58 protein-coding genes (2 of these 58 only partly in view) are annotated in these 55,151 nt (G+C 71.6%); 34 read left to right on the top strand and 24 right to left on the bottom strand.

Features of this window, described 5'->3' with window-relative positions; all coding sequences use genetic code 11:
• The 6 genes from EUA94_RS14490 to EUA94_RS14465 form a co-directional block, all read left to right on the top strand.
• A protein-coding gene (locus tag EUA94_RS14490) for a GNAT family N-acetyltransferase (protein WP_242494885.1) crosses the window boundary here: on the top strand, window positions 1-478 show its 3' portion. 323 nt of this gene lie to the left of the window's left edge; only the last 478 of its 801 coding nucleotides appear in the window; its start codon lies off the left edge, out of view; its stop codon occupies window positions 476-478.
• A gap of 318 nt (window positions 479-796) precedes the next feature.
• Window positions 797-2,683, top strand: coding sequence for a molecular chaperone DnaK (dnaK, locus tag EUA94_RS14485; protein ID WP_129427585.1), 1,887 nt, complete (start codon window positions 797-799; stop codon window positions 2,681-2,683).
• Entirely contained in the window at window positions 2,680-3,333 is a 654-nt protein-coding gene (grpE, locus tag EUA94_RS14480; RefSeq protein ID WP_242494884.1) for a nucleotide exchange factor GrpE, read from the top strand. The genes dnaK and grpE overlap by 4 nt, the downstream gene beginning before the upstream one ends.
• Before the next feature lie 3 nt (window positions 3,334-3,336).
• The gene (gene dnaJ / locus EUA94_RS14475) at window positions 3,337-4,533 is read left to right on the top strand and encodes a molecular chaperone DnaJ (RefSeq protein WP_129427584.1); all 1,197 of its coding nucleotides are present in this window, start codon (window positions 3,337-3,339) and stop codon (window positions 4,531-4,533) included.
• A 2-nt stretch (window positions 4,534-4,535) separates the two neighbouring features.
• Window positions 4,536-4,958 carry a heat shock protein transcriptional repressor HspR gene (locus tag EUA94_RS14470; RefSeq protein ID WP_129427583.1) on the top strand — a complete coding sequence of 141 codons (423 nt, stop codon included), beginning with the start codon at window positions 4,536-4,538 and terminating at the stop codon, window positions 4,956-4,958.
• 81 nt (window positions 4,959-5,039) lie between these two features.
• Window positions 5,040-5,294: a hypothetical protein gene (locus EUA94_RS14465; protein WP_129427582.1), complete on the top strand. Its 255-nt coding sequence runs from the start codon at window positions 5,040-5,042 to the stop codon at window positions 5,292-5,294.
• A 22-nt stretch (window positions 5,295-5,316) separates the two neighbouring features.
• Here EUA94_RS14465 and EUA94_RS14460 read toward each other — a convergent pair whose 3' ends face one another.
• Complete coding sequence (locus tag EUA94_RS14460) at window positions 5,317-6,096, bottom strand: lysophospholipid acyltransferase family protein (RefSeq protein WP_129427581.1); 780 nt, start codon at window positions 6,094-6,096, stop codon at window positions 5,317-5,319.
• Between the two features lie 86 nt (window positions 6,097-6,182).
• On the opposite strand from EUA94_RS14460, the gene EUA94_RS14455 reads away from it, so the two are divergent.
• Window positions 6,183-6,788 (top strand): hypothetical protein, encoded by a 606-nt coding sequence (locus EUA94_RS14455; protein ID WP_129427580.1) that lies wholly within the window; start codon window positions 6,183-6,185, stop codon window positions 6,786-6,788.
• Here EUA94_RS14455 and EUA94_RS14450 read toward each other — a convergent pair whose 3' ends face one another.
• Window positions 6,789-7,574 (bottom strand): pentapeptide repeat-containing protein, encoded by a 786-nt coding sequence (locus tag EUA94_RS14450; RefSeq protein WP_129427579.1) that lies wholly within the window; start codon window positions 7,572-7,574, stop codon window positions 6,789-6,791.
• A 323-nt stretch (window positions 7,575-7,897) separates the two neighbouring features.
• On the opposite strand from EUA94_RS14450, the gene clpB reads away from it, so the two are divergent.
• Entirely contained in the window at window positions 7,898-10,480 is a 2,583-nt protein-coding gene (clpB, locus tag EUA94_RS14445) for an ATP-dependent chaperone ClpB (protein ID WP_129427578.1), read from the top strand.
• Here clpB and EUA94_RS14440 read toward each other — a convergent pair.
• Window positions 10,473-10,928: a group II truncated hemoglobin gene (locus EUA94_RS14440; RefSeq protein ID WP_129427577.1), complete on the bottom strand. Its 456-nt coding sequence runs from the start codon at window positions 10,926-10,928 to the stop codon at window positions 10,473-10,475. The genes clpB and EUA94_RS14440 overlap by 8 nt on opposite strands.
• A 138-nt stretch (window positions 10,929-11,066) precedes the next feature.
• Here EUA94_RS14440 and EUA94_RS14435 point away from each other — a divergent pair, with 138 nt between their 5' ends.
• Together EUA94_RS14435 and EUA94_RS14430 are read left to right on the top strand one after the other, a co-directional pair.
• Complete coding sequence (locus EUA94_RS14435; protein ID WP_129427576.1) at window positions 11,067-12,050, top strand: peptidoglycan-binding domain-containing protein; 984 nt, start codon at window positions 11,067-11,069, stop codon at window positions 12,048-12,050.
• Window positions 12,051-12,105: 55 nt separating this feature from the next.
• On the top strand, window positions 12,106-12,939 hold the full coding sequence (locus EUA94_RS14430; protein WP_242494883.1) for a CPBP family intramembrane glutamic endopeptidase: 834 nt from the start codon (window positions 12,106-12,108) through the stop codon (window positions 12,937-12,939).
• 15 nt (window positions 12,940-12,954) lie between these two features.
• Here EUA94_RS14430 and EUA94_RS14425 read toward each other — a convergent pair whose 3' ends face one another.
• Window positions 12,955-13,395, bottom strand: a complete 441-nt coding sequence (locus tag EUA94_RS14425) for a DoxX family protein (protein WP_129427574.1) — start codon at window positions 13,393-13,395, stop codon at window positions 12,955-12,957.
• Window positions 13,396-13,405: 10 nt separating this feature from the next.
• Window positions 13,406-14,818 carry an FAD-binding oxidoreductase gene (locus EUA94_RS14420; protein ID WP_129427573.1) on the bottom strand — a complete coding sequence of 471 codons (1,413 nt, stop codon included), beginning with the start codon at window positions 14,816-14,818 and terminating at the stop codon, window positions 13,406-13,408.
• Window positions 14,819-14,885: 67 nt separating this feature from the next.
• Between EUA94_RS14420 and EUA94_RS14415 the strand changes: the two genes are divergently transcribed.
• The gene (locus EUA94_RS14415; protein ID WP_242494882.1) at window positions 14,886-15,824 is read left to right on the top strand and encodes a 2-hydroxyacid dehydrogenase; all 939 of its coding nucleotides are present in this window, start codon (window positions 14,886-14,888) and stop codon (window positions 15,822-15,824) included.
• 108 nt (window positions 15,825-15,932) lie between these two features.
• Complete coding sequence (locus tag EUA94_RS14410) at window positions 15,933-17,741, top strand: sensor histidine kinase (RefSeq protein ID WP_129427571.1); 1,809 nt, start codon at window positions 15,933-15,935, stop codon at window positions 17,739-17,741.
• On the opposite strand, the gene EUA94_RS14405 is transcribed toward EUA94_RS14410, so the two are convergent.
• Window positions 17,713-18,177 carry a GNAT family N-acetyltransferase gene (locus tag EUA94_RS14405; RefSeq protein ID WP_207210561.1) on the bottom strand — a complete coding sequence of 155 codons (465 nt, stop codon included), beginning with the start codon at window positions 18,175-18,177 and terminating at the stop codon, window positions 17,713-17,715. The two genes, EUA94_RS14410 and EUA94_RS14405, sit on opposite strands and share 29 nt — an antisense overlap.
• 37 nt (window positions 18,178-18,214) lie before the next feature.
• The gene (locus tag EUA94_RS14400) at window positions 18,215-18,634 is read right to left on the bottom strand and encodes a hypothetical protein (RefSeq protein WP_129427570.1); all 420 of its coding nucleotides are present in this window, start codon (window positions 18,632-18,634) and stop codon (window positions 18,215-18,217) included.
• Window positions 18,635-18,764: 130 nt separating this feature from the next.
• On the opposite strand from EUA94_RS14400, the gene EUA94_RS14395 reads away from it, so the two are divergent.
• Together EUA94_RS14395 and EUA94_RS14390 are read left to right on the top strand one after the other, a co-directional pair.
• Entirely contained in the window at window positions 18,765-19,244 is a 480-nt protein-coding gene (locus tag EUA94_RS14395; protein ID WP_242494881.1) for a hemerythrin domain-containing protein, read from the top strand.
• 55 nt (window positions 19,245-19,299) lie between these two features.
• A complete protein-coding gene (locus EUA94_RS14390; protein WP_129427569.1) occupies window positions 19,300-20,679 on the top strand; it encodes an NAD(P)/FAD-dependent oxidoreductase in 1,380 nt (459 codons plus the stop codon).
• A 96-nt stretch (window positions 20,680-20,775) separates the two neighbouring features.
• Here the strand turns inward: EUA94_RS14390 and EUA94_RS14385 are convergent, their stop codons facing one another.
• The 5 genes from EUA94_RS14385 to EUA94_RS14365 form a co-directional block, all read right to left on the bottom strand.
• The gene (locus EUA94_RS14385; RefSeq protein ID WP_129427568.1) at window positions 20,776-21,594 is read right to left on the bottom strand and encodes an NAD-dependent epimerase/dehydratase family protein; all 819 of its coding nucleotides are present in this window, start codon (window positions 21,592-21,594) and stop codon (window positions 20,776-20,778) included.
• Complete coding sequence (locus EUA94_RS14380; protein WP_129427567.1) at window positions 21,584-22,543, bottom strand: PfkB family carbohydrate kinase; 960 nt, start codon at window positions 22,541-22,543, stop codon at window positions 21,584-21,586. The genes EUA94_RS14385 and EUA94_RS14380 overlap by 11 nt, the downstream gene beginning before the upstream one ends.
• Window positions 22,540-23,085 (bottom strand): cysteine hydrolase family protein, encoded by a 546-nt coding sequence (locus EUA94_RS14375; RefSeq protein ID WP_129427566.1) that lies wholly within the window; start codon window positions 23,083-23,085, stop codon window positions 22,540-22,542. Before EUA94_RS14375 ends, EUA94_RS14380 begins: the two co-directional genes overlap by 4 nt.
• Before the next feature lie 89 nt (window positions 23,086-23,174).
• Entirely contained in the window at window positions 23,175-23,990 is an 816-nt protein-coding gene (locus EUA94_RS14370) for an ABC transporter permease (RefSeq protein ID WP_129427565.1), read from the bottom strand.
• Window positions 23,987-24,883, bottom strand: coding sequence for an ABC transporter ATP-binding protein (locus EUA94_RS14365; RefSeq protein ID WP_129427564.1), 897 nt, complete (start codon window positions 24,881-24,883; stop codon window positions 23,987-23,989). Before EUA94_RS14365 ends, EUA94_RS14370 begins: the two co-directional genes overlap by 4 nt.
• 132 nt (window positions 24,884-25,015) lie before the next feature.
• On the opposite strand from EUA94_RS14365, the gene EUA94_RS14360 reads away from it, so the two are divergent.
• Together EUA94_RS14360 and EUA94_RS14355 are read left to right on the top strand one after the other, a co-directional pair.
• Window positions 25,016-26,035 carry a hypothetical protein gene (locus EUA94_RS14360; RefSeq protein ID WP_129427563.1) on the top strand — a complete coding sequence of 340 codons (1,020 nt, stop codon included), beginning with the start codon at window positions 25,016-25,018 and terminating at the stop codon, window positions 26,033-26,035.
• A gap of 41 nt (window positions 26,036-26,076) precedes the next feature.
• Window positions 26,077-26,949 (top strand): DUF4064 domain-containing protein, encoded by an 873-nt coding sequence (locus EUA94_RS14355; protein ID WP_129427562.1) that lies wholly within the window; start codon window positions 26,077-26,079, stop codon window positions 26,947-26,949.
• Between the two features lie 4 nt (window positions 26,950-26,953).
• Here the strand turns inward: EUA94_RS14355 and EUA94_RS14350 are convergent, their stop codons facing one another.
• Entirely contained in the window at window positions 26,954-28,150 is a 1,197-nt protein-coding gene (locus EUA94_RS14350; protein ID WP_129427561.1) for a pyridoxal phosphate-dependent aminotransferase, read from the bottom strand.
• 78 nt (window positions 28,151-28,228) lie between these two features.
• On the opposite strand from EUA94_RS14350, the gene pyrE reads away from it, so the two are divergent.
• Window positions 28,229-28,771 carry an orotate phosphoribosyltransferase gene (gene pyrE / locus EUA94_RS14345; RefSeq protein ID WP_129427560.1) on the top strand — a complete coding sequence of 181 codons (543 nt, stop codon included), beginning with the start codon at window positions 28,229-28,231 and terminating at the stop codon, window positions 28,769-28,771.
• A 3-nt stretch (window positions 28,772-28,774) separates the two neighbouring features.
• Here the strand turns inward: pyrE and EUA94_RS14340 are convergent, their stop codons facing one another.
• Window positions 28,775-29,518 (bottom strand): DedA family protein, encoded by a 744-nt coding sequence (locus EUA94_RS14340; protein WP_242494880.1) that lies wholly within the window; start codon window positions 29,516-29,518, stop codon window positions 28,775-28,777.
• Between the two features lie 198 nt (window positions 29,519-29,716).
• On the opposite strand from EUA94_RS14340, the gene EUA94_RS14335 reads away from it, so the two are divergent.
• Entirely contained in the window at window positions 29,717-30,406 is a 690-nt protein-coding gene (locus EUA94_RS14335) for a TrmH family RNA methyltransferase (protein ID WP_242494879.1), read from the top strand.
• A 177-nt stretch (window positions 30,407-30,583) separates the two neighbouring features.
• Here EUA94_RS14335 and EUA94_RS14330 read toward each other — a convergent pair whose 3' ends face one another.
• Both EUA94_RS14330 and EUA94_RS14325 read right to left on the bottom strand, forming a co-directional pair.
• Window positions 30,584-31,081, bottom strand: a complete 498-nt coding sequence (locus EUA94_RS14330) for a SigE family RNA polymerase sigma factor (RefSeq protein WP_129427559.1) — start codon at window positions 31,079-31,081, stop codon at window positions 30,584-30,586.
• Window positions 31,078-31,992 carry a hypothetical protein gene (locus EUA94_RS14325; RefSeq protein ID WP_129427558.1) on the bottom strand — a complete coding sequence of 305 codons (915 nt, stop codon included), beginning with the start codon at window positions 31,990-31,992 and terminating at the stop codon, window positions 31,078-31,080. The genes EUA94_RS14330 and EUA94_RS14325 overlap by 4 nt, the downstream gene beginning before the upstream one ends.
• Window positions 31,993-32,150: 158 nt before the next feature.
• Between EUA94_RS14325 and fbaA the strand changes: the two genes are divergently transcribed.
• Complete coding sequence (fbaA, locus tag EUA94_RS14320; protein WP_129427557.1) at window positions 32,151-33,185, top strand: class II fructose-bisphosphate aldolase; 1,035 nt, start codon at window positions 32,151-32,153, stop codon at window positions 33,183-33,185.
• Window positions 33,186-33,373: 188 nt separating this feature from the next.
• Here the strand turns inward: fbaA and EUA94_RS14315 are convergent, their stop codons facing one another.
• From EUA94_RS14315 to EUA94_RS14300, 4 genes are all read right to left on the bottom strand, one after another.
• The gene (locus tag EUA94_RS14315) at window positions 33,374-34,897 is read right to left on the bottom strand and encodes a DHA2 family efflux MFS transporter permease subunit (RefSeq protein ID WP_277986116.1); all 1,524 of its coding nucleotides are present in this window, start codon (window positions 34,895-34,897) and stop codon (window positions 33,374-33,376) included.
• Between the two features lie 120 nt (window positions 34,898-35,017).
• Window positions 35,018-36,748, bottom strand: a complete 1,731-nt coding sequence (gene mctP / locus EUA94_RS14310) for a monocarboxylate uptake permease MctP (RefSeq protein WP_129427556.1) — start codon at window positions 36,746-36,748, stop codon at window positions 35,018-35,020.
• The gene (locus EUA94_RS14305) at window positions 36,745-37,029 is read right to left on the bottom strand and encodes a DUF3311 domain-containing protein (protein ID WP_242494878.1); all 285 of its coding nucleotides are present in this window, start codon (window positions 37,027-37,029) and stop codon (window positions 36,745-36,747) included. The genes mctP and EUA94_RS14305 overlap by 4 nt, the downstream gene beginning before the upstream one ends.
• 98 nt (window positions 37,030-37,127) lie before the next feature.
• Complete coding sequence (locus EUA94_RS14300) at window positions 37,128-37,553, bottom strand: DUF3151 domain-containing protein (protein WP_129427555.1); 426 nt, start codon at window positions 37,551-37,553, stop codon at window positions 37,128-37,130.
• Window positions 37,554-37,596: 43 nt separating this feature from the next.
• Here EUA94_RS14300 and EUA94_RS14295 point away from each other — a divergent pair, with 43 nt between their 5' ends.
• Window positions 37,597-38,061 carry an acyl-CoA thioesterase gene (locus EUA94_RS14295; protein ID WP_165356903.1) on the top strand — a complete coding sequence of 155 codons (465 nt, stop codon included), beginning with the start codon at window positions 37,597-37,599 and terminating at the stop codon, window positions 38,059-38,061.
• Between the two features lie 87 nt (window positions 38,062-38,148).
• Here the strand turns inward: EUA94_RS14295 and lysS are convergent, their stop codons facing one another.
• Window positions 38,149-39,858, bottom strand: a complete 1,710-nt coding sequence (gene lysS, locus EUA94_RS14290; RefSeq protein ID WP_129427553.1) for a lysine--tRNA ligase — start codon at window positions 39,856-39,858, stop codon at window positions 38,149-38,151.
• A 228-nt stretch (window positions 39,859-40,086) separates the two neighbouring features.
• Here lysS and EUA94_RS14285 point away from each other — a divergent pair, with 228 nt between their 5' ends.
• Window positions 40,087-41,058 (top strand): helix-turn-helix domain-containing protein, encoded by a 972-nt coding sequence (locus EUA94_RS14285; RefSeq protein ID WP_129427552.1) that lies wholly within the window; start codon window positions 40,087-40,089, stop codon window positions 41,056-41,058.
• Between the two features lie 69 nt (window positions 41,059-41,127).
• Here the strand turns inward: EUA94_RS14285 and EUA94_RS14280 are convergent, their stop codons facing one another.
• Window positions 41,128-42,039 (bottom strand): diacylglycerol/lipid kinase family protein, encoded by a 912-nt coding sequence (locus EUA94_RS14280; protein ID WP_242494877.1) that lies wholly within the window; start codon window positions 42,037-42,039, stop codon window positions 41,128-41,130.
• A gap of 174 nt (window positions 42,040-42,213) precedes the next feature.
• Between EUA94_RS14280 and EUA94_RS14275 the strand changes: the two genes are divergently transcribed.
• Window positions 42,214-43,497, top strand: coding sequence for an adenylosuccinate synthase (locus EUA94_RS14275; RefSeq protein ID WP_129427551.1), 1,284 nt, complete (start codon window positions 42,214-42,216; stop codon window positions 43,495-43,497).
• A gap of 9 nt (window positions 43,498-43,506) precedes the next feature.
• Here the strand turns inward: EUA94_RS14275 and EUA94_RS14270 are convergent, their stop codons facing one another.
• A complete protein-coding gene (locus tag EUA94_RS14270) occupies window positions 43,507-44,055 on the bottom strand; it encodes a TetR/AcrR family transcriptional regulator (protein WP_207210560.1) in 549 nt (182 codons plus the stop codon).
• A gap of 126 nt (window positions 44,056-44,181) precedes the next feature.
• Here EUA94_RS14270 and EUA94_RS14265 point away from each other — a divergent pair, with 126 nt between their 5' ends.
• From EUA94_RS14265 to EUA94_RS14230, 8 genes are all read left to right on the top strand, one after another.
• A complete protein-coding gene (locus EUA94_RS14265; protein ID WP_129427549.1) occupies window positions 44,182-45,063 on the top strand; it encodes an alpha/beta hydrolase in 882 nt (293 codons plus the stop codon).
• A 44-nt stretch (window positions 45,064-45,107) separates the two neighbouring features.
• Window positions 45,108-46,376, top strand: a complete 1,269-nt coding sequence (purD, locus tag EUA94_RS14260; protein WP_129427548.1) for a phosphoribosylamine--glycine ligase — start codon at window positions 45,108-45,110, stop codon at window positions 46,374-46,376.
• Entirely contained in the window at window positions 46,369-46,935 is a 567-nt protein-coding gene (locus EUA94_RS14255) for a ribonuclease FAU-1 family protein (protein WP_129427547.1), read from the top strand. Before purD ends, EUA94_RS14255 begins: the two co-directional genes overlap by 8 nt.
• Window positions 46,932-48,350 carry an adenylosuccinate lyase gene (purB, locus tag EUA94_RS14250; RefSeq protein WP_129427546.1) on the top strand — a complete coding sequence of 473 codons (1,419 nt, stop codon included), beginning with the start codon at window positions 46,932-46,934 and terminating at the stop codon, window positions 48,348-48,350. Before EUA94_RS14255 ends, purB begins: the two co-directional genes overlap by 4 nt.
• A 169-nt stretch (window positions 48,351-48,519) precedes the next feature.
• Window positions 48,520-48,789, top strand: coding sequence for an acylphosphatase (locus EUA94_RS14245; protein ID WP_242494876.1), 270 nt, complete (start codon window positions 48,520-48,522; stop codon window positions 48,787-48,789).
• Window positions 48,790-48,850: 61 nt separating this feature from the next.
• Window positions 48,851-49,414 (top strand): RNA polymerase sigma factor, encoded by a 564-nt coding sequence (locus EUA94_RS14240; protein ID WP_129427545.1) that lies wholly within the window; start codon window positions 48,851-48,853, stop codon window positions 49,412-49,414.
• The gene (locus tag EUA94_RS14235) at window positions 49,411-50,403 is read left to right on the top strand and encodes a hypothetical protein (RefSeq protein ID WP_129427544.1); all 993 of its coding nucleotides are present in this window, start codon (window positions 49,411-49,413) and stop codon (window positions 50,401-50,403) included. The genes EUA94_RS14240 and EUA94_RS14235 overlap by 4 nt, the downstream gene beginning before the upstream one ends.
• 49 nt (window positions 50,404-50,452) lie before the next feature.
• Window positions 50,453-51,331, top strand: a complete 879-nt coding sequence (locus EUA94_RS14230) for a hypothetical protein (RefSeq protein ID WP_129427543.1) — start codon at window positions 50,453-50,455, stop codon at window positions 51,329-51,331.
• Between the two features lies 1 nt (window position 51,332).
• Here the strand turns inward: EUA94_RS14230 and EUA94_RS14225 are convergent, their stop codons facing one another.
• Window positions 51,333-52,325 (bottom strand): sulfotransferase family protein, encoded by a 993-nt coding sequence (locus EUA94_RS14225; protein WP_129427542.1) that lies wholly within the window; start codon window positions 52,323-52,325, stop codon window positions 51,333-51,335.
• Window positions 52,326-52,465: 140 nt separating this feature from the next.
• Between EUA94_RS14225 and EUA94_RS14220 the strand changes: the two genes are divergently transcribed.
• The 4 genes in view from EUA94_RS14220 to EUA94_RS14205 are tightly spaced (at most 52 nt apart) and all read left to right on the top strand, a layout consistent with a single transcriptional unit that may run on beyond the window.
• A complete protein-coding gene (locus EUA94_RS14220; RefSeq protein WP_129427541.1) occupies window positions 52,466-53,014 on the top strand; it encodes a putative antibiotic biosynthesis monooxygenase in 549 nt (182 codons plus the stop codon).
• Between the two features lie 41 nt (window positions 53,015-53,055).
• On the top strand, window positions 53,056-53,937 hold the full coding sequence (locus tag EUA94_RS14215) for a phosphoribosylaminoimidazolesuccinocarboxamide synthase (RefSeq protein WP_129427597.1): 882 nt from the start codon (window positions 53,056-53,058) through the stop codon (window positions 53,935-53,937).
• Window positions 53,826-54,368, top strand: coding sequence for an SRPBCC family protein (locus EUA94_RS14210; protein ID WP_129427540.1), 543 nt, complete (start codon window positions 53,826-53,828; stop codon window positions 54,366-54,368). Before EUA94_RS14215 ends, EUA94_RS14210 begins: the two co-directional genes overlap by 112 nt.
• Before the next feature lie 52 nt (window positions 54,369-54,420).
• A protein-coding gene (locus EUA94_RS14205; protein ID WP_129427539.1) for a long-chain-fatty-acid--CoA ligase crosses the window boundary here: on the top strand, window positions 54,421-55,151 show its start. Its footprint extends 832 nt past the window's final position; only the first 731 of its 1,563 coding nucleotides appear in the window; the start codon lies at window positions 54,421-54,423; its stop codon lies off the right edge, out of view.

Genomic DNA, 55,151 nt, shown 5'->3' with positions numbered 1-55,151 from the left:
CGGCGAGGCGTCGCGGCTCGCCGTCGACGTGCCCCTCGACGAGACGCCTGCCGGCCCCGTCGTCGTACGCCGCATCGTGCCCGGACCCGACGCCGAGGCCGATCTCACGCGGATGCTGGCCGCCCAGGAGTCGATCTTCGGCACCGGGCGCGGGCCCTCGATCCACTCCTCGATGGCCGAGCTCGAGTCGGGCGACTCGGAGTTCTGGATCGCCGAGGTCGGAGGCGACGTCGTCTGCGGGGGCCGGCTCACGCCCGTCCCGGGCACCGAGTTCGCCGGCATCTGGGGCGGCTCGACGCTGCCGGAGTTCCGCGGTCGCGGGATCTACCGCGCGCTCGTCGCCGCCCGCGCCGCCTCGGCCCTCGAGCGGGGGATCCGGTTCATCCACTCCGACTGCACCGACATGTCGCGCCCGATCCTCGAGCGCTCCGGCCTGCGGGCCGTGACCACGACGACGCCGTACGTCTGGTCCCGCTGACTCAGCCCTGCTGGAGTCACCGCTTAAGCGGTGACTCCCACGGAGATAGGCCGTTGCAACGGCCCATCGGCGCAAGACTCCGCACACCCGTGGGACGGGCGGTGCCAGGGAGGCGCCGCGCCACGGCCAGGCGCCGGACGTGATCTCGGATTTCTCGTCCGGATCGGGAACAACCACCGCTGCCATGCGTTGAACCCCATGAACAGAGTTGAGCGAGATCGGCTCAAGTGTTTTGCCTCCCCGGTCGCAGCGCGGCAGGATGGCAGCACTGTCCAGACATCGCACCACCCAGGCATCCCAACGCAGGAGGTACCCCCCATGGCTCGAGCGGTCGGCATCGACCTCGGCACGACGAACTCCGTCGTGGCCGTCCTCGAAGGTGGCGAACCCACCGTCATCGCCAACGCCGAAGGCGCCCGGACCACCCCGTCCGTCGTCGCCTTCACCAAGTCCGGCGAGGTCCTCGTCGGCGAGGTCGCCAAGCGACAGGCGGTCACCAACGTCGACCGCACCATCCGGTCCGTCAAGCGCCACATGGGCGAGGACTGGAAGGTCGAGATCGACGACAAGACCTTCACCCCCCAGCAGATCAGCGCGTTCGTGCTGCAGAAGCTCAAGCGCGACGCGGAGGCCTACCTCGGTGAGACGGTGACCGACGCGGTCATCACGGTTCCGGCGTACTTCTCCGACGCGCAGCGCCAGGCGACCAAGGAGGCCGGCGAGATCGCGGGCCTCAACGTCAGCCGCATCGTCAACGAGCCCACCGCAGCCGCGCTGGCCTACGGCCTCGACAAGGGCGACGACCAGACGATCCTGGTCTTCGACCTAGGTGGCGGCACGTTCGACGTGTCCCTGCTCGAGATCGGCGAGGGCGTCGTCGAGGTCAAGGCGACCTCCGGAGACAACAACCTCGGTGGAGACGACTGGGACAACCGCGTCGTCGAGTGGATGATCAAGAAGTTCAAGGACAACAACGGCGTCGACCTCGGTGCCGACAAGATCGCCAAGCAGCGCCTCCAGGAGGCCGCCGAGAAGGCGAAGATCGAGCTGTCCTCGAGCTCCGAGACCACGATCCACCTCCCGTACATCACCCACGGCGAGGGCGGCCCGCTCCACTTCGAGGAGAAGCTGACCCGCAGCGAGTTCCAGAAGCTGACGGCCGACCTGCTCGACCGCACCAAGGCGCCGTTCCAGTCGGTGCTCAAGGATGGTGGCGTCGCGGTCGACAAGATCGACCACGTCGTGCTCGTCGGTGGCTCCACCCGGATGCCCGCCGTGAGCGAGGTCGTCAAGGAGCTGCTCGGCGGCAAGGAGCCCAACAAGGGCGTCAACCCCGACGAGGTCGTCGCCGTCGGCGCCGCGCTCCAGGCCGGTGTCCTCAAGGGCGAGGTCAAGGACGTGCTGCTCCTCGACGTCACCCCGCTCTCCCTCGGCATCGAGACCAAGGGCGGCGTGATGACCTACCTCATCGAGCGCAACACCACCATCCCGACCAAGCGCTCGGAGATCTTCACCACCGCCGACGACAACCAGCCGTCGGTCGAGATCAAGGTCGCCCAGGGCGAGCGCCAGATGTGGTCGCAGAACCAGCCGCTCGGCAACTTCGAGCTCACCGGCCTCCCGCCGGCCCCGCGCGGCGTGCCGAAGATCGAGGTCACCTTCGACATCGACGCCAACGGCATCGTCCACGTCTCCGCCAAGGACCAGGCGTCCGGGCGCGAGCAGTCGATGACCATCTCCGGTGGCTCGGCGCTCAGCAAGGACGAGATCGACCGCATGGTCAAGGAGGCCGAGCAGTACGCCGAGGAGGACGCCAAGCGTCGCGAGTCGGTCGAGGCCCGCAACCAGGGTGACCAGCTCGTCTACACGACCGAGAAGTTCCTCACCGACAACGACGAGAAGCTCCCCGACGACGTGAAGACCGAGGTCCGCACCGACGTCGACGCGCTCAAGGAGACCCTCGCCAAGGACGACTCGTCCGCCGAGGAGATCACGGCCGCGGTCACCAAGCTCAACGAGTCGAGCCAGAAGATGGGTGCCGCGATGTACGCCGCCGCGGAGGCCGACCAGGCCGCCGCGGGCGGTGCCACCGGCGCCACGGGCGAGTCCGACGACGACGTCGTGGACGCCGAGATCGTCGACGAGCCTGCCGACGAGACGTCCGAGCCCGACGAGGGGTCGACCTCGGAAGGTGAGTCCAAGTGACCGAGTCCGGCAGCTCATCGTTCGGTGACGCGGCCGGCGAGATGGCCAACGAGACCGAGGTCGAGGCGCCTGCCCAGCAGGACGCCTCGGCCTCGGCCGGCCGTCCGGAGTCGCAGGTCGACGACGAGATCAGCGGCGTCGACAACTGGCTGGAGGAGGGCGGACCGCTCGAGCCCGAGGACTTCGCGGACGTCGACCCCGTCGAGGGTGTCGCCGCGTCGGCCGACGTCCAGCTCGCCGAGCGCACCGCGGACCTGCAGCGGCTCCAGGCGGAGTACGCCAACTACCGCAAGCGCGTCGACCGCGACCGCCAGCTGATCGCCGAGAACGCGACCTACCGCGTCCTCGCGCCGATCATCGAGGTGCTCGACACGATCGACCGTGCCCGCGAGCACGGCGAGGTCGACTCCGGTGGCTTCAAGGCCGTCGCCGACCAGCTCCAGGGAGTCGTGGCCAACCTCGGCCTGACCCGCTTCGGCGAGCCCGGTGACGCGTTCGACCCCAACCTCCACGAGGCCCTGAGCCACCTGGGCACCGACCCGGAGGTCGAGGTCATCACCTGCAAGCACATCGCCAAGGCCGGCTACAAGATCGGTGACCGGGTGGTGCGGGCCGCCCAGGTGTTGGTGGTCGACCCGGTCGAGGGCTGATCGATGGCCGACACCGATGGCCAGCGAAATGAGGGTTGGCGCAACGACTGGGCGACCAAGGACTTCTACCAGGTCCTCGGGGTCGCCCAGGATGCGAGCGCGGCCGACGTCAAGACGGCCTACCGCAAGCTCGCCCGCGCCAACCACCCCGACTCCAACCCCGGCGACGCCAAGAAGCACGACAGGTTCAAGGCTGTCGCCGAGGCGTACGACGTGGTCGGTGACGAGGCCAAGCGCGCGAAGTACGACGAGTTCCGCTCGTTGCAGTCGCGCGGCGGCTTCGGCCCCGGCATGGGTGGCGGCGGGGGTGGCTTCACGAGCGGTGGCGGCTTCAACATCGACGACCTGCTCCGCGAGCGCGGCGGCAGCGGCGGCGGGTTGGGCGACATGTTCGGCGACCTCTTCGGCGGCGGGCAGCGCACACGCACCCAGCAGCAGCCGCGACCCCGCCGCGGCGCCGACGTCGAGAGCACGGCCACGATCGGGTTCGTCGACGCCCTCGACGGCGTCACCGTCTCCCTGCGGCTGACCTCCGACGCGGCCTGCGCGACCTGCCAGGGCACCGGCGGCAAGCCCGGCACCCGCCCGCACATCTGCCCCGAGTGCGAGGGCGCCGGCTTCGTCGTGGCCGGCACCGGCGGCGCCTTCTCCATCAACGAGACCTGTCCCGCCTGCGGCGGTCGCCAGCTCGTGTACGCCGAGGCGTGCCCGACCTGCCACGGCAGTGGGCGCGGCACCTCGGCCCGGGCGATCCAGGCGCGCATCCCGGCGGGCGTGAAGGACGGCGCGAAGATCCGGCTCAAGGGCAAGGGTGCCCAGGGCGAGCAGGGCGGCCCCGCGGGCGACCTGTTCGTGACGGTGAAGGTGACGCCGCACCGCGTCTTCGGGCGCAAGGGCGACAACCTCACCCTCGACGTGCCCGTGGCCTTCGACGAGGCCGCGCTCGGTGCCGAGGTGAAGATCCCGACGCTCGGCGGTCCGCCGGTGACCCTCAAGCTGCCGCCCGGCACGCCCAACGGCCGCACCTTCCGGGTGCGCGGCAGGGGCGCCACCAAGCGCGACGGCTCGAAGGGCGACCTGCTCGCCACGATCGAGGTCCAGGTGCCGGCCACCCTCGACCAGACGGCGCGCGAGGCGCTCGAGTCCTATCGTGCGGCCATGGCCGGCACTCCGCTGCGCAACGGGCTCTTCGAGTCATGAGCATGAGCAGCCCGTTCGGGGCGCCGAACCCCGACGCCGCGGTGTACGTCATCAGCGTGGCCGCGGAGCTGACCGGGCTGCACCCGCAGACCCTGCGCGCGTACGAGCGGATGGGCCTCATCGCGCCCGGTCGGACCGGTGGCGGCGGTCGTCGCTACTCCCACCGCGACCTCGAGCGGTTGCGCGAGATCGCCGACCTCACTGGCGCCGGCATCGGGATCGAGGGTGTCCGCCGGATCATGGCCCTCGAGCTCCAGGTCGACGCGCTGCGCGCCCGCAACGACGAGCTGCTCGCCGAGCTCGACGCAGTACGCCGTGGCTTCGCTGCGCGCGCGGCGGCCCAGGCCGCGACGCCCGCCAACAAGCTGCCGGTGCTGCACCAGGCCGTTGGCCAGTCGGTCGTCGTCTGGCGCCGACCCACCTGAGGGCGTGCCGGGGGCCGGGTTGTCGGTGCGACCGCGTAGGTTCAGCGGTGACCGGGTCGACGAGCAAGTGATGGGCATGCCATGAGCAAGATGGACAACCTGCGCGCCATGCGCGAGGCCAAGTACGCCGCTGCCCAGAAGCAGGCCGCCGGCGCGAAGCCAGCCGCCACCAGGGCGCCCGTCGCCCCTCCGGTCGCCGCGCCGAAGCAGGCTGCCGAGCCCGCGGCCGACGCCACGGAGGCGGACACCGACGAGCTCTGCGGCCACCGCAACATGAGCGGCCGCACCTGCACGCGCGAGCGCGGCCACGCAGCCAAGAGCCACCGCTACTCCTGACGGGAGCCGCTGACCCGTCGGCTCAGGCGCTGAGCGCCTCCTCGGGGACACCGGTCGGGTGCGCCGCGGGCTCGTCGCGGAGCTCGGCCACCTGAGCGACCAGCACCGCCATCACCTCGTCGGCCACCCGGCGTACGGTCGCGTCGTCGACCGGCTGGCCGTCGCCGACCTGCGCCAGCGCCCGTACGTCGATGGGCGCGCCGACGGCGACCGCGACCCGCGGACGTAGGACCGTGTTGCGCAGCAGCCGACCCACGATGCCCTGCTTGCCGACGACCTGCTGGGCGCCGACGAGCGCGACCGGCACGATCGGCGCGCCGGTGCGGAGCGCGAGGCGTACGGCGCCGGTCTTCGAGCGCTCGGGCCAGTGCTGCGGGTCGCGGGTGATCCGACCCTCGGGGAACAGCCCCACCGCCTCGCCAGCAGCGAGAGCGGTGGCGGCCGCGTCCAGCGAGCCCGCCGCCGAGTCGGTGCCGCGCAGCACGGGGATGAAGCCGAGGCGGCGGACGACAGGTCCGACCAGGCCGGAACGGAACACGCCACCGGTCGCCATCAGCCGCAGCGAGCGACCGAGGCGGCGGCCGACGAGGGCCAGCAGGATGCCGTCGGCGAAGCTCGTGTGGTTGGCGACGACGATGACCGGCCCGTCGGGGAGGTCCGCGTCGGGGACGGCGCGCCGGGTGAGCTCGAGTCGGCTCACCGCGGTGACGACGGAGCCGAGGAGGCCGGCGGCGACCGCATAGAGGAGGGCGGCGCGGAGGCCGGGGCGCTGCCAGGTGCTGGGTTCCGGACGTGAGGGCATGGGCCGAGTGTGAGTCACCTGACGGGCGCCGCGCGTGAGTACGGGCACTGTGGTGCCACGTCGCCCGCCCGTCGTTGCATGGACCGGTGCCCATCATCTCCGAGCTCGGCCGCATCCTCCGCGTTGCGGCCACGACCCTCCTGATGGCCTGGTTGGTCGGCAACCTGTTGGTGACCGCTGTCGGGATCGTGCGCAGCCATCTCGTGGCAGCCGACGTCGCGCCGGTGCTCGAGCGCGTCCTGCCGGGTGCCGTCCAGGCCCAGGACGAGCTCGTCGTCACGGCCGGGCGCGACGCTGATCGTGAGTGGATCGAGCAGGTCTGCAGCTTCACGGCCGACGAGAGCGGGTGGATGGCGATCCGGCACCGGGAGACCTGCGTGCTGCGGTGGAGCTTTCGGGGGTGCGTCATGCTCGGGTCGGTCGGGGACGTCGGCGTGGTCGAGTCACCGGAGGCGACGTACGTCGATTCGCGCGGGCCCGCCGGCGATCCGTTCTGCACCTACTTCCTCAACGACCCGGACGGGACGCGCGAGCTCGCCGGGCAGCGCCGGGCCATCGGGTCCGGTCGCTGGCTGGTGGTGGTCGCCGAGCAGCCACTGGTCGACGTGGCGATCGGCTGCGCCCGATGGACGGTGGTGTTCTGCGACAACCCCTGGATCCGGCATGCGCTGGTCGACCGGCCGGTGGACTGATCAGCGCGGCCAGTGCCCCGGTCGGTCGAGACCGGGCGGCAGTGCGGTGGCGGAGTCGCCGACGGCTGCGTTGACCTGCGGCTGGGTGAGGAACAGGGCGGTGGAGAGGTCCACGCCGCGGAGGTCGGCGTCGCGGAGGTCCGCACCGAGCAGGTCGGCCTCGTCGAGGCGCGCGTCGCGCAGGTCGGCGCGGATCAGCATCGCCCCGCGCAGGCAGCAGCCGCGGAGGTCCCCCGCCAGCCGGCGTCCGGCCAGGTCGTCGCGGGACCGGTCGAGTGCGTCGGGCCACCGGTGGCGTACGCGACTGCTCGCGTCGGCGAGGAGGCGGCCGACCCGTCCGAGGAGACCGTCGACGTCGGACGCCAGCAGGGTCTCGGCGTCCGCCGCGGTCAACGCCTCGATCTCGAGGCGGGCCGCTCGCGCGTCGGGGTCGGGCGCGCGGGCCTCGACCTCGACGAGGTGCACGAGCATCTCGTGCAGCTGGCGCATGACCGAGAGGACTGCACCCATCTCGCCGAGGTTGCCGGTGTCGCGCCAGGAGACGCCGGCGTACGTCACCTGCGAGACCTGCTGGCCGGCGCCGAAGCACTCGAAGACCGTGCACCCCGGCCAGCCGTCCTCGCGCAGGGTGGTGTGGATGCCGCAGCGGTCATCGTCGAGCAGGTTGAGACAGGGTCGTCCGCCCGTCTTGTCGACGCCGAAGCCCGCGGCGGCGGAGAAGGGGAGGAGCACGCAGCACAGCCCGAAGCAGCTCGAGCAGTCAGATCGCAGCCCGGGGGTCGTCACCGGGGGATCGTGTCACGCAGGCACGAAGCGGGCCTTGGTCAGGCGTACCACTTGTTCTGGATCGCGAACGCGTTGACGTAGGTCAGCGCGATGAACATGGTCGCGACGAATCGGTTGTCGGCGAGGTACTTCGGCATCGTGAACATTCCCATAGGTCCAACTGTGCCCTGCTGTCCCAAGAATCAAACAATGGGAAAGTAAAGTCTTCGACCGGCCCGGCAAAGATCTCGGAGTTGAGGGGAATCGACTCAACTTGTGGCGCGTTGCGCCGAGTGGGACCACAGTGGCCCCACGAGATCGTGTTCGAGCCCGGAGGAGCAGCGTTGAGCCAGTTCGGTGCCGAGAAGTTCACCACCCGCAGCCGGGCGGTGATCGAGGCCGCCCAGCTCGCCGCCACCACCGGCGGCAACACCCACACCGAGGCGATCCACCTGCTGGTCGCGCTCCTCCAGCAGGAGGACGGCACCAGCCGGAGCATGGTGATGAAGGCCGGCGTGGATTCCGTCGACCTGCTCGCGAAGGCCGTGACCGTCCAGCGGGCGCTGCCCAGCGCCACGGGATCGACGGTCCAGCAGCCCAGCGCCTCGCCGGCGCTGACGCGCGTGCTGGCGTCGTCGATCGACCTCGCGGGATCGATGAAGGACGACTACGTCGCCACCGACCACCTGCTCGTCGCGCTCGCCACCGTCGAGTCGCCGGCGCAGAAGGTGCTGACCGACGCCGGTCTGACCGCGGCCGGGCTGCGGGAGGCGATCACGGCTGTCCGCGGCAACCGCCGGGTGACCAGCGAGGCCGCCGAGGCGTCGTACGAGTCGCTGGAGAAGTACTCCGTCGACCTCACCCAGCAGGCCGAGGAGGGGCGCCTCGACCCGGTGATCGGCCGGGACGCCGAGATCCGCCGGGTCGTGCAGGTGCTGTCGCGGCGCACGAAGAACAACCCCGTCCTGATCGGTGAGCCGGGGGTCGGCAAGACCGCCGTCGTCGAGGGTCTGGCCCAGCGCGTGGTCGCCGGCGACGTGCCCGACTCGCTCAAGGGCCGTCGCGTGCTGTCGCTCGACCTGGCCGCGATGCTGGCCGGCGCGAAGTACCGCGGCGAGTTCGAGGAGCGGCTCAAGGCCGTGCTCGAGGAGGTCAAGGACGCCGGGGGCCAGGTGATCACCTTCATCGACGAGCTGCACACCGTCGTCGGGGCGGGCGCCGGCGGCGACTCCGCGATGGACGCCGGCAACATGCTCAAGCCGATGCTGGCGCGCGGCGAGCTGCACATGATCGGCGCGACGACGCTCGACGAGTACCGCGAGCGCATCGAGAAGGACCCCGCGCTCGAGCGCCGTTTCCAGCAGGTCTTCGTCGGCGAGCCCTCGGTCGAGGACACCATCCAGATCCTGCGCGGCATCCAGGAGAAGTACGAGGCGCACCACGGCGTCCGCATCACCGACGCCGCGCTGGTCGCCGCCGCGACCCTGTCCGACCGCTACATCACCGGTCGCCAGCTGCCGGACAAGGCGATCGACCTGATCGACGAGGCGTCCTCGCGGCTCCGGATGGAGCACGAGTCCTCGCCGGAGGAGATCGACCAGCTCCGCCGGCAGGTCGAGCGGCTCAAGATGGAGGAGTTCGCGCTGGCCAAGGAGACCGACGTCGCGTCGGTCGACCGGCTCGCGACGCTGCGCAAGGACCTCGCCGACCGGGAGGAGGAGCTCCGGGGACTCGAGGCCCGCTGGGAGCGCGAGAAGGACCAGCTCCAGGGTGAGGGCGAGCTGCGCCGCCAGCTCGACCACCTCAAGATCGAGGCGGACAAGAAGCTGCGCGAGGGCGACCTCGCGGGAGCCAGCGAGATCCAGTACGGCAAGATCCCCGAGCTCGAGAAGCAGATCGCGGAGGTCGAGAAGGCCGAGGCCGTCGACCTGGAGCCGCTGGTCGGCGACGAGGTCGGCGCCGAGCAGATCGCCGACGTCGTCGAGGCCTGGACCGGCATCCCCACCGGCAAGATGCTCCAGGGCGAGACCGCCAAGCTCCTCGAGATGGAGTCGGTCATCGGCGAGCGCCTGATCGGCCAGAGCGAGGCCGTCACCGCGGTGAGCGACGCCGTACGCCGCTCGCGCGCCGGCATCGCCGACCCGAACCGGCCCACCGGCTCCTTCCTCTTCCTCGGGCCGACCGGCACGGGCAAGACCGAGCTCGCCAAGTCGCTGGCCGACTTCCTCTTCGACGACGAGCGCGCGATCGTACGCATCGACATGAGCGAGTACAGCGAGAAGCACTCGGTGTCGCGGCTCGTCGGCGCCCCTCCCGGCTATGTCGGCTACGACGAGGGCGGCCAGCTGACCGAGGCGGTGCGGCGACGGCCGTACAGCGTCGTGCTGCTCGACGAGGTCGAGAAGGCCCACCCGGAGGTCTTCGACATCCTGCTCCAGGTGCTCGACGACGGGCGGCTCACCGACGGGCAGGGTCGTACGGTCGACTTCCGCAACACGCTGCTGATCCTCACGTCCAACCTCGGCTCGAACTTCCTGGTCGACCCGAGCCTCATGCCCGACACCAAGAAGCAGTCCGTGATGGGCGTCGTACGCGCGCACTTCAAGCCCGAGTTCCTCAACCGGCTCGACGAGGTCGTGCTGTTCGAGGCGCTGTCGAAGGACGCCCTCGCGCACATCGTCGACCTCCAGCTCGCGCTGCTCGAGCAGCGGCTCGCGGTCCGCCGGATCACCATCTCGGTGACCGACGCGGCGCGGGCCTGGCTGGCCGAGACCGGCTACGACCCGGCGTACGGCGCCCGGCCGCTGCGCCGGCTGATCCAGTCCACGATCGGCGACCCGCTCGCGCGGAAGCTGATCGGCGGCGAGGTGGTTGACGGCGGCACGGTCACGGTCGACGTGGGCGACGGCGGTCTCGTGCTCAGCTGAGCGGCCCGTCCCAGCCCCAGCGGGGCATCGCCAGGTCGGCGGGCACGTCGTCGGAGGAGCTCGGCCAGGCTCGGAACGGGCCCATCGCGGCCCAGGTGACGTACTCGGTCAGGGCCTTCCGGAGGCGCGGGTCGTCGGGCACTCCGGCCTCGTCGAACGACTCGACGACGCACGCGACGAAGCGCGGGCTCGCCTCCTCCATGTAGGCGCTCTCGCCGGCGTGCAGCCGCTGCACGTGGGACTCGCTGCCCATCTGCTGGGAGTACGTCGGTGGCCCGCCGAGCGCCTCCGCCCAGTAGGCCGCCAGCCGCTCGGTGTGGTCCGGCTGGTTGTCGGCGTGGGAGAACGGGTGGTTGAGCAGCTCGTCGGCCAGGCAGCGCTGGTGGGTCGCCTCGGCCAGCCGTTCGAGGACCTCGATGCCGCCGGCCGCCTCGTAGATCGTGGTCATCCACCGATCGTCGTACGGTCTCGGCGTGAGGGGAAGGGCCCGCGGCGGGCCTTGACCGACTCCGTCCGGCTGTTGCAGGGTCGAGGCCACGCGCCCGGGACTCTCGGAATCTCCCGGGCCTTCTCTCGGGAGCACCCCATGACTCGTACGACCCTGCCTGCGCGCGCCCGCGCCGGCCGTCCCGCCCTCGCTGCGACCGTCGTCGCCCTGCTGGTCAGCGTCCTCGCGGTGATGGCCGCGGCCGCACCCGCGCAGGCCGCCAGCGCCTGGCCGATCACGAAGGCCGGCCAGCCGCGCAACAACAACGCGATGGCCCTGCAGTACCTGCTGACCGCCCGCGGGTACCCGACGACAGCGGACGGCGTCTTCGGCAGCGGCACGACGACGAACCTCAAGTCCTTCCAGTCCGCCCAGGGCATCTCGCCCGTCGACGGCGTCGCGGGCAGCGGCACCTGGCCGCGGCTGGTCATCGCGGTCTCCCAAGGTTCTGCCGAGGCCAATGCGGTGAAGGCGGCGCAGACGCAGCTCAACAAGTACGGCGCCAACCTGATCGTGGACGGTGTCTTCGGCGCGGGCACCCGCGCCTCGGTCGTCCAGTTCCAGGCCAACCGCGGCCTGTCGCAGACCGGCACCGTCGACCTCGCCACGTGGCAGGAGCTGCTCGGCTGGAGCCAGACGTACGACCAGACGCTCTGCTACAGCACCGGCGGCACGAGCATCTCGACGCTGATCCCGGCGCAGGTCGACAACGTGCAGCGGATCCTGTCCGCGACCCGCGGTGCCGGCGGCAACCGCAACGCGCAGATCATCGCGCTGATGACGGCGATGCAGGAGTCCAGGTTCTGCAACATCCAGTTCGGCGACCGCGACTCGCTCGGCCTGTTCCAGCAGCGGTCGAGCCAGGGCTGGTGCTCCGGCGGCGTGGCCTGTGTCAACCCGACGTACGCCACGCAGGGCTTCCTCGGCATCTCGGCGTACACCTCCAACCCGGGGCTCTTCGACATCTCGGGCTGGGAGTCGATGAGCAAGACGCTGGCCGCCGACGCCGTCCAGCGGTCCTGCTGCCCCAACGCGTACGCCCAGTGGGAGTCGATGGCCACGACGCTGGCCGACACGTACTGAGGTCTCTTCGGCATCCCTCAGCCGGTGCTCAGCCGGCTGGGGGATGCTGTCCTCCGTGAGCACGCCGACCGCCGACGCCCGCCCCTGGTGGCGGCTGCGCGACACCCCGGTGCCCGGCGGCGTGCCGGAGCTGGCGCGCGCGCTGCTCTGGGTGGAGCTGGCCCTCGTGCTCCTGGTCTCGCTCGGCCGGTCGGCGGTCTACTCGGTCGTCAGCCTGGTCTCGGCGCTGACCGCACCCGGACCGCTGTCCGCGCAGGGGGCGAGCCTCAACAACTCGCTCGCCCCGGACCGGCCCTGGCTCGACCTGACCTACCAGCTGCTGCGGATCGGCTTCGCGCTCGTGCCCGTCGCACTGGCGGCGTACTTCCTGGTCCGCTCGGGCACGCGGCTGCGCCAGGTGTGGGCGCGCGACGGCGGCTGGGCCGGGATCGGCGACCTCGGTCGGGGCGCGCTGCTCGCGCTCGGCGTCGGCTCGGTCGGGGTGGTGTTCTACCTCGCGACGTACGCCCTCGGGACCAACCTCACGGTCGTCGCGCAGTCGCTGCCGGGGGAGTGGTGGCAGGTGCCGGTGCTCGTGCTGGCGGCCGCCGAGAACGCGGTGCTCGAGGAGTTCGTGGTGCTCGGCTTCGTGCAGGTGCGACTGCGCCAGCTCGGCTTCGGCGACTCCGCGGCGATCGGCCTCGCGGCGCTCCTGCGCGGCAGCTACCACCTCTACCAGGGCCTCGGCGGTTTTGTCGGCAACCTCGCGATGGGGCTGCTCTTCGGCTACCTGTTCCGTCGGTGGGGACGGGTGATGCCGTTCGTCGTGGCGCACACGCTGCTCGACGTCGGCGCCTTCGTCGGGTACGCCGTGCTGGCCGGCCGGGTCGACTGGCTGCCGACGCTCTAGCAGGATCTCAGCGGGTCACTCGCGCGTCTCGACCTCTTCGGTCGCCAGCTCCTCGGCCCGCCGCTCCTCGGCGCGCCGACCGAGCAGACCGCCCGCCCACAGCGCCCAGAGGACCAGCACGGGCTGGAAGAAGAGCCGGATGAACCGGGCCCGGTCGGTGTCGAGCCCGAAGGCGTCGGTGCCCTCGAGGTACTGGCCGATGTTGCCGGGGAAGATCGCGACGAAGAACGCCGCGAGCAGGGCACCGATCGTGCGGCGGTGCCTCGGCAGCGCGATGAAGGCGCCGCCCAGGGCCATCTCCACGACTCCCGACCCGATGACCGTGAGGTCCTCGTCGAGCGGGAACCAGTCGGGCACCTGGGCCTGGAACTCCTGGCGCTGGATGGTCAGGTGGAGCACCCCCGCGCCCACCATCGCCGAGCCGAGCAGGACGCGTCCGACGGTTTGTGCCTTCATGGTCGTCAGCCTAGGTGGGCGGCAGGAGGACGCCCGGGTTCATCAGCCCGTCGGGATCGAGCGCCCGCTTGACCGCGCGCATCAGGTCGACCTCCACCGCGGACTTGTACGACGCTCCTGCGGCCGCCTTCGTCCGGCCGAGGCCGTGCTCGGCGCTGATGGAGCCGTCCGCGGCGGCCACCGAGTCGTAGATCGCCGTCGAGAGGTCTGCCGCCGCCGCGCGGAGGTCGTCGTCGGCCCCCACTGCCGCGCTCAGGTTGTAGTGCAGGTTACCGTCGCCGACGTGGCCGTATGTCACCGGGCGGATGCCCGGCAGCACCGCGTCCAGCTGCGGCCCCATCGCCGCGGCCCACTCCGCGAGGCGGGTGATCGGCAGGGTCACGTCGTGCTTGAGCGTCGCGCCCTCGACCTTCTGCGCCTCCGAGATCCCCTCGCGCAGCGCCCACAGCGACGAGCGTTGTGCGGGGCTGCCCGCGATTGCGGCGTCGCTCGCCAGGTCGGCCTCGACCGCCGCCGAGAGAATCGCCTCGAGCGCGTCGTCCAGCCCGCCGTCGTTCTCGGCCGCGGCGAGCTCGACCAGGACGTACCAGTCGGTGGGCTCGGCCAGCGGGTCGCTCGCGCCGGGCAGGTGGGCCAGCACGAGGTCGAGCGCCTGCCGGTTCGCGATCTCGAACGTCGACAGGTGAGCGCCGGCGTGCTGCTGCGCGAGTCCGAGAAGCGAGACCGCGGCCTCGACCGAGGGCACGGCGACCCACGCAGTGGCGTGCCGTGGCGTGGCCGGGAAGAGCCGCAGCACCGCGCCGGTGATCACGCCGAGTGTGCCCTCGGAGCCGACGAACAGCTGGGTCAGGTCGTAGCCGGTGTTGTCCTTGCGGAGCCCGCGAAGCCCGTCCCACACCCGCCCGTCGGGCAGCACCACCTCGAGGCCCAGCACCAGCTCGCGCGTCATGCCGTAGCGCAGGACCGCGGTGCCGCCGGCGTTGGTGGCGAGGTTGCCGCCGATCGTGCAGCTGCCCTCCGAGCCGAGGGACATCGGGAACAGCCGCCCGGCCTGCTCGGCGACGGCCTGCACGTCGGCGAGCACGACGCCGGCGTCGACGGTGATCGTCCCGGCGACCGGGTCGACCTCGCGGATCGTGCGCATCCGGCCCAGCGACAGCACGACCTGCTCGCCCGACGCATCCGGCACCCCGCCACCGACCAGCCCGGTGTTGCCGCCCTGCGGCACGATCGCGACCCCGGCCTCGTGGCAGGCGGCGACCACGGCGGCCACCTCGGACGTCGTGCCCGGCCTGACCACCGCGAGGGCCCGGCCCTCGTGCACGCCGGTCCAGTCGACGACGTACGCCGACACGTCGCCGGCGTCGGTCAGGACGTGGTCGGTGCCGACGGCCGTACGCAGGCGGTCGAGGAGGTCGGTCAACGGGTGCTCCTTCGGGACGGTCCGGCCCACGATGGTCTCGCGAGCCGCGTCCGGCAAGGATGGCGTGGTGACCCTCGACGCCCAGCACCCGGTCCGTGTCGTCCAGCTCGGTGGGCTGATGCCCTTCGTGCGTGAGTGGCTGGTGGACCGCTACGCCGCCCCCGAGCTCGCGGACCTCGCCGACCCCGCGGGGGTCGAGGTGGCGGTGGTGGGCGGCGGTGCCCCGGTCGGCGCGGCCGAGATGGACGCGCTGCCCGACCTGCGGGCGATCGCCAACTTCGGCGTCGGCTACGACAACGTGGACGTCGCCGAGGCGCAACGACGCGGCATCGTCGTGTCCAACACGCCCGACGTGCTGACCGACGCGGTGGCCGACCTCGCAGCGTTCCTGGTCGTCGATGTCCTGCGCGGCATCACGGCCGCCGACCGGTTCGTACGCAGCGGCGCGTGGGGCCGCGGCGAGAAGCTGCCGCTGACCCGCGACGTACGCGGAGCGGTGGTCGGCGTGCTCGGCCTGGGCCGGATCGGGACGGCCGCCGCCGAGCGGCTCGAGGCCTTCGGCGCCGAGGTCCACTACCACTCGCGCAGCCCCAAGGACGTGGCCTGGACCCACCACGGCTCGCCCGTCGAGCTCGTCCGCGCCAGCGACGTGCTCGTCGTGCTGACGCCCGGCGGCGCCGGCACGGAGAAGCTGGTGGACGCCGCCGTCCTCGACGCGCTCGGACCCGACGGCTACCTCGTCAACGTCGCCCGCGGCTCGGTCGTGGACGAGGACGCGCTGGTCGCGGCGCTGGAGGCGGGCCGCATCGCCGGGGCCGGGCTCGACGTCTTCGCCGACGAGCCGCACGTGCCCGAGGCGTTGCTGACCCGTGACGACGTCGTGCTGCTCCCGCACGTCGGCAGCGCGACGACGCAGACCCGCGAGGCGATGGGCCGCGTCGTGCTCGACAACGTCGACGCCTTCCTCGAGCGTGGCGCGCTGGTGACTCCCGTCCCGACGGACTGACCAGTTTCCGCAGCGACGCGCGCCCGGCGTTCTCACGAACCGTGTCCGCGGCGACCACTCTTCTGTGAAGGTGGGATCGGTGCCACTGGGTCTACGGGAGGAGGTGCCGTGTCGCACGCAGCTGACGAGTCGCAGGACCAGGCTCAGCAGGTCGCGCCCTGGGCCGACGAGCAGACGCGCCAGCACCTGCAGGTGCTCGTCGAGAGCGTGGCCACGCTCGCCGGCTTCGAGCAGTCGGCCATCACCCTGCGGCGGAGCCACGACTTCCTGATCCTCGTCGCGGCCGGTGTCCCCGACGGCTTCGCCGGCACGCGGGTTCCCCTGTCGGCCATGCAGGCCGAGATGGACCGGGCCGACGACTGGGGTGCGTGGAAGTTCGTCCACCACGACCACGTCAGCGCCGAGGTGCTGCCCTACAGCCACATCCCCGACGTCGTCCCCCTCGACCTGACGGACGCCTGGCACCCGCTCGACATGCTCTTCGCGCCGCTCCACGACGACGACGGCGTGCTCCGCGGGCTGCTCTCCGTCGACAGCCCCCGCAACGGGCGGCTGCCGGGACCCCAGCAGCTCGAGGTGCTCACGCAGTACGCCGGCGTTGCCCGCACGCTGGTCCTGCTCGCGCTGGAGCGCGAGGACCTGACGGAGCGCGTGCGGATCGCCGACGAGGCGAGACAGATCGTGCGCCGTGCCCTCGGCGAGCCGTCGCTGGACCTGGTGCTCGAGGCGTGCCGCGCGGCCGTCGCCTCGTGCTTCGACGCAGCCGGCATGTGGCTCACGGCCTTCCACGGCGACGGCGTCAACACCACGACGTCGTACGCCCTGGGCGGGGGCGAGGCGCCGCCCTTCTCCGAGATCGACGACGTCGTCATCGCACTGGCCCACCGCTACTGGGACGACCAGTACGTCGCGCACTTCTCATACGCGCACTCCGAGCACCCCGGCCTCCCGGCAGCGGGTGCCGACTCGTTGCTGGCGTTCCTCGACCGGATCGGCATCGGGTCGGTGCTCTTCGTCCCGCTGGGCGCCGGCCCCGAGTGCTTGGGCTTCCTGGTGCTCACGCGGGTCAGTGACACCCCGGCCTGGACGCCGCTGGAGCGCGAGGCCGCCCTCGACATCGGTCGCGACCTCGGCCGCGCGGTCGCCAACGCGCGCCAGCTCGACCGCGAGCGAGCCGTCGCCGACCGCCTCCGCAAGCTCGACACCTATCGCATGGAGATGGTCAACACCCTCGGCCACGAGCTGCGTACGCCGCTGTTCTCGATGACCGCCAACCTCGAGCTGCTCGACGTCGGTGCGCTCGGTCTGGAGGACCGTCGGTCGGTGGCCGCGGCCGAACGCGGGGCCGACCGGATGCGCGCGGTGATTGAGGACCTGCTCACGATGGCGCAGGTGGCCGACCCCGAGCGCGAATTCGTGCCCGACCCCGTGGACCTGCGCCGCGTGCTGCTGGAGGTCGCCGAGGAGTGCCACCACGCCGCCGCGGCGAAGTCGCAGGACTGCACGATCGTCACGCCCGACGAGCCCGTCCTGGTCGCCGGGAGCGCCGACGAGCTCCACCGGATGCTGGCCAACCTGGCGGGCAACGCCATCAAGTACTCCCCGGAGGGGGCCGTCATCGACGTCCGGCTCGAGCGAATGGACGGCGACGTGCGGGTCTCCTTCATCGACCCGGGCATCGGCATCTCCGAGCGCGACCAGGGCCACCTGTTCCGGGAGTTCTTCCGCTCGACCAATCCCGACGCCCTCGCCCGCCCCGGCACGGGCCTCGGCCTCGCGATCGTCGACCGCATCGTGCGTCGCCACTCGGGCCACGTCGAGGTGTCCTCGGAGCTCGGTCGCGGCACCACGGTCGCGGTGACCCTGCCCGCGCACGATCCCGACGACGTCAGCCCGGCGGGACCGCCATCGTCATGAACGTGCTGTTCGGGTCGACGACGTACGACCCGAAGGGCGGGCACGACGTGAAGCCCGCCCGGGCGTAGAAGCTCCGCGCCGGCGCGAAGAACTCCATGCTCCCGGTCTCGAGCGAGATCCGCTCGACCCCACGGGACCGGGCGTCGTCGAGCGCGTGCGCCAGCAGGCGGGACGCGACGCCCTGGCCGCGCACCTGCGGGTCCGTACGCATGCTCTTGAGCTCCTCGTGCCGCTCGCCGAGGGCGGCCAGCGCGGCGGTGCCGACGAGCCGGTCGGCCGCGGTCGCGACCCAGAGGCGTACTCCGTCGCGCTGCAGGTCGTCGAGGTCAAGGGCGTGCCGGCTCGCGGGCGGCGCGGTCGGCTCCATGTCGTCGAGGTGCGCCTGGAGGAAGGCGGCGAGCCGTGGATCGGTGAAGTGGGCGCGGTGGATCAGCACGTCCCGATTCTGACCGGTGCGTGTCGCGCTCGCGTGTCTAGTCGAAGAACCAGACGAGGAGGTCGTTGGCGAGCGGCGTCGCGAGCCAGGCGATCGACGCGACGGCGACCACGGCGGCGGCGGCGTACAGGGCGATCGCGCTCCGCTGCATGGTGCTCCGGGCGTCCCAGATGCAGAGCCCCGACCACATCGCGACCACGGTGGCGACGAACGGCGCGAGCGGAACTCCGATGAGCGCGACGAACGCGAGCAACCCGCCCAGGGCGGTGTCGTAGGGCCACAGCCCGGAGAGCTCGTACGCATAGAGCGTCTCGCCCGGCGGCCGGTCCTCGAGGCCGTTGGCGTAGTAGGGCAGCACCAGCCCGGCGTACGGCACCAGGCAGAGGACGGCGAGCACCAGAGGAAGCCACGGGCGCCGGCGCGGCGCTGCTGGGGGAGCGGGTCGCTCAGTCGTCATCACGGCCATGCCCCAGTGTGCGTGCTCGCGGGCCGGCGCGCCACCGTTGCCGCCGTATGCATCGGGGTACGGAGCAGGGACACGCTCCACCCCTATCAGGAGGCACTCCATTTCCACTGACGCCATCGTCATGCTCAAGGACGACCACAAGCAGATCCGCAAGGTCTTCCGCGACTTCCAGGCCGCAGGCGACGAGGCGTACGTCCGCAAGGGCACGCTGGTCGACACGATGATCGAGCTGCTGACCCAGCACACGTACATCGAGAACGAGGTGATGTACCCGCGGGTCCGCGCGCTGATGCCGGAGCTCGAGGACGACGTGCTCGAGTCGTACGAGGAGCACCACGTCGCCGACGTCCTCGTGATGGAGCTCGCGGCCATGAAGCCCACCGACGAGCGCTTCGACGCCAAGACGACCGTGCTCATCGAGAACGTCCAGCACCACATGGACGAGGAGGAGCAGGACTGGTTCCCGAAGGTGCGGGAGGGCCTGGGTCGCAAGCAGCTGCAGCAGATCGGCGAGGAGATGGTGGCCGCGAAGAAGAAGGCGCCGAAGAAGCCCTCGCAGCCGAGCGCTCTCAAGAAGACGGTCGACGCCGTCCTCTCCTGATCCTTTGCGTCGTCGTGCGTGGACGGGCGGCCCACCGGGGTGCCACGGTGTGCGCATGACTCGCAAGCTGGACGTGGACTACCTCGTGGTGGGTGCTGGCGCGATGGGGATGGGCTTCGTCGACGCCCTCATCGACCACGCCGACGTGCGGGTCGCGATCGTCGACCGACGGCACGCTGCCGGCGGCCACTGGATCGAGGACTACCCCTTCGTCCGGCTCCACCAGTCCTCGACGTTCTACGGCGTCGCCTCGACGGTGCTGGCCGGCGGGCGGACGCAGGAGAGCGGCCCCGAGGCGGGCCTGCACGTGCGGGCCTCGCAGCCGGAGATCGTCGACTACTACGCCCGGGTGCTCGATCGGATGCGGCACACGGGCCGCGTGGAGGTGCTCACCGGCAGCGACTACGTCGGCGACCGTACGGTCGTCTCACGCATCTCCGGGCAGCGCTGGGAAGTGCCCGAGGGATGCCGCATCGTCAACGCCCACTACCTCGCGCCGAGCATCCCGGCCGAGTCGTCACCGCCCTTTGCGGTCGCCGACGACGCGCGGGTGGTGACGGTCAACGACGTCGTACGGATGGAGGAGGCGCCCAGCCAGTACGTCATCGTCGGCTCCGGCAAGACCGCGACCGATGCGTGCGTGTGGCTGCTCGGTCAGGGCGTCGACCCCGGCGCGATCTGCTGGGTGCGACCGCGCGAGCCGTGGATGCTCAACCGCGCGCTGATCCAGCCCGACCCCGAGGTCTACCTCGGCGTGCCCGCGACGATGTTCGAGGCGGCGGTGGCCTCCGAGTCGCTGGACGAGGTGTTCCTCCGGCTGGAGGAGGCCGGGGTGATGATGCGGATCGACCGGTCGGTCACGCCGACGATGGCCAAGTCGCCCACCCTCGGCACGTGGGAGCTCGAGCTGCTGCGCACCATCGAGGACGTGCAGCGCCACGGGCACCTGCGGTCGGTGTCGCGCGGTCGCCTCGAGTTCACGGACGGCACGTCGGTGCAGGTCGCCGACGACGCGGTGGTCGTGCACTGCGCAGCTGACGGGCTCAAGAACCCGCCGCTCGTGCCGATCTGGCGCCCCGAGGACATCACCATCCAGCCGGTGCGCGCGGGCTTCCCCTGCTTCTCGGCAGCCCTCACCGGCTACGTCGAGGCGACCCGTCGCGACGACGACGAGAAGAACCGGCTCTGCCCGCCGTCGCGCTTCGGCAACTCGCTCGCCCAGTGGGCGGAGATGAACGTCCGAGGCACCCGCGCCGCGATGGCCTTCGGCGCCGAGCCCGACATCGCCGCCTGGGCCAACGGAGTCGCCGTCAACCCGTCCCGGATCCCTCCCGACCACCCCGGCTCGCCCGTCCTCGAATCCGTCCGTGAGCGGCTCGCCGCGGCGACGGCTCCCGGGGTTGCCGCGCTCGAGCGGCTGATGGCCTCGGGCTGATCCCTGCCGTATGAGTCCCCGCTCAAGCGGTGACTCCGTCGCGGGTGGGCCGTTGCAACGGCCCATCAGCGTCAGACTTCGCCCACCCGGTCGCCGTCAGGCCTGCCCCACGCTTACGTAGCCCTCGCGATAGTCGGCGTACGTCGGCTCCCAGCCGGTCGCGCGGAGCCTCGTGTTGGACAGCCGCTTGCCGTGCCCCTGCTCGGGGTCGGCGGGCGGGGGAGCGGGCGCGCCGAGGCGTTCGGCGAGGTACGCCGCCACGTCGCCCAACTGCGCGGGGGCGTCGTCGGTGCCGAGGTAGAGGGCTTCGGGCTCTGATGACATCGTCAGCAGGTGTACGACCGCTGCGGCTGCGTCCTCGCGGTGGATGCGGTTGGTCCAGCGGTGGGGGTCGGTGATCTTCGCGTCGCGGACCTGGTCGAGCAGCCGCGTGCTGCTGCCGCCGTACAGGCCCGAGAGGCGGAGCACCGTGCCGTGCGGGATCCGCTCGTGGAACGCCGCCTCGGCGGCGAGCAGCATCCGGCCCGGTCCGTCGCTGGGCGCCGCCGAGGTCGACTCGTCGTCGAGCGGCGGCTGCTCGCTGCTGGGCATCAGGGCCGTCGACGAGACCAGCACGGCCCGTTCGGGCGCGACCTCCAGGGCGTCGAGCGCCCGCGCCATCCCGTCGACGTACGTCGCCCGGTAGGCCTCCTCGGTCCGCGGCCGAGCCGTCAGCGCGACCACGACGAAGCGAGGACGTACGCCGGCCAGGTCCGGTGCCACCTGCGTCAGGTCGACGGACTTGCCGGTCAGCGGTGCGGGCACCAGCGAGGCGTTGCGCCGCAGCGCCAGCACGTCGTGCCCGAGCGATGCCAGCCGCAGGCCGACGGCCGCGCCGAGGTCGCCGGCGCCGACCAGGAGGACGTCAGGGTTCACGGGTGGACCGGTCCGGCGAGGCGAGGAAGGCGTCCACCTCGGCGGCAGTCGGGGCCGATTCGGGTCCGCGGCGGGTCACCTTGATCGCGGCGGCGGCGTTGGCGCGACGGCAGCCCTCGACCCACGGCGTGCCGGCCGCGACCTCCGCGAGCAGCGCGCCGGTGTGGGTGTCGCCCGCGCCGTTCGTGTCGAGCGGGGTCTGCGGGAAGCCGGCGACGTACGTCGTCTCGCGGCCGACGTGCACGGCGCAGCCCTCCGGCCCGTCGCGCACGATGGCGACCGCGTCGCCTCGCAGCAGGGGAGCGATCGCGGTGGTCAGGTCGGCGAGGTCGGTCGGCGGCTCGGAGCCGACGGCGCGCAGGAGCTCCTCGGCCTCCTCGGCGTTGCTCGACCAGACGTCGGTGACCTCGAGCATGGCCGCGCGGACGTCCTCGTCGAGACCGGCGAACGCCGCACCCGGGTCGAGTACGACGACCACGTCGGGGTCGAGCGCCGGCAGCCAGGCCAGTAGCGGCTCGCGCGTGCTGTCGAGCGCGAGCGAGAAGCCGGTGACGCAGACCAGGTCGCCGGCCCGCGGGTCCGAGGTGGCCAGTGAGTCGACGGAGATCTGCCGCTCGGCGCCGAGGGTCGTGACGAACGTACGCTCGGCGCTCGGCTCGACCATCACCACGCAGATGCCGGTGTCGCGGTCGGGGACCGGGTCGGCGGACGCGACGATCCCCTCCGCCTGCAACGCGGTGCGGATCAGGTCGCCGTGCGGACCGGTCCCGAGCGCACCGGCGTGCACGCAGTCGGCGCCGAAGCGGGCCGCGGAGACGAGCACCGTCACGGCACCGCCGGCGTAGTCCGTGGCCGACGTCGCCATCACGTTCTGACCGCGCGCCGGGAGGTCGGGCACCTCGACGACGACGTCGACCAGCGCCTGGCCGGTGTGGATGACGCGGCTCACGACTCCAGGACCTCAGCGGTCGTGGCCAGGGTGATCTGCGGCGGGTAGAGCGCCATCACGTCCAGGGCCGTCTGGTGGTTCTCCGGCGTCGACCCGGCGCAGGCGTCGGTGACGACGGTGATGGTCGCGCCAGCATCGGCGGCGGCCAGCGCGGTCGAGACCACGCAGCAGTCGGTCGAGACGCCGGCCAGCACCAGGTGCGGCAGCGGACCGGTGACCGCCTGCAGGGCGTAGCCCCACTTGCCGAAGGTCGGCAGCGACACCACCGCGCTGCCGAGGTCGGCGAGCTCGGGCACCACCTCGAGCAGGGGGCCGTCCTCACGCACGTCGGCGAAGGGCCAGGCCTCGAGGTACGCCGCCCAGCTGCCCTGCGGATCGGCGGCAGGCACCCAGCGGGTGACGACCGTGCGTCGACCGGCTGCGGTCGCGAGACGGCGTACGGGATCGACGATGCCCGGGAACATCGGGGAGCCCCACTGGCTGTCAGGGGAGGCGAAGATCCGCTGCGGGTCGATGACGACGAGCCAGGCGTCGGGGTGCATGCCGCCAGCCTGTCAGAGAGCGGACGCAGACGTCAGCGGCCACCGGTCCCCCGACCGGCAGCCGCTGACTCGCACGAGGCAAGCAGGGATTACTTGACCTCGGCACGCAGGACCGCACGCAGCCCGAGGGCCAGCGGGATCCAGAGCCAGACGAGCGTCGTGACGCCGAGCTGCTGCCAGTACTCCGCGGTCATCGTGACGTCGTACAGGCGGGTGATGGCGAACTGCACATCGACCCACGGCTGCAGGTCGCGGAACCACTCCTGGAAGGCGGCGAGAGCGCCCAAGGCCACCGGCAGCACGAAGGAGTAGACGAAGTAGCCCACGATCGCCGCTGCCGAGCTGCGGAACAGCACGCCGAGCATGAAGCCCATCAGCATGCCGAGCACGTTGGCCAGGACGATGGTGCCGAACTCCGCGAGGCTGACGTCCCAGACCGCGTCCAGACCGGTGAGGGCCGAGCCGAGGAGGTTGCCCAGGGCGCCGACGGCGAGGGCGACGAACATCGCGACCACACCGACGAGCAGGGTGGCGACGAGCTTGGCCGACAGGACACGACCACGCCAGGGCACGAGCGTGTACGTCGTCAGGCCGGTGCGCTGGCTGTACTCACCGGTGACCGACAGGATCGCGATGATCGGCAGCACCACCGACAGCGGCATGCCGATCGCGACGGAGAAGTTGTTCTGCGTGATGGCCTCGTCGGGTGCCCAGATGATCACGGCGGCCGTGGCGAGCACGGAGATGATGCCGACGCTCGCCATCAGCCAGAAGCCGGCGCGGGTGTCGAACATCTTGCGGAGCTCGACCGTGACGAGACGGCTCGTCGGGATGGGGGCGATGGTCCGTGCGGGTCGCGCGACGGCGTCGGACGACGAGACGGGGACTGCGGTGGCGGTGCTCATGCTGCTGCTCCTTCACGGGCGGTGTCGGCGGTGAGCTCGAGGAACATCTCCTCGAGGCCCGCGCCGTCGGCGGGGCGGAGCTCGCGCAGGACGACGCCTGCACGGTGGGCGGTCGCGCCCACGAGCTCGGGGTCGGCGTCGACGCGCAGGCCGCCGTCGATGGGGGTGGTGACGACGGCCGCCTCGTGCAGGGCACGGGCGAGGGTGTCGACGTCGGTGGCGCGGACGAGCGTGCCGGCCGAGGCCAGCAGCTCGGACTTGCTGCCCTGGGCCACGATGCGGCCCTGGCCGATCACGATGAGGTCATCGGCGATGACCTCGATCTCGTGGAGCAGGTGCGAGGACAGCAGCACGGTGCCGCCGTCGTTCGCGAAGCCGCGGAGCAGGTCGCGCATCCAGCGGATGCCGGCCGGGTCGAGCCCGTTGGCCGGTTCGTCGAGGATGAGCACCTCGGGGTCGCCGATGAGGGCGGTGGCGATGCCGAGGCGCTGGCGCATGCCGAGGGAGTAGTCGCGGACCCGGCGGCCCGCCTCGTCCTCGGTCAGGCCGACGCGGGCAAGGGTCTCGGCCACCTGCGTCTTCGGCAGGCCCATCGTCTGCTGGGCGATGGTGAGGATCTCGCGACCCGTACGCCCGGCGTGCTGCGCGGACGCGTCCAGGAGGACGCCGACCTCGAGGCCGGGGTTGACGAGCTCGCGGTAGTCGCGGCCGGTGATGGTGACCCGGCCGGTGGTGGGGCGGGTGAGGCCGACCATGACGCGCATGGTGGTGGACTTCCCGGCGCCGTTGGGGCCGAGGAAGCCGGTGACCCGGCCCGTCGCGGCCGTGAACGACACGTGGTCGACGGCCGTGAAGCGGCCGTACTGCTTGGTGAGGGACTCGACGCTGATCATGGGTCAACCCTCGCGGGGTGGGCGGTCGCGCACATCGGGGAGAGGGCCCGGTCGAGCCCCGAGAACGACCCTGAGAGGACCCCGGCCCGACGCGATGCGGCCGGGTTGGGGACCACTGGGGACAATGGGCGCGTGAGCCAGCCCACCGAGCAGCGTCCGCCCCAGGTCACCCTGGCGTCGAGCATCATCATGTTCGCGTCGGTGATCGTGCTGCTCACCGCCTTCGAGCGGGTCAGCACGCTCGGCTCGCTCGAGACCCAGCAATCCATCCGCGACGTCCTGGCCGAGTCCCCGTTCTCCTCACTGGGCCTCGACCTCGAGGGCGCCACGCAGCTCCTGCGCATCGGGGCGCTCGTGGCTGCGGCCGGGGCCTGCGCGACGGCGATCCTCGGCTGGTACGTCCGCAAGCCCGACCGGTCGGCCAGGCTCGGACTCAGCATCTTTGCCGTCCCCGTGTTCGTGAGCGGGCTGTCGATCGGCGGGCTGGCCGGGTCGTTCGTCGCCGCCGGCACCGCGATGCTGTGGCTCGCCCCGGGCCGCGAGTGGTTTGCGACCGGACGGTGGACCCCGCCCACGCCCCCCGCGGAGGTCGAGAAGAAGAAGGGCACCGCCCTGTCACCGCGTACGCCGCCGGGTGCGGCGCTGCACGAGCGGGCCGCCGGGCGCGGCCTGCCGGGCTCGCCGGGGGCCGCGAGCCCCTGGCAGCACCACCAGCTGCACGCCCGGCCCGCCGCCATGGTCGCGGCATTCGTCATCACCGTCGTGATGGCCGGTGGCCTGCTCACCCTGTCGCTGCTCTGGATCGCCATCGCCGGCCTGTCGCCGGAGTTCCTGCGCAGCGTGCTCGAGCAGCAGCCCAACATGTTCGACGACGGCCTGACCTTCGACCAGGTCCGCGACACCGTGATCGCCTTCGCCAGCGCGTTCGTCGTGTGGTGCGTCGTCGCACTGGTGCTCGCCGGTTTCGCGATGGCGCGACGCGACTGGGCGCGGCGCGGCCTGATGATCGTCGCGGCCTTCAGCGCCGGCGGCTGCCTGTTCTTCGTGCTCGACGCCCCGTTCGTGATCCTGCCGGCGATGGCCGCTGTGGCGACGGTCGTGTGCCTGCGTCGGGTCGAGGTCCGCCGGTGGTTCTCCCTCGAGCCGCACTGACGGTCTCCCGCCGGCATGGTCCGACGTGATGAGATGTCGCCATGAGCAATGAGGATCCTGGCCCGACGCACACGCCGTACGGCCAGCCGAGCGGCCAGCCCGACCCCTACGGCCAGCCGCCCACCGGCCAGCCCTATGGCCAAGGAGGCCAGCCCAGCCCGTACGGCCAGCAGCCCTACGGCGGCCAGCCCGCCGCGTACGGCCAGCAGCCGACGAGCGACCGACGTCCCGGCACGGTGACGGCCGCCAGCTGGATCACGATCGTCTTCTCGGCGATCGTCGCGATGATCTTCGGCTTCACCGGGCTCGCGCTCATCGTGGCGCGCGACCAGGTGATCACCGAGATGGAGAGGGTCCCGGAGTTCCGCGACGCCGGCATCGACGCCGACGCCGCCGTCGGCGTCCTGGTCGCCGTCATGATCGGCCTCGTCGTGTGGGCGATCATCGCGATCGTCCTCGCCGTCCTCGTGATGCGCCGGTCCAACGTCGCGCGGATCCTGCTCGTGATCTCCTCGGCCGTGACGGCCGTGATCTCGCTGCTGAGCATCACCAGCGGCATCTCCCTCGTGCTGCTCATCGCCGCGATCGCGGTGATCGTGCTCCTCTTCACCGGCGGTGCCGGCGACTGGTTCAAGCGACTGCAGGCCCAGCCCGCCGGCGGGTACGGCGATCCCTACGGCAACCCGCCGGGTGGCCAGTACGGCGCCCCGCCCACCGGGACCTACGGCACGCTGCCCACGGACACCTCGGGCAACCAGCCCCCGTCGCCCTACGGCAAACCGTACGGCAACCCCTCGGGTAGCGAGCAGGGCCAGGACTCCGGTCCGCAGTACCCGCCGCCGAGCGAGAACCCCTACGGCCAGCCTCCGCAGAGCGACGGCGACCACCCGCCGCGGGACTACCCGGGTCGCTGACCCGTCAGCGGACGAGGTCGGCCGCGGCGAGTCGGCGTACGCCCTCCGCGATGACGTCGGGCTGCTTGCAGAAGGCCCAGCGCACCAGCTGCCGACCGGCCTCGACGTCGTCGTAGAAGCCCTGCGTCGGGATCGCGACGACACCGGCGCGCTCGGGGAGTGCGAGGCACAGCTCGCGACCGTCGGCCCAGCCGAGGTGCGAGACGTCCGTGGTCGCGAAGTAGGTGCCCTCCGGCACGCGCGGCGCGAGCCCGGCGGCAGCCAGCCCGTCGCACAGCAGGTCGCGGCGGGCCTGGAGGTCGCGGGCCAGTGCCCGCGGCCAGTCGGGCTCGTGGTCGAGGGCGTGGGCGACCGCCGGCTGCAGCGGTGAGCCGGAGGTGAAGGTGAGCCACTGCTTGGCGGCGAGCACGGTCTGCACGAGGGAAGCGGGACCGGTCGCCCAGCCGACCTTCCAGCCCGTGAAGGAGTAGGACTTGCCGGCGCTCGAGAGCGTGAGCGTGCGCTCCCACATGCCGGGGAGGGTGGCGATCGGGACGTGCCCCTCGCTCGACCGGGCGTCGTCGAACACGAGGTGCTCGTACACCTCGTCGGTCACCACGATGACGTCGTGCTCGATCGCCAGGTCCGCGACCACCTGCAGCTCCTCGCGCGTGAGCACGGTGCCGGTCGGGTTGTGCGGGGTGTTGAGCAGGATGACCTTGGTCCGGTCGGTGACCGCGGCGCGCAGCTCGTCGGGGTCCGGACGCGGTGGTGATGTCGAGCCGGCCGGCGCCCGCAGCGTGACGGGCCGACGGACTGCACCACACACGTCGAGCATCGCGACGTACGAGTCGTAGTAGGGCTCGAGCACGACCACCTCGTCACCCGGGTCGACCAGGCCGAGGAGGGCCGCGGCGACGGCCTCGGTGCAGCCGGTGGTGACGACGACCTCGCGGTCGGGGTCGACCTCGAGGCCGTAGTGGCGGTGCTGGTGGCGCGCGATCGCGGCCCGCAGGGCGGGGACACCGATGCCGGGGGCGTACTGGTTGGCGCCTCCCTCGAGCGCCGCCTCGGCCGCCGCGACGACGGACGCCGGGCCGTCCACGTCGGGGAAGCCCTGCCCCAGGTTGAGCGCGCCGGTGCGCACCGCGAGGGCCGACATCTCGCTGAAGACGGTCGGCGGGAGGTGGGCCAGGCGGCGTGACAGCGGGGAGGCGCTCATGTCGTCGAAGATAGCGAGGTGAGAGCCGCTCTCCGGTCCGGTCCACCCTCCCGGCGCGGGGTTTGACAGGATCGCGGCATGACCACGGACGCCACTCCCGATGCCACCCTCGCCGCCGACATCGACGCCATCTGCCGCCTGACGGGCGAGTTCACGCTCCGCTCGGGACAGGTCGCCGACACCTACTTCGACAAGTACCTCTTCGAGGCGCAGCCGGCCCTGCTCGACCGGGTGGCCGCGCAGATGGTCGGTCTCCTGCCGGAGGGCACCGAGCTGCTCGGCGGCCTCGAGCTCGGGGGGATCCCGATCGCGACGATGGTGAGCTCGCGTACGGGCCTGCCGGCGCTGTTCGTGCGCAAGAAGGCCAAGGAGTACGGCACCGCCAAGCTCGCCGAGGGCCCGGACGTGTCCGGTCGCCGGGTCACCATCATCGAGGACGTGATCACGACGGGCGGCGCGGTGCGCGACGCGACGAACGCCCTGCGCGAGCTGGGCGCGGTCGTCGAGGTCGTCGTGTGCGCGATCGACCGCTCGCCCGAGGGGGAGGACCCGCTGGCCGACGTCGGCCTGGAGATCCGATCGGTGCTCACGCGCGCCCAGCTCGACGCCGTACGCGGGTAGTCGTCAGTCGAGGTCGCGGCCGGTGATGTCGCGGTCCGGGCCGCCGTCGTGCGGACCGATCTCGGCGCCCGGGGAACCGGTGCGCCGGTGCCGCACCCACTCGACGACGATCGGGATCAGCGAGAAGGCCACGATGACGATGACGAGCTTGTCGATGCTCTCGCCGAGGGTCGGGAACGCGTCGCCGAGGAAGTAGCCGAGCAGGCAGATCGAGATGACCCACAGCACGGCGCCGACGAGGCTCCAGAGGAAGAAGCGCGCCCGGTCCATGCGGGTCACGCCGGCCACGACGGTGATGTAGGTCCGCACGAACGGGACGAAGCGGCCGATCACGAGGGCCTTGTTGCCGTGGCGGTCGAAGAAGGCCGTGGTCTGGTCGAAGTACTTCCGCTTGATGATCCGGCCGTCGCGCTCGTAGAGCGGTGGCCCGAGCTTGCGGCCGATCTCGTAGCCCACGACGTTGCCGACGAACGCAGCCGTGGTCAGGGCCGCCATCACGACCAGCAGCTCCGCGAACGGCGGGCCGTCGAAGAGGTCGAGCTGCCCGGTCACGATGAAGAGGCCCAGCGCGAAGAGGAGCGTGTCGCCGGGGAGGATCGGGAAGAACAGCCCGCACTCGACGAAGACGATCAGCAGGCTGATCCAGAAGAGCTCGGCCCCGAAGCGGTCGAGGAGGTAGTTGGGGTCCATCCAGTCGATGCCCAGCAGGAGGGGTGTCACGAGGCCGGACAGGTCGGGGAGGCTCACGCGCGTCACCCTAGCCAGCGCGGCCCAAGGCGCGTCGCCCGAGCCCATGGCCTGCTGCGCGACGCGGGACACGCACACCGGCTTCGTTGTCGTCAGTCGCCGTGACTCCGTCACGTCTCCCTCCTCCGCCTTGCCGCTGCACGCGTCCCCCGCCGCTCGCGACGGCCGAGGCTCGGGCGGCACGCCTACTGTTCCCGCATGCACGAGGACCAGCGGGCGCCGTACGACCCGATGCCGCACGGCCCGCCCGAGGTGGGGGTCGGTCCGTGGGAGGGCGACTGGCCCGAGGGGGAGCGGTGGGACCCGGACCTGCTGCGCGAGGGCGACCGCCGCAACGTCGTCGACCGCTACCGCTACTGGTCGATGGCGGCGATCGTCGCGGACCTCGACACCCGGCGCCACGACTTCCACGTGGCGATCGAGAACTGGCAGCACGACTTCAACATCGGCACGATCGTCCGCACCGCCAACGCTTTCCTGGCTGCGGAGGTCCACATCGTCGGCAACCGTCGCTGGAACCGGCGCGGCGCGATGGTCACCGACCGCTACCAGCACGTCCGCCACCACCCCGACGCCGCGAGCCTGGCGGCGTACCTCCACGGGCTCCCGCCAGAGTCCGGCGGACCCGTCCGGCTCCTCGGCATCGACAACCTGCCGGGCTCGCTGCACCTCGAGACGATGGAGCTGCCCCGTCGGGTCTGCTTCCTCTTCGGCCAGGAGGGTCCCGGCCTGTCGGAGTCCGCGCGCGAGGTGTGCGACGGCACCTTCTCGATCGCCCAGTTCGGCTCGACCCGCTCGATCAACGCCAGCTCGGCGGCCGCGATCGCGATGCACAGCTGGGTCCGGGCGTACGCCGACCTCGGCGGCGCGGACGCCTGGCGCGGCTGAGCACTCCCGACTGCGTGCACGAGAGCGGGCCGGGAGGTCCCCACGGCCTCCCGGACCGCCCCATCGCTCACGGCTGCGGGAGCCGTGGTCGAGCACAACGTAGGCCGATCAGGGCGCCGGTGCCATACCCGTGAGGGTGCAGTCACCCTCCCCCGACCTTGGACGCGGGCGAGCGCGTCAGGCGTGGCGCTGCGGGGACAGCACGGCCTCCAGGGCGGCCAGCCCACGGCTGCTGTGGCTCTTCACGGTGCCCTCGCTGATGCCGAGCTCGACGGCGGCCTCGCGGACCGACAGCCCCAGCCAGTGCCGCAGGACGACGACCTTGCGCTGCTGTTCGGGGAGGTCCTGCAGGGCGTCGAAGAGGGCGGACCGTTCCTCGACTGGGGTCGCCCCCTCGGCTTGGAGCTCCGGCAACCGGTCGCTGGGTCGCTCGCGACGCCACGGCCTGCGGGACTCGTCGATGTTGGCCCGCACCATGATCTGGCGGCAGTAGGCCTCCTCGCCGCCCTCGTGCCGGATCCGCGGCCAGGCGACGTAGAGCTTGGTCAGCGACGTCTGCAGGAGGTCCTCGGCGCGGTGCCAGTCGCCGCACAACGCGTACGCCACCCGGCGCAGGTGTCCCTGCCGGGCGGCGACGAACTCGCTGAAGGCCGCGTCGCGGTCGGGTCGGCTCATCGCAGGCCCGCCCCGGAGGCGTACTGCTCACGGGCCGACGTGATGAAGGCGCTGATCGAGTCGAAGCTGCCGCCGCCCGGGATGACGTCGAGCGTGCCGTCGATGACCCGGTAGGCCGCGAACTCGGAGCGGCCGTCGACCAGGAGGCGTACGACGCCCGCGCGGGTGGCGCCCGCGGAGAAGTTGTCGCCGAGGTCGACCTCGGCGCGCACCTCGACGATCACGACGCCGGATCGCGCGGACGCGAGACCGCCCTGGCCGTCGAGCGTCAACCAGGGCTGGCCGCCCGTGTCGCCGGACGAGGCCGTCACCCCGTTGGCGACGTCCAGGGTGTTCTGGCTCCGCACCGCCTGCGCCAACCAGCCGTCGAAGTCGCCCGTCCTGAGCACGTTCATCGAGGACGAGCCGTCATTCGGGTATGCGGTCAGGAGCGCGTACTGCTCCTGACCGTCCACCATCAGTCGGATGCCGAGGGAGCGGCCTTCGTCTGCGGTGTAACCCATCGGGTTCGGCACCCGTTCGAGGACCGGACCGCCGCCCGGCGCCAGCACCAGGCCGGCGTACGTCAGCACTCCCGGGAAGCTCATCCGGGTCAGCTGCTCACGCGCGGCGTCGCGCATCCGCTCCAGCCGTGCCTTGCGGGCCTCGCGCGCCGACGTCGTCGGCTGCACATCGGTGGTGGGGGCCGACGGCTGGGTCGCCACGGGGTCATCGCTGCGGGGCGCGGTGCCGGCACCGCTCGCCCACGCGGCTCCGATGCCGATCGTCATGGCCGCGACGAGCGCGACGGACGTGGCGCGGCGGCGGCGTACGGCCGTGCGTCCCGCGGCGACGTAGTGCCCGGTGGGCACGTCCTCCCCGGCGCCGAACGAGGTGTCGAGCTCGTGCTGCCAGTCGATGTCGGTGCTCATCCCGGTCCTTCCCCCAGTGCGAAGTCTTGCACCGCTGGACACGGAGCACCGGCCCCATCGGTTGTCACGGGTTGAGACGAAATCGGACCGCTGAAGCGACCCGCGGGTAGCCACTAGGGTTGGCAGCGCCTGAACGACCGCTTCCGAGGAGAACCCCGATGCCCATCGCCACCCCCGAGGTCTACGCGCAGATGCTGGACGCCGCGAAGTCGAAGAGCTTCGCCTACCCGGCCATCAACGTGTCGTCCTCCCAGACCCTCAACGCCGCGCTCAAGGGGTTCGCCGACGCCGGCTCCGACGGGATCATCCAGGTGTCCACCGGAGGCGCTGAGTACCTCTCCGGCCCGAGCATCAAGGACATGGTCACCGGCTCCGTCGCGTTCGCGGCGTACGCCGCCGAGGTCGCCAAGAACTATCCCATCAACATCGCGCTGCACACCGACCACTGCCCCGAGGGCAAGCTCGACGGCTTCGTCCGGCCGCTGCTGGACATCTCCGCCGAGCGCGTCGCTCGCGGCGAGGCCCCCCTCTTCCAGTCGCACATGTGGGACGGCTCGTCGGTGCCGCTCGACGAGAACCTCCGGATCGCCGAGGAACTGCTCGCCAAGTGCGCCGCGGCGCAGATGGTCCTCGAGATCGAGGTCGGAGTCGTCGGCGGCGAGGAGGACGGTGTCGACAACGAGATCAACGACCAGCTCTACACGACCCCCGAGGACGCGATCGCGACCATCAAGGCGCTCGGGGCCGGCGACCGCGGCCGCTACCTGACCGCGCTGACCTTCGGCAACGTGCACGGCGTCTACAAGCCGGGCAACGTCAAGCTGCGCCCCGAGATCCTCAAGGCCGCCCAGGAGGCCGCCGCCTCCGAGCTCGGCCTCGGCGACGACGCGCGCCCCTTCGACCTCGTCTTCCACGGCGGCTCCGGCTCCACCGCCCAGGAGATCAGCGACGCCGTCGACTTCGGCGTGGTGAAGATGAACGTCGACACCGACACCCAGTACGCCTTCACCCGCCCGGTCGCCGGCCACATGCTCGCGAACTACGAGGGCGTCCTCAAGGTCGACGGCGAGGTCGGCAACAAGAAGCTCTACGACCCCCGCGCCTGGGGCAAGGCTGCCGAGGAGGGCATGGCCGCGCGCATCGTCGAGGCCTGCCAGAACCTCCGCTCCGCCGGCACGTCGCTCGCCGGCTGACCCCTTCGTCACGCACCACCGAGCGGTGGTACACCCACCTTCCGGTCAGCCGGATTGTGGCTGGGCCACCGCTCGCTGGCGTGTCGCGCGCGGGACGCCGAGGCGGCGGTGCCGGAGCCACCTGTGGACTCGCCCGAATGTGGGTGGACCACCGCCGCGCGCGGCCAGACGGCGTACGGCGACCGCGCTCAGGCCTGGGGAGCGACGGCCTCGGCGGGGGCCGGCGCTGCGGCGAAGTGCTGGGGCCGTTCGAAGAAGAGCACGGCCAGCACGCCGATGACGAGGATCGCGGGCAGCAGGAACATCGCCTGCGACATCGAGGTGCTGAAGGCCGCGTGCACGGCGTCCGGCAGGGTGCCGCCGACAGATGCCTCGCTGGTGCCGCCGCCGTCGGCAAGGCCGTTGGCGGCGAGCCGGCTGTCGATCAGCACGGCGATCGCTGCCGCGCCGATGACGGAGCCGATCTGCCGATTGGCGTTGTAGATCCCGGCGCCGGCGCCGGCCTGGTGGAGCGGCAGGTTGCGGTTGGCCGTGGTCGTCAGCGGAGCCCAGACGAAGGAGCTGCCGATGCCGAGCAGGCCCATCGCACCGAGGATCTGCCAGAGCGGGGTGTCGGGACCGATCACCGAGGCGAGCAGCAGCAGCGAGATCGCCAGCACGGTCAGCCCGGCCCCGGCCAGGATTCGCGGGTGCACGCGGTCGGTCAGCTTGCCGGCGACCGGCGCGAGGAGGATCGACATCACGGCCATCGGCGCGAGCAGGAGCCCGGCCTGCGTCGGCGAGTCGCCGCGGACGAGCTGCGCCCACAGCATGAGCGGGAAGCCCATCGATGCGAACACGAAGCCGACGCTGGCGATCGCGAGGTTGGCCAGCGAGAAGTTGCGGTCGCGGAAGAGCGAGAGCGGCATGAGGGGCTCGCGGGTCATCCGCGACTGCCACCAGATGAAGGCCGAGCCGACCGCGAGACCGCCGACGATCATCGAGATGATCGTCGCGTTCCAGTCGAACGCGTGGCCCTCCTGGATCCCGAAGACGATCAGCAGCAGGGCGACGCCGCTGAGCGCGACGCCGATCCAGTCGAACGAGTGCTCGTGGACCTCCAGCGACGGCACCAGCCGCCACGCGAGCCAGAAGCCGACCACGCCGACGGGGATGTTGATGAAGAAGATCCACTCCCATCCCGCGAGATCGACGAGCACGCCGCCGAGGATCGGGCCGACCAGGGTGGCAACACCCGCGGTGGCGCCCCACAGGCTCATCGCCGACCCGCGGCTCTCCCGCGGGAAGATGCGCGTGATCACGGCCATCGTCTGCGGCGCGACCATCGCGGCACCGAAGCCCTGGACCACTCGCGCGGCCACCAGCATCCAGATGCTCGCGGAGAGCTCGAAGGCCAGGCCGCACCACAGCGACGCGAGCGTGAAGACGACGAGGCCGCCGAGGTACATCCGCTTCGGGCCGAGGCGGTCACCCAGCCGCCCGGTGATCAGGATCGGGACGGCGTAGGCCAGCAGGTAGGCGCTGGTCACCCAGATGACGTCGTTGACCGTCGCGCCGTGCGGGGCGTACGTCTCGAGGATCGCGGGCGTCGCCACCGACACGATCGTCATGTCGACCAGGATCATGAAGAAGCCGACGCACAGCGCGCCGAGGGCGGGCCACGGACGTACGTCGGAATCGGTCGCGGACGTCGGGCTCTGGGTGGCAATCACGATTCCAGTGAACACCCGCGGGCCGACATTGCTTCCCCCGAGCCGACACAGCGGTGCGCGAGGAGGATTCCCGGCCTCGGGGATCCCCCTCACGCACCGCTCGACGAAGCGGCGTACGACCTAGCGCGCCGGCGCGTTGCCCGGGATGTCGTCCGGGTCGCCGTACTCCTTGTCGTGCGTGGAGTGCTCCGCGAGGTCCTTCTGGACCCGCGGGTCGTCGGCGTCGGCGAAGTAGTCGAACGGGATCGTCTCGTCCTTGCCGTTGGAGACCTTCATGGCGTTGAGGATCGCGGTCAGTACCACGGCGAGCACCACGTTGATCACGAACGCGGTGATCGCGATGTAGCCCATCCGCTCGATGCCCGGGATGAGGGCCAGCGAGCCACCGAAGTGCTTGCCGGTCACCGGGTTGACGACCTGGTAGGCCTCGATCGTGCCGTAGACCATGCCGGCCGCCCAGCCCACCAGCAGGGCGTAGCGGTGGAACCACCGCGTGAAGAGGCTGAACACGATCACCGGGAAGGTCTGCATCATCCAGATGCCACCGAGCAGCTGGAAGTTGATCGCGTTCTGCTTGTCCAGCGTCAGCACGAAGACCAGCGCGAACGCCTTCACCAGCAGCGACATCAGCTTGGAGACCTTCGCCTCCTGCGCCGGGGTGGCGTCCTTCTTGAGCCACTCCTTGTAGATGTTGCGGCTGAAGGTGTTGGCCGCGGCGATCGACATGATCGCGGCCGGCACGAGCGCGCCGATCGCGATCGCGGCGAACGCGACCCCGGTGAACCAGGCCGGGAACATGTCCTCGAAGAGCTGCGGGATGACCAGCTGCGCATTGGGCTCGCCGTCGAGACCGATCGGCGTGGTCCCGGCCGCGATGGCGACCCAGCCGAGCAGGGCCAGGAGACCGAGCACGAAGGAGTACGCCGGCAGGAGCGCGGCGTTGCGGCGGACCGTGTTGCGCGAGTTGGACGACAGCGACGCGGTGATCGAGTGCGGGTACATGAACAGGGCCATCGCCGAGCCCAGCGCCAGGGTGGCGTACGCCCAGAAGGCACCGGAGCCGGGCACGAACGAGGACGATTGCGGGAGGCCCGCCTCGGCCGCCGCGACGTTGTTGGCGTCCATCTTGTCCTGCGCGGCACCGAAGATCGCCTCCCAGCCGCCGACCTTGCCGGGTAGGTAGATGATCGCGACGATGATGACGACGTAGATCAGGATGTCCTTCACGAAGGCGATCACTGCAGGAGCGCGCAGGCCGCTCGAGTAGGTGTAGGCCGCCAGCAGGGCGAAGGCGATGAACAGCGGTGCGTCCTTCGCGACGATGTTGTCGCCGCCACCGAGGCCGGCCACCTCGAGCACCGCCTGGATGCCGACGAGCTGCAGTGCGATGTAGGGCATCGTCGCGACGAAGCCGGTCACCGCGACCGCGAGAGACAGCACCCGGTCGTCGTACCGACCGCGGACGAAGTCCGCCGTGGTGACGTAGCCGTGGCGGTGGCTCACCGACCACAGCCGCGCCATGAAGATGAAGATGATCGGGTACAGGATGATCGTGTACGGCACCGCGAAGAACCCGGCAACAGCGCCGGTGGCGAACATCGCCGCCGGCACGGCCACGAAGGTGTACGCCGTGTAGAGGTCACCGCCGAGCAGGAACCACGTGATCCATGTGCCGAACGAGCGACCTCCCAGCCCCCACTCGTCGAGCGACTCGAGCGACTCCGCGCGCTTGAAGCGCGAGGCCATGAACCCCGCCACGGTGACGAGGAGGAACAGAGCGATCAGCACTGCGAGTGCGACGCCGTTGATCCCGCCGGTGTCGGCGGCCATGACGGAGAGCTGCGGCGTCATCGGTCCTCACCCACCTTGTGCGTGGTCTTGCCGCGCGCCGAGAGGGTCAGCTTGTAGGCCGTCCAGGTCAGCGCCGAGCAGATGAAGACCCAGAGGAACTGGTACCAGAAGAAGAAGGGGAAGCCGAAGAGCTTCGGCTCGACCTTGGCGTAGTGCGGCACCCAGAGGAGCACGACGATCGGGATGACGAGCAGGACGCCGGCGAGCGCCATCTTGCGCATGTCGGTCGGCGGTGGGCCCTGTTCAGGGCGCGACTGTGGAGGTGTGTTCCCGGGATTCATGCCCAGCAACGTACTCCCGCCGTGACGGCGGTCACCCACCCCTGGGAGGCGAGTGGAGCCCGTACGCCGACGAGCGGTCGGTCTCGCGCGACGAGCGGTCAGTCGTCGGTGAGCAGCACGTCCGCCGCAGTCGCGCTGGAGTCGCGGAGGAAGGACGAGCAGCGGTCCCACTCCTCGGTCTCGCCGATGGCGCGGGCGGCGAGGGCGAGCAGGGCGAGCGAGCGGAGGAAGCCGCGGTTGGGCTCGTGCTCCCACGGCACCGGGCCGTGGCCCTTCCAGCCGTTGCGGCGCAGCATGTCGAGCGAGCGGTGGTAGCCCACCCGCGAGTACGCGTACACGGTCACGTCGTCGGCCCCGGCGTCCTTGGCCTGCAGCGCCAGCGCGGCCCACGCCGCGGGCGAGGCCGGGTGACGGCGTACGACGGCCGCCGGGGCGTCACCACCGGCGAGCTCGGCGTCGGCCGGGTCGGCGGGGAGGTGGGTGGGCGGGGGACCGGCCATCAGGTCGCCGAAGCTCGAGGTCATGCCCGCAACACTAGGCCCGGCCCCGGTCCGACAGACTTCCCCCATGGGTGAGACCTTCACGACCGAGATCCAGGCGCGCTACCGCGACATCAACCTCGCCGGCCACGTCGACAACGTGGAGGCCGTCCGGGTGCTCGACGAGGCGCGCTACGAGTTCCTGCGGTTCGCGCCGCTGCCCGGCCTGCCGGCGGGCGGGACCGGCTTGCTCCACGCCGTCGACGAGGGCGTCTCGGAGCTCGTCGCCTCGCAGTCCATCGAGTACCACGGCGAGATGCGCTTCGTGCCCTACCAGCCGTTCCTCGCCTCGCTCTGGGTCAGCCGGATCGGCCGGAGCTCGTTCACCGTCGCTGCCGAGCTGCGAGTCGAGGCGGACGGCGGCCCCGCCGCCGTCTGGGAGTGCGTCAACGTCCTCTGGGACCACGCCGCCCAGTCCGCGTGGCCACTGAGCGACGGCGTACGCGCCGACCTCGAGCGCTACCTCGGCGAGCCGGTCAGGTTCCGCCGCTGACCTCGGCACCAGGATAGGCAGTTCGCGGCTCGTCAGAACCCGCTCACGCTCGGCCGCGGATATCCCGCGCCGAACTGCCTACGTTGCTCAGGCGCCGAGGAGGTGGCGGACCTTCTCCGGGCCGAGGGCGAGGACGAGGGTGGGCAGTCGCGGGCCTCGCTCGGCGGACACCAGCAGGTGGTAGAGCAGCCGGAAGAAGTCCTTCTGGTCGGCCTTCACCTGGTCGGTCGGGGCGTCCTCGAACCCGAGGCCGCGGGCGACCTTGGGCACGCCGTAGACGACGGCGGTGACGGCCTCGAGGTCGGGCTCGGAGGGCAGGCGGTCGAGGAAGATCCGCAGCCACAGCTCCTCGTCCTCCGACAGCGCGGCCAGCCGCTCGGTGTCGGGTGAGGACCGTACGGTCGTTCGCTCGTCGGCCGGCACGTGCTCGGCCGTCCACTGCACGGCCTTGGAGAGCCGCGGCTCGAGGTCGGCGACCGAGTCGTGCGGGAAGCCCGACGACTCGATGATCCTCGAGATGAGGTCGGCGGAGCCGGCGGTCACGTCGGCGATCCCGGACAGCGTCCGGAAGGGGACCGGCACGGCCGGCGTGGGCAGCCGACCGGCGGCCGTCTCCGACGCGCGGTGCCAGGCGAGCGTCGCGACGTCGGACTTCTCGGCCGCCTTGCGGCCCAGCGCGTCCCACTCGTCGTACAGGCGTACGACGGCGGGGCCGAAGTCGATGTCGAAGGCCTGGGTGGGTGCGCGGCGGACATAGAGCCAGCGCAGCATCGGCGCCTCGAGCACCCGCAGCGCGTCGACCGCGGTCGGGACGCCTCCGGCCGAGGACGACATCTTCTGCACGCCGGCGAAGCCGACGAACGCGTAGATCACCCGCGCCGGCGCGCGCCAGTCGAAGATCGACGACACGATCTCAGTGCCCACTGTGTACGACGACCCGGGCGTCATGTGGTCGCGGCCGGCCGGCTCGAAGTTCACCGACTCGAAGGCCCACCGCATCGGCCAGTCGACCTTCCAGACGAGCTTGCCGTCGTTGTCGGTGGAGAGGTTCGTGGTGCCCTCGTAGCCGCAGGACGAGCAGGTGTAGGACAGCGTCGTCGTGGCCTCGTCGTACGCCGTCGTGGTGACGGTGTCGCGGCCGCAGTCGCGGCAGTAGGGGCGGTAGGGGAAGCGGGCGATCGCGTCGGCGGACGTGGAGTCCGCCGGGGACTCGTCCTCGTTGGCGACGGAGTCCGCGAGGTCGGCGGCCTCCTGGTCGGACGCGTCCTCGGCAGGGGCGACCTTCTTGGTGCGGTGCTGGGCGAGCACCTCCTCGATCTGGTCGCGGCGCGAGACGGCGAGGAGGACCTGGTCGCGATAGGCGCCCGAGGTGTACATCTCGGTCTGGGAGATCTCCTCCATCTCGACGCCGAGGTCGCTCAGCGCCTCCTGCAGGGGTGCCTTGAAGTGCGCGGCCCAGCTGGCGTGGCACTCCCACGGGTCGGGCACGGCGGTGAGGGGACGACCGATGTGCTCGGCCCACGACGCGGGTACGCCGGCCGGCACCTTGCGGAACCGGTCGAAGTCGTCCCACGAGTGGAGGTGGCGCACCGGCACGCCGCGACGGCGGAGCTCCTCGGCCACGAAGTGCGGGGTGATGAACTCGCGCAGGTTGCCCAGGTGGATCGGGCCGCTGGGGGAGGCGCCGGAGGCGACGGTGACCAGGTTGCCCTCGCCTGCATGGCGTACGGCGTCGTCCGCCGCCCGGGTCACCCAGTCGACGGGAGTGTCCTGCCCTTGCCGTCCACCTCGTGCCATGCGGGCAAGGTTATCGGTGGCACGGATCGGCGCCGGAGCCGTCCCCCGCGGCGGCTCCGACGCCTCCACTCGAGGTCCGTGCAAGCACTTTCGATCCGGCGCAGTCACCCCCGCGTCCGCGCAGATCTCCCGAGTGGTCGGCAGCATTGTGCCAGCAAGGCACTCTTGACAGTGGCTCCAAGTGGCCGCTGGCACTAAGATGCCAAACAGTCCGGGGAGAGGTGGGGCGTGGACGACAGCAAGGTGATCGCGGCGCTGGGGCTGCCGACCCAGATGGAGCCCATCTACCGCCGGATCCAGCCCGGCTCCGGGCAGACCGTCGAAGGGGTCGCAGCCAGCCTCCTGCTGACCCGTGAGCAGCTGCTCGACCAGCTCGCGCCGCTCCTGGCCCTCGACATCGTCACCATCGAGGACGAGGTGCTGCACGTCATCGATCCCGCAACCGCGACCAGTCGGGCGCTCGTCGCCCAGGCCGACGAGCTCGGCGTCAAGGCGCGAGAGCTGAGGCGCATCGCCGAGGTGCTCCCGATCCTGGCGGAGCGTCGCGAGACCGCGTCGGCGGACGACGAGCACATCGACGGCGACGTGTCGGCCGAGAGCGACGTACCGGCGCTGATCGCCCAGTGGATCCGGGAGAAGCGTGGAGACCTGTGCTTCCTCCGACCCGACCAGTGGCGGCTGCCGAGCGAGTCCGAGATGGCCGTGGCCGTCGGCAACGCCGTCCGCGAGGGCCGCCGCGTCCGCGCGATCTATCCCGCCCGGGCGATGTCGGAGGCCCCGCACATGCTACGGATGCGCGCCGAGATCGGCGAGGAGATCAGGGTCGTGCCGAGCGTCCTGACCCGGCTGGTGGTCGTCGGCCCACGACGCGCGATCGTGCCCGAGCCGCTGGGCGCGGGCTCCGACCGGCGCGTGGTGGTGCGGCAGGCCGCGCTCGTCGGGATCCTCCAGGCCTACTTCGACGAGCTCTGGGAGACCGCCAGTCGCGTCGAGGCCCGCGGCGACCGGCTGGCCGAGAACGACCACCGCCGCCTGCTGCTCGTCGAGCTCGCCGACGGCGTCAAGGACGAGCAGATCGCCCGCAACCTTGACCTCAGCCTGCGGACCGTACGCCGCCGGGTCGCCTCGCTGATGAGCGAGCTCGGCGTCGACACGCGGTTCCAGGCCGGCGTGGAGGCGGTCCGCCGCGGCTGGCTCTGACTGGACCGCGGAGGTCGAGTGCGCAGCCCTGTGGTGACTACTGCCGCGAGCGCACTCGACCTGTCCGGGTCAGGGCAGGATCATGCAGTACGCCGCCGGCTCGAGGCGCCAGCTCCGGCTGCGCTCGGGCCCGGATATCTCGCCGTCTGCGGACATCCAGAACTCGTCGCCGCTCACCTTGACGGTCTTCCCGCGCAGCGTCAGCACGTCGTCGCGCTCGTCGTGCTCGCCACGACGCAGCTTGGCGACGTACGCCAGCTTGGCCATCGGCTCGACCGCGCGGCTGATCATCACGTCGAGCCGGCCGTCCTCGGTGTCGGCGTCGGGGTTGAGCTCGGTGCCGCCGCCGACGTTGCCGCCGTTGCCGATCGCGACCATGAGCACCGGACGGTCGACGTCGTTGACGACCTTGCCGTCGAGCTCGACGCGCAGGCGCCAGCTGGGCGGGTGGAAGGCGGAGAGCAGGGCGCCGATCGGGTAGCCGAGCTTGCCGAGGTTGACCTTGCCGACACCGACGGAGCCGAGGCGGGTCTTCCACTTCGCGCCCTTGCGGCTGGCCTGCGCGCCGACCCCGACGTGGACGTTGTTGACGACGACCGTGCCGGTCTCGTCGATGATCAGGTCGATCGGTCGCGCCTCGCCGGTGATCACGAGGCGGGCCGCCTCCTCGATGTCGAGGGGGATGTCGTTGCCGCGGGCGAAGTCGTTGCCGGTGCCCATCGGCAGGAGGGCCAGGGTCGAGCCGGCCAGCTCGTGGCGCTTGTGCAGGGCGGTGACCACGGCGTGGATGCTGCCGTCCCCGCCGGCGACGACGACGGTCCGTCCGCCCGCGCGGTGCAGCACGCCGTCGAGCTCGCCGGGGTTGGACGTCTTGGCCACCTCGACGGACGCCTCCTCGCGGAGGACCGCCAGCGCTGTCGCGAGGGTTGCCTCGTCCGACGTGCCGGCATCGGCATTGGTGATGACCAGCAGCGATCGCACGTCCGGACACTAGCCCACCACTCACGACGTCCGTCCCACCCCGGAGGACGCGCGACCGGGGCCGCCCGGCCGGGTGCGATAGCGTGTGGCCGCAAGAGCCCCGACGCCTTGTGCCCGGGGCTCGTCGCATGTGCACCGCGTCCACATCAGTAGACATGAACGAGGAGGGCTGAGATGCCCGCGATCGTCGTGCTCGGCGCCCAGTGGGGCGACGAGGGCAAGGGCAAGGCCACCGACCTGCTGGCCACCACGGATCCCATCGACTTCGTGGTGCGCACCAGCGGTGGTCACAACGCCGGCCACACCATCGTCGTCAACGGCGAGAAGTACGCCACCCACCTGCTGCCCAGCGGCATCCTGACCCCCGGCGCCACCTCGGTGATCGCCAACGGCGTGGTGGTCTCGCCGGAGGCGCTCTTCCGCGAGCTCGACGGCCTCATCGCCCGCGGCGTCGACGTCGCCGAGCTCAAGGTCAGCGCCAACGCCCACGTGATCGCCAGCTATCACGCGACCATCGACAAGGTCACCGAGCGCTTCCTCGGCAAGAACCAGATCGGCACGACCGGCCGCGGCATCGGGCCGGCGTACGCCGACAAGATCAACCGCGTCGGCGTCCGCATCGCCGACCTCTTCGACGAGAAGATCCTGCGCGAGAAGATCGATGCGGCGCTCGACGTGCGCAACCACCTGCTCACCAAGGTCTACAACCGCCGCGCGATCGAGGTCGACGCAGTGGTGGAGGAGCTGCTGGCGTACGCCGAGCGGCTCCGGCCGATGGTGTGCGACACCTCGCTCCTGCTCAACCAGGCGCTCGACGCCGGCCAGACCGTCCTCTTCGAGGGCGCCCAGGCCACCATGCTCGACGTCGACCACGGCACCTATCCGTTCGTGACGTCCTCCAACCCGGTCGCCGGTGGCGTCTGCGTCGGGGCGGGCATCGGACCCACCCGCATCGACCGGGTCATCGGCGTCATCAAGGCGTACACGACCCGCGTCGGCTCCGGTCCGTTCCCGACCGAGCTCTTCGATGAGGACGGCATCCAGCTCCAGAAGCTCGGTGGCGAGATCGGCGTCTCGACCGGGCGTACGCGTCGTTGCGGCTGGTACGACGCCGTTGTCGCGCGCTACGCCAGTCGGGTCAACGGCCTCACCGAGTTCTTCCTGACCAAGCTCGACATCCTCGGCTCGTGGGAGCAGATCCCCGTCTGCGTGGCCTACGAGATCGACGGGAAGCGCGTCGAGGAGATGCCGATGACGCAGACCGAGTTTCACCACGCGAAGCCGGTCTACGAGTACTTCGACGGCTGGATGAGCGACATCTCCGGCTGCCGGTCCTTCGACGAGCTGCCCGCCAACGCACAGGCGTACGTCCGGGCGCTCGAGGCGATCTCCGGCGCCAGGATCTGGGGCGTCGGTGTGGGACCCGGCCGTGAGCAGACCGTGGTCGTGCCCGACTGACCGTCGCGGTCAGCGCCCGAGCAGCTCCCTGGCTGCGCGGGTGAAGGTGTCGACGACGTCGTGGTCGGGGTCGAGGTAGGCACCGACCAGTGCGGCGTCGCGGAGCAGCACGAGCGCGCCCGCGGCCCCGGCCGGGTCGGGCAGGCCGGCCGCGGAGACGACGTCGGTGAGCGTCGCGCGGAACCAGTCGCGGTGCCGGCGCACCACGCGGCGTACGTCGCTGTCAGGGTCGGGGTACTCCGCCGAGGCGTTGATGAAGGGGCAGCCCCGCGTGTGGTGGCGCCCGGCGTCGGTGGCGATGCCGTCGACGACCGCGTCCAGGAGCTCGTCGGGTGTCCCGCCCCGCTCGGCGGCCGCGGTGAAGTAGCCCCGGATCGTGGCGTCCTCGACGTCGAGGTAGGCCACGACCAGCTCCTCCTTGCCGGCGAAGTGGCGGTACATCGTGGCGCGGGTGACGCCCGCCTCGCGCAGCACGCGGTCCACGCCGACGGAGTGGATGCCCTCGGCGTAGAACAGCTCGGTGGCGGTGCGCAGCAGTCGCTCGCGGGCCTCGGACACGGCGCTCACCCTAGTGATCCCTCTCTCATCGCGGCTCTCCTCCCTTGACGGAATGGATGGGGGAGGAGCACTGTTCATCTAGCAGAACGAACGTTCTGTCTACACTTTAGGAGAAGGGTCCAAGCCATGACCACCACCATCACCGCCCGCGAGGCCGCCGAGGTCGAGCGCGTCAACGCCACCGGTCGCCAGCCCGTCGACTTCGTCCACGGCCTGTGGCTCCTCGCCGAGAGCTGGGACGCCTGGCGCACGCCCTTCGAGGAGCGCGGCTATGCCGCCCTCGCCGTCGACTGGCCCGGCGACCAGGCCGACCACGCCGCCGCCCACGCGCACGCCAACAGCCTCTCCGGCGTCGGTGTCGGCCAGGTCGCGGACCATGTCGCCGAGGTCATCGGCACGCTCGACCTCACGCCGATCGTCGTCGGGCACTCCTTCGGTGGCCTGCTCGTCCAGATCATCGCCGGTCGCGGCCTGGCGTCGGCCACGGTGAGCATCGACCCCGCCCCGAGCCGCGGCGTGCTGCCGCTGCCGTTCTCGGCGCTCAAGGCGGCGTTCCCGGTGCTGGGCAACCCGGCCAACCGCAAGCGGACCGTCACCCTGACCTTCGACGAGTTCCGCTACGGCTTCGCCAACGCCGTCGACGAGACCGAGGCCCGCGAGCTGTACGACACCTTCCACACGCCTGCCCCCGGCCGCCCGCTCTTCCAGGCCGCCACCGCCAACCTCGACCCGACCACCGAGGCGAAGGCCGACAAGCGCACCCCCGAGCGCGGCCCGCTGCTCGTCATCTCCGGCGAGAAGGACAACATCGTCCCCTGGGCCCTGGCCAACGCCGCGTACAAGCAGCAGCGCAAGAACGGGCACTCCGCGACCGAGATCGTCGAGATCCCGGGGGTCGGCCACTCGCTGGTGATCGACGGCGGCTGGCGCGCCGTCGCCGACGCGTCGCTCGACTTCCTCGACCGGCACGGCCTCGCCCGGCACGACGCTGGCCCCGACCAGTCCTGAACGGCGCGTCGGGAGCCGCGACGACGCCGATAGGCTCGACGCCCGTGAAGACCCTCGTCATCGGCACCGGCGGCCGCGAGCACGCCCTGGCCCTCGCGCTCTCCCGCGACCCGGCGGTCTCCGAGGTGCACGCCGCGCCCGGCAACCCGGGCATCGGTGCGGTCGCCACCCTCCACGACGTCGACCCGATGGACGGCCCGGCCGTCGCCACCCTCGCCACCTCGATCGGCGCGGAGCTGGTCGTCGTCGGTCCGGAGGCCCCACTTGTCGCGGGCGTCGCGGACGCCGTACGCGCTGCGGGGATCGCGGTGTTCGGGCCGTCCGGCGACGCAGCCCGGCTCGAGGGGTCCAAGGCCTTCTCCAAGGAGGTCATGGCGACCGCCGGCGTGCCGACCGCCGGATCGCGCGCCTGTACGACCGCCGAGGAGGTCGCCGCCGCACTCGACACCTTCGGTGCGCCGTACGTCGTCAAGGACGATGCGCTCGCCGCGGGCAAGGGTGTCGTCGTGACCAACGACCGCGCCGAGGCGCTCGCCCACGCGGCCGGTTGCGAGCGGGTGGTGGTCGAGGAGTTCCTCGACGGGCCCGAGTTCTCGCTGTTCGTCGTCTGCGACGGCACGACCGGTCGGCCCCTGCTGCCGGCCCAGGACTTCAAGCGGATCTTCGACGGCGGCCGCGGCCCCAACACCGGCGGGATGGGCTCCTACGCCCCGCTGGCCTGGCTGCCCACCGGCACCGTCGAGACCGTGATGGCGGAGGTCGTCGCGCCGACCCTCGCCGAGATGCGCCGCCTCGGCGCACCCTTCGTCGGCTGCCTCTACGTCGGACTGGCGCTGACCGTCGACGGGCCGAAGGTCATCGAGTTCAACGTGCGCTTCGGGGATCCCGACATCCAGCCGGTCCTCGCGCTGCTCGAGTCCCCGCTCGGCGTGCTGCTCAAGGCGGCGGCCGACGGAGACCTCTCGACCGCGGCCGACCCGACCTTCGCCGACGGCGCCGCCGTCACCGTGGTGATGGCCAGCGCGGGCTATCCCGAGGGCTCCCGCTCCGGCGACGTCGTCGTCGGCACCGAGACCCTCACCGTCGAGACCGACGTCGACGTCATCCACGCCGGCACCGCCCGTACGGAGGCCGGTCTGGTCACCGCCGGTGGTCGGGTGCTCGCGGTCTGCGCGACCGGCACCGACGTCGCCGACGCCCGCGCCAAGGCGTACGAGGGCATCTCGAGCATCTCCTTCCCGGGTGCCCAGTGGCGTCGCGACATCGCCGCCGAGCCGCTCGGCGTCGTCGAGGGTGCGGCCTCGCGTGGCTGAGCCCGGCTTCGAGCCCGGCTCGGACATCGTGATGCGCGAGGTGCTGCACGGCGCCGCGTGGGCGCACTGGAACGAGCGGCTGCTCGCAGACGACCCTGGTCCGGGCGGCATCCTCGCGACCCTGCAGCCGAGCGGCACGCCGCTGAGCTTCCCGCCGCACCCGGTGCCGCACCCCTGGGGCCACCTCGACGCCTGGCAGGGCACGACGGTGCTCAAGCTGCGCCGGGTCGGCGACTGGTACGCCGTGTGGAAGTTCTTCGACGCCGACGGCCGGTTCCTCAGCTGGTACGTCAACTTCGAGACGCCGTACGTCCGCACGAGCGACGGCATCGAGGTCAACGACCTGCAGCTCGACATTGTGATCCCCGCCGGGGGCGAGTGGCGGTGGAAGGACGTGCAGGACCTGGCGCCGTCGCTGGCGGCCGGCCGGATCACCCAGGACGAGCTGCTCGCCGTCCTCGTAGCGGCGACCGACGTGGCCGACGTTCTCGATCGCGATGACCGCTGGTGGGCGCCCTGGGACGACTGGTCCCCGGCGGATGGGACAATCGCGCCGTGAGCGTCCCCAACGTCCTGGCCACCCGCTACGCCGGCGCCGACCTCGCCGAGATCTGGTCGCCCGAGCACAAGATCGTCCTCGAGCGGCAGCTGTGGGTGGCGGTCCTCAAGGCCCAGCGCGACCTCGGCATCGACGTGCCCGACGGTGTCGTCGAGGCGTACGAGTCGGTCATCGACAAGGTCGACCTCGACTCCATCGCGGCTCGCGAGCGGATCACCCGCCACGACGTGAAGGCGCGCATCGAGGAGTTCAGTGCGCTCGCGGGTCACGAGCACATTCACAAGGGCATGACGTCGCGCGACCTGACGGAGAACGTCGAGCAGCTGCAGGTGCGCCGCTCGCTCGAGGTCGTACGCGACCGCGCCGTCGCCGCGCTGGTCCGGCTCGGCCGGCTCGCCGCCGAGCACGAGCTCACCGTGATGGCCGGTCGTTCGCACAACGTGGCCGCGCAGGCGACCACGCTCGGCAAGCGCTTCGCGACGATCGCCGACGAGATGCTCATCTCCGTCCAGCGGATCGAGGAGCTGCTCGCGCGCTACCCGCTGCGCGGGATCAAGGGGCCGATGGGCACGTCGCAGGACATGCTCGACCTGCTCGACGGCGACGCCGACAAGCTCGACGACCTCGAGCAGCGCGTCGCGTCCCACCTCGGCTTCGAGCAGACCCTCACCAGCGTCGGCCAGGTCTACCCGCGCTCGCTCGACTTCGACGTCGTCGCCGCGCTGGTGCAGCTGGTCAGCGGTCCGTCGAACCTCGCGACCACCGTCCGGCTGATGGCCGGCCACGAGCTGGTGACCGAGGGCTTCAAGGAGGGGCAGGTCGGCTCGTCGGCGATGCCCCACAAGATGAACACCCGCTCGTGCGAGCGGGTCAACGGCCTCGCCGTCATCCTCCGCGGCCACCTCTCGATGGTCAGCGAGCTCGCCGGCGACCAGTGGAACGAGGGCGACGTGTCGTGCTCGGTGGTCCGCCGGGTCGCCCTGCCCGACGCGTTCTTCGCCACCGACGGCCTCTTCCAGACCTTCCTCACCGTGCTCGACGAGTTCGGCGCCTTCCCGGCCGTGATCCAGCGCGAGCTCGACCGCTACCTCCCGTTCCTCACCACGACGAAGGTGCTGATGGCCGCGGTCCGCAACGGGGTCGGCCGCGAGGCCGCCCACGAAGCGATCAAGGAGGCCGCCGTCGGCACCGCCCTCGCGATGCGCGCCGGCCAGGCCGACAACGACGTGTTCGCCAAGCTCTCCGCCGACGAGCGGCTCGGGCTCACCCGCGACCAGATCGAGGCGCTCGTCGCCGACCCGATCGAGTTCACCGGCGCAGCCGTGGCCCAGACCCGCGCGGTCGTCGCCCGGATCGAGGCACTCGCGGCCCGCCACCCCGACGCGGCGGCGTACGTCCCGGGCGCCATCCTCTAGGCGCGACACCGGCCCGACCAGACCAGACCACGGCGTGCGTCGAGCGGCCAGAGGTGCGCTCGAGTAGCCCCGTGCCGCGGCATACGGGTGCGTGAGCGGCCAATGGTCCGCTCGAGTCGGGCCGGTGTCGGCCCACGCCCTGATGTCCGCCGGCAGGCAGGATGGGACCGTGAAGGCGGTGCAGGTGCGGGTCACCGGACGGGTGCAGGGCGTCTCGTTCCGGTGGTACACCCAGGAACAGGCGCGGCTGCTCGGCGTGGTCGGCTGGGTGCGCAACGAGCCGGACGGCTCGGTCCTCCTGCACGCCGAGGGTGAGGACGAGGCCGTGGACGCGCTCGTCGCGTGGTGCCACGAGGGGCCGGGGTTCGCGCGGGTGCAGCAGGTCGCCGTACGGGAGGCGGCGCCCGGCGGTGCGACGTCCTTCGAGGTGACCTACTAGTCGATCGAGAATCTCGGGCATCGGCTGCAACGATCGGGTGTGAGGGGGACATGGGGGAGTCATGGACGCATCGGGGGATCCACGGGAGGACGCTTTTCGGCGTCTCTACGCCGCACACTTCGACTGCGTGCTGGGCTACGCCCTGCGTCGTACGTCGCGTGCGGAGGACGCGGCGGACGTCACGGCGGAGACCTTCCTCGTCGCGTGGCGCCGGCTGTCGCACGTCCCGGTCGGCGACGGCGCCCGTCCTTGGCTCTACGCCGTCGCCCGCCGCCAGCTCGCCAACCAGCGGCGCGGCGAGCTGCGCCGGCGCCGGCTCGGGGAGCGCCTGCGCCGTGACCTCAGCGTCGTCGTACCGGACCTCAGCGACCAGGTCGTCCAGGACCACGTGGTCGACGCCGCGATGTCCCGCCTCAGCGCGCGCGACGAGGAGGTGCTCCAGCTGCACCTGTGGGAGGGGCTCGAGGCACGCGAGATCGGTGAGGTCCTCGGTCTGCCCGGGACGGTGGTCAGGCCGCGCCTGTCGCGCGCCAGGGCGCGGTTGCGCGAGCTGCTCGGCAACGATCCGCCGGGTGCCGGACACATCCAGGACAAGCAACCGACCCCGATCCGTGAGGACCGATGAGTACCCGACTGACCGACCAGGCCGTCTCCGAGCTGCCGCTCGCCGCGGCCCGGGCCGAGCTCCTGGAGGAGATCATGTCCACAGCCCTGGCCGATCGGCCCGACGCGCAGCACGACGAGGGTCCGCGACGAGGTCGTCGGTGGGTGGCGACGATCGCCGCGGCCGCTGCCGCAGCAGCCCTGGTCGCGGTGCCGAGCTGGCTCCTGTCGCGCGATGACCCCGCGCCGGTCTTCGCCGGTGCGCCAGCCCATGACTGGGTCGTGCTGGACGCCCCCGGCTGGGACGTCACCTACATCTCCGACCCCCTGGAGGGCGGGAGCGAGGTGGAGTGGACGAACGGCGAGGCGACCCTCAACGTCCACCTCTACCCCGCCGACCTGCGCGACTCCTACGTCGAGGACCGCGAGCGGATCGACTACCCGCGCGTCGACCGCGGCGCGCCCGTCGAGCTGCTGGGGCAGCCGGCTCGGATGTGGCACTACTCCGCCCGCGACCACACCACCATCGGTGCGGTCGACGGCACGGTCTATCCCGAGGTGCGCGCCGAGGGCATGGATGAGGCGGCGTACGTCGCGCTGCTCGCCCGGCTGGCGTGGACCGACGAGGCAGAGTTCGAGTTCACACTGCCCGAGCAGTTCGTCACCGCCGGCGAGGCCGACGCAACCATCGCGGCGATGCTCCGCGGCATCCGCCTCGCCCCCGGTGCCGACGTGCCGAGCTCCGGCGAGAACGACCCCTACCAGCTCGGCGCCGACGTGGCTCGTCAGGTCGTCTGCCCGTGGATCGTCGAGTTCGCCCGAGCCCGCGAGGCGGGCGATCAACGAGCGACCGTGGCAGCCCAGAAGGCCCTCGCCGCCACCCGGGACTGGGCCTTCCTGAACGCGATGAACGACGAGGGCGACTACCCCGAGGTCGTGTGGGAGATCTCCGCCGATGTGAACGCCGGCCGGGTCCCTCCCGAGTACCGCGAGGGGCTCGGCTGCGAGTGAAGCCGCGGCGCGCGCAAACTGGAGTGATCCGGTCGACTATCATGGAGCCATGACGACGGCCCTCTCCGCCCCACCCACCTACGACGACGTCGAGGTCGTGGTGCCGGCGCCCGGCCCGGGCGCCGGCAACTGGGCGGGCGCGGCGAGCGCGGTGCTGGTCGACGACGTCTTCTGGCTCACCTGGCGCGTACGCCGTCCGCTGACCGACGGCCGCGGCGTCTCGGTCGTGGTCGCCCGCTCCACCGACGGCCTCGCGTTCGAGCCGGTCACTGAGGTCTCGCGGGAGGCCTTCGGCGCCGAGTCGTTCGAGCGCCCCGTCCTGGTGCCGCTGCGCGAGGGCGGCTGGCGGCTCTACCTCTCCTGCGCGACCCCGGGCTCCAAGCACTGGTGGGTCGATAGCCTGACGGCCGACACGGTCGCGGGCCTGCCCGACGGCGTACGCCGCCGCGTGCACGAGGGTGACCGGTCAACCGCCGTGAAGGACCCGGTGATCACGGTCGGCGACGACGGCTACGAGATGTGGCTGTGCTGCCACCCGCTCGACGAGCCCGGCCACGAGGACCGGATGACCACGCGCCGGCTCACCAGCAGCGACGGCCTCGACTGGCAGGACCACGGCGAGGTGCTCGCCGGGCGCGACGGCCAGTGGGACGCGCGCGGCGCCCGGGTCAGCGCCGTGCTGCCCGACGGCGTCGTGCTGTACGACGGTCGGCCGGACGCGGCGTCGAACTGGTTCGAGACCACCGGTGTGGCCACCTGGGACGGCACCGCGCTCACCCGCGTCGACCAGCCCCCGATCACGTCCCCGCACTCCGACGGTGCGTTCCGCTACGCGACCGCAGTGCCACTGCCCGACGGCCGCATCCGCTACTACATCGAGGCCGCACGCGTCGACGGCGCACACGACCTGGTCACCTGCGTGCGCTGACCTACCGACGTGCGCTGATCTTCGTCACCGACGCATCGCCCGACCGCTGCGCGAACGAGCCGCGGTCGGCGGGCGACAGCCAGTCCCCGAAGTCCTGCCCGGTGAGCTCGCCGAGCAGCGCGATGTCGTCGGCGTACGGCGCGATGAGGCGCTCGCGCTTCATGGTGTCGAGGCGCGGGCGGTGGGCGTGCCGGCTGTCGCCGAGCAGGGCGAGGGAGAGCGGGTGGACCTGGCGCCACACCTGCGGCGGCGCGAACTGGCCCAGGCGGGCGCCCGTACGCACGACGGGACCGAAGACCTTCGGCCGCAGCCCCGGCGTCACGAACCCGCGCGAGTTGTCTCGCGGGATCGCGTCGACCTGGCCCTCGCGGATGCCGAGGAACCGGCTCACCCGGTCGACCGTCGCGCCCGGCTGGTCGACGAGGTCGCGGTAGCGGACGACGAGGATCCGCGCGGGGTCGACGTAGTCGTGGAGGTGCCGCAGCTGCTCGCCGTACAGGCCGAGCTCGCGGTAGCGCCAGAACGGCGCCCACCCGGCACGTACACGCTCGTCCTCGCGCTCGAAGGCGGTGACGAAGTCGGACTCGGGCTCGAGGCCGTCGGACCAGAGGTGCATCCAGTTGCTGTACGCGCGGTCGACCGGGTCGCGGACGACCGCGATCAGCCGGACCTCCGGCAGGTGCTCGGCGATCCGGCGGTGGGCGCCGCGGCTCCAGAGGTAGAAGGGAGTGCTCTCGCCGCGCACCTGGTGGGCGGCGGCCGGCTCGAAGAGCGGGTAGTAGCGGTCGGCCCGCCAGATCCACTCCTGTTGCGAGTGCTTGTCGCCCGGGCCGCACCAGGCCGGCGGGGGAGCGCCGTCGCACAGCCAGAACTTCGGCTCCTTGGGGTCGGAGACGAAGACGTCCGGGTGCTGCGCCAGCGCGGCGTGCAGCGCGGTGGTGCCGGCCTTCGGCGCGCCGATCACCAGGAAGTCCGGTCGCGGTGCTCGGGTCATGAGTCCCTCCCAGGACTGTTATGTCTACTGACTCACTGGACAATACCCCGCGCGTACGCCGACCAGAAGGCACGGACGTGGGCGAGATCTCGTTCCCCGCGGCTTCGCACCGCATGCCTCGACGCCGGACACTGGAAGACATGACCGCCCCCGTCACCGTGTCCGTCACGCGCCACGTCGACCCGTCCCGCTCCAGCGAGATGCTGGCGTGGGTGCAGGCGGGCACGTCGCTGGCCGAGAAGTTCGACGGCTTCCTCGGTTCGGGGTGGGTGCGGCCGAGTGCGGAGTCGCCCGACCGGCACATGCTCTACCGCTTCACCGACACCGACTCGCTGGCGGCGTGGGAGGCCTCCCCGCAGCGGGAGTGGTGGCTCGAGGCGGCCCAGGGTGACGTCGAGGAGAAGCGTCGCGAGCGGCGTACGGGCATCGAGGGGTGGTTCGTCGAGCCGGCGTCCGTCGAGTCGCTGAGCGCGGCACCCGTGGCCCCGCCGCGGTGGAAGCAGATGGTCGTGATCTTCATGGTCTTCCTGCCGCTCAGCCTGCTGGCCAACCTCGTGGCCTCGCACACGATCTCCGGCTGGCCGCTCGTGCCGCGCGTCGTGCTGGTGACCACCGTCATGACCCCGCTGATGACGTACGTCTTCCTGCCGTGGATCACGCGTCGCATGTCGTGGTGGCTGCACCGCTGAGCCGTGCCCGTGACGGCTAGGCTGGCCGCGTGGCCGATCTGATGCTCCCCGCAGCGCCCGCGATCGAGGGCACCACCCACGTCCACTCCGGCAAGGTCCGCGACCTCTACCGGATCGACGGCGGCGAGCACGAGGGCCGGCTGCTGATGGTGGCCAGCGACCGCATCTCGGCCTACGACTTCGTCCTCGACACCACCATCCCCGACAAGGGCGAGATCCTCACCCGGATGTCGCTGTGGTGGTTCGACCAGCTCTCCGGGCTCGTCGGCAACCACGTCGTGTCGACCGACGTGCCGGCCTCGGTGGCGGGCCGCGCGGTCATCTGCGAACGCCTCGAGATGTTCCCCGTCGAGTGCGTCGCCCGCGGCTACCTCACCGGGTCCGGACTCCTCGACTACCACCGCGACGGCGAGGTGTGCGGCATCGCGCTGCCGGCCGGGCTCCAGGACGGCAGTCGCCTCCCCGAGCCGATCTTCACCCCCGCGTCGAAGGCCGACCTCGGCGACCACGACGAGAACGTCGACTACGAGGCCGTGGTCGAGGCCGTCGGCGACGACGCGGCCGCCGAGCTGCGGATGCTGACGATGGAGGTCTACGGCAAGGCCCACAACCTCGCCAGGGAGCGCGGCATCATCCTGGCCGACACCAAGCTGGAGTTCGGCCGCCGTCCTGACGGGACGACGATCCTCGCCGACGAGGTCCTCACCCCCGACTCGAGCCGCTTCTGGCGGACCGACGAGTGGCAGCCCGGCCGCACCCAGGCGTCGTACGACAAGCAGGTCGTCCGTGACTGGCTGACCGGGGAGTCCGGCTGGGACCGCTTCTCCGGCGACGCGCCGCCGCCCATGCCCGACGCCGTGATCGAGCGGACCCGCTCGCGCTACGTCGAGGCCTACGAGGTCCTGACGGGGGAGACGTTCTGACCGCCCGGGCGATCTCGGCCACGGTCGAGCTGCCGGTGACGGCGGAAGACGCGTTCCGCTTCCTCTCCGACCCGCGATGCCGCCCGCAGTGGCAGTCGTCGCTGCTGTCGGTCGACGTCGCGCCCGACGAGGAGCCGCACCTCGGCCAGCGGTGGAGCGAGACGACCGCGGTCGGCGTACGACCCCACCTGGAGACCACGGTGTTCACGCCGTTCCGCACGTGGGCCGAGACCGGCCACTGGCGCGGCGTCACGGCGACTCTCGCGCTGCACTTCACCGACGTCACCGGCGGTTGCCGGGTGCGGGCCGAGGGCGAGGTCAGCGGGCAGGGCGCCTGGGCCGTGCCCGCCGGCGCGGCCGGGCTGCTCGCCTCGAAGGCGATCGCGGCCGACCTCCGCAAGGCCGGACGGATCCTCGCTTCCCGCGCCTGATCGCGAGACGAGACGGTGACGGCGCTCACACCCGGTGAGTAGGTTTGGCGCCATGTCGAACCTCTCCTCGCTGCTCGAAGGCTCCGCGCATGCCCACCCGGACCGTACGGCGGTGGTGCTCGGTGACACGCGCCTGACCTACGCCCAGGTCGACGCCGGCGCCAGCCAGGTCGCCAACCTGCTCGTCTCGCGCGGCATCGCGCCCGGTGACAAGGTCGCGCTGAGCTGCCCGAACCTGCCGTACTTCCCGATCGTCTACTACGGCATCCTCAAGGCCGGCGCGACGGTGGTCCCGCTCAACGTGCTGCTCAAGGGACGCGAGGTGGCCTACCACCTCGACGACTCGGACGCGAAGGCGTACTTCTGCTTCCAGGGCACGCCCGAGCTGCCGATCGGTGCGGAGGGGCACGCGGGCTTCGAGCAGACCGACGGCTGCGAGAACTTCTTCGTGATCACCGCCGACCCGGCCGCCGAGTCCCCGATCGAGGGGACGGAGACGCTGGGGCAGGCGCTGAAGGGACAGTCGCCGGTCTTCGAGACCCGGGACGTCGACGGCGACGACACCGCCGTCATCCTCTACACGTCGGGCACCACCGGTCAGCCCAAGGGCGCCGAGCTGATGCACCGCAACATGATCAGCAACGCCCTCGCGAGCGACGCGCTGTTCGGCGCCGACCCCGACAACCCCGACACGCTGCTGTGCGTGCTGCCGCTCTTCCACTCCTTCGGCCAGACCGTGATCATGAACGCCGGCTTCGCCTTCGGCGGCACCGTCGTGCTGCT

It is taken from the genome of Nocardioides zhouii (assembly GCF_004137345.1).
Lineage (GTDB): Bacteria > Actinomycetota > Actinomycetes > Propionibacteriales > Nocardioidaceae > Nocardioides > Nocardioides zhouii.
The sequence above is the reverse complement of the archived record's forward strand: the minus strand, read 5'-3'. Positions and strand labels throughout refer to the sequence as shown.

What these genes read in the sequence shown, in the direction of transcription:
- dnaK (WP_129427585.1), top strand. Translation starts at nt 797, where the DNA reads ATGGCTCGAGCGGTCGGCATCGACCTCGGCACGACGAACTCCGTCGTG.
- dnaJ (WP_129427584.1), top strand. Translation starts at nt 3,337, where the DNA reads ATGGCCGACACCGATGGCCAGCGAAATGAGGGTTGGCGCAACGACTGG.
- EUA94_RS14470 (WP_129427583.1), top strand. Translation starts at nt 4,536, where the DNA reads ATGAGCAGCCCGTTCGGGGCGCCGAACCCCGACGCCGCGGTGTACGTC.
- EUA94_RS14465 (WP_129427582.1), top strand. Translation starts at nt 5,040, where the DNA reads ATGAGCAAGATGGACAACCTGCGCGCCATGCGCGAGGCCAAGTACGCC.
- EUA94_RS14460 (WP_129427581.1), bottom strand. Translation starts at nt 6,096, where the DNA reads ATGCCCTCACGTCCGGAACCCAGCACCTGGCAGCGCCCCGGCCTCCGC.
- EUA94_RS14440 (WP_129427577.1), bottom strand. Translation starts at nt 10,928, where the DNA reads ATGACCACGATCTACGAGGCGGCCGGCGGCATCGAGGTCCTCGAACGG.
- EUA94_RS14435 (WP_129427576.1), top strand. Translation starts at nt 11,067, where the DNA reads ATGACTCGTACGACCCTGCCTGCGCGCGCCCGCGCCGGCCGTCCCGCC.
- EUA94_RS14425 (WP_129427574.1), bottom strand. Translation starts at nt 13,395, where the DNA reads ATGAAGGCACAAACCGTCGGACGCGTCCTGCTCGGCTCGGCGATGGTG.
- EUA94_RS14400 (WP_129427570.1), bottom strand. Translation starts at nt 18,634, where the DNA reads ATGACGACTGAGCGACCCGCTCCCCCAGCAGCGCCGCGCCGGCGCCCG.
- EUA94_RS14395 (WP_242494881.1), top strand. Translation starts at nt 18,765, where the DNA reads ATGCTCAAGGACGACCACAAGCAGATCCGCAAGGTCTTCCGCGACTTC.
- EUA94_RS14390 (WP_129427569.1), top strand. Translation starts at nt 19,300, where the DNA reads ATGACTCGCAAGCTGGACGTGGACTACCTCGTGGTGGGTGCTGGCGCG.
- EUA94_RS14375 (WP_129427566.1), bottom strand. Translation starts at nt 23,085, where the DNA reads ATGCACCCCGACGCCTGGCTCGTCGTCATCGACCCGCAGCGGATCTTC.
- EUA94_RS14370 (WP_129427565.1), bottom strand. Translation starts at nt 23,990, where the DNA reads ATGAGCACCGCCACCGCAGTCCCCGTCTCGTCGTCCGACGCCGTCGCG.
- EUA94_RS14365 (WP_129427564.1), bottom strand. Translation starts at nt 24,883, where the DNA reads ATGATCAGCGTCGAGTCCCTCACCAAGCAGTACGGCCGCTTCACGGCC.
- EUA94_RS14355 (WP_129427562.1), top strand. Translation starts at nt 26,077, where the DNA reads ATGAGCAATGAGGATCCTGGCCCGACGCACACGCCGTACGGCCAGCCG.
- EUA94_RS14350 (WP_129427561.1), bottom strand. Translation starts at nt 28,150, where the DNA reads ATGAGCGCCTCCCCGCTGTCACGCCGCCTGGCCCACCTCCCGCCGACC.
- pyrE (WP_129427560.1), top strand. Translation starts at nt 28,229, where the DNA reads ATGACCACGGACGCCACTCCCGATGCCACCCTCGCCGCCGACATCGAC.
- EUA94_RS14335 (WP_242494879.1), top strand. Translation starts at nt 29,717, where the DNA reads ATGCACGAGGACCAGCGGGCGCCGTACGACCCGATGCCGCACGGCCCG.
- EUA94_RS14330 (WP_129427559.1), bottom strand. Translation starts at nt 31,081, where the DNA reads ATGAGCCGACCCGACCGCGACGCGGCCTTCAGCGAGTTCGTCGCCGCC.
- EUA94_RS14325 (WP_129427558.1), bottom strand. Translation starts at nt 31,992, where the DNA reads ATGAGCACCGACATCGACTGGCAGCACGAGCTCGACACCTCGTTCGGC.
- fbaA (WP_129427557.1), top strand. Translation starts at nt 32,151, where the DNA reads ATGCCCATCGCCACCCCCGAGGTCTACGCGCAGATGCTGGACGCCGCG.
- mctP (WP_129427556.1), bottom strand. Translation starts at nt 36,748, where the DNA reads ATGACGCCGCAGCTCTCCGTCATGGCCGCCGACACCGGCGGGATCAAC.
- EUA94_RS14305 (WP_242494878.1), bottom strand. Translation starts at nt 37,029, where the DNA reads ATGAATCCCGGGAACACACCTCCACAGTCGCGCCCTGAACAGGGCCCA.
- EUA94_RS14300 (WP_129427555.1), bottom strand. Translation starts at nt 37,553, where the DNA reads ATGACCTCGAGCTTCGGCGACCTGATGGCCGGTCCCCCGCCCACCCAC.
- EUA94_RS14295 (WP_165356903.1), top strand. Translation starts at nt 37,597, where the DNA reads ATGGGTGAGACCTTCACGACCGAGATCCAGGCGCGCTACCGCGACATC.
- lysS (WP_129427553.1), bottom strand. Translation starts at nt 39,858, where the DNA reads ATGGCACGAGGTGGACGGCAAGGGCAGGACACTCCCGTCGACTGGGTG.
- EUA94_RS14275 (WP_129427551.1), top strand. Translation starts at nt 42,214, where the DNA reads ATGCCCGCGATCGTCGTGCTCGGCGCCCAGTGGGGCGACGAGGGCAAG.
- EUA94_RS14265 (WP_129427549.1), top strand. Translation starts at nt 44,182, where the DNA reads ATGACCACCACCATCACCGCCCGCGAGGCCGCCGAGGTCGAGCGCGTC.
- EUA94_RS14240 (WP_129427545.1), top strand. Translation starts at nt 48,851, where the DNA reads ATGGACGCATCGGGGGATCCACGGGAGGACGCTTTTCGGCGTCTCTAC.
- EUA94_RS14235 (WP_129427544.1), top strand. Translation starts at nt 49,411, where the DNA reads ATGAGTACCCGACTGACCGACCAGGCCGTCTCCGAGCTGCCGCTCGCC.
- EUA94_RS14230 (WP_129427543.1), top strand. Translation starts at nt 50,453, where the DNA reads ATGACGACGGCCCTCTCCGCCCCACCCACCTACGACGACGTCGAGGTC.
- EUA94_RS14225 (WP_129427542.1), bottom strand. Translation starts at nt 52,325, where the DNA reads ATGACCCGAGCACCGCGACCGGACTTCCTGGTGATCGGCGCGCCGAAG.
- EUA94_RS14220 (WP_129427541.1), top strand. Translation starts at nt 52,466, where the DNA reads ATGACCGCCCCCGTCACCGTGTCCGTCACGCGCCACGTCGACCCGTCC.
- EUA94_RS14215 (WP_129427597.1), top strand. Translation starts at nt 53,056, where the DNA reads ATGCTCCCCGCAGCGCCCGCGATCGAGGGCACCACCCACGTCCACTCC.